The 57,671-nt window shown below is 41.9% G+C and carries 51 protein-coding genes and 1 pseudogene (1 of these 52 running past the window's edge); 5 read left to right on the top strand and 47 right to left on the bottom strand.

Annotated features, from left to right (window positions below):
• From cysS to GMD4S_RS01185, 21 genes and pseudogenes are all read right to left on the bottom strand, one after another.
• Positions 1–1,056, bottom strand: the 5' portion of a protein-coding gene (gene cysS / locus GMD4S_RS01285; protein ID WP_000591105.1) for a cysteine--tRNA ligase. Its footprint begins 288 nt before the window's first position; the window shows 1,056 of its 1,344 coding nt (coding positions 1–1,056); the start codon lies at positions 1,054–1,056; its stop codon lies beyond the left edge, outside the window.
• 17 nt (positions 1,057–1,073) lie between these two features.
• Positions 1,074–1,595 (bottom strand): dihydrofolate reductase family protein, encoded by a 522-nt coding sequence (locus GMD4S_RS01280; protein ID WP_000301980.1) that lies wholly within the window; start codon positions 1,593–1,595, stop codon positions 1,074–1,076.
• 8 nt (positions 1,596–1,603) lie between these two features.
• Positions 1,604–2,368 (bottom strand): nucleoside phosphorylase, encoded by a 765-nt coding sequence (locus tag GMD4S_RS01275; protein ID WP_000923409.1) that lies wholly within the window; start codon positions 2,366–2,368, stop codon positions 1,604–1,606.
• A gap of 13 nt (positions 2,369–2,381) precedes the next feature.
• Positions 2,382–2,582 carry a YdeI/OmpD-associated family protein gene (locus GMD4S_RS01270; protein WP_008280814.1) on the bottom strand — a complete coding sequence of 67 codons (201 nt, stop codon included), beginning with the start codon at positions 2,580–2,582 and terminating at the stop codon, positions 2,382–2,384.
• A gap of 49 nt (positions 2,583–2,631) precedes the next feature.
• Positions 2,632–3,249: a serine O-acetyltransferase gene (gene cysE, locus GMD4S_RS01265; protein ID WP_000539955.1), complete on the bottom strand. Its 618-nt coding sequence runs from the start codon at positions 3,247–3,249 to the stop codon at positions 2,632–2,634.
• Positions 3,250–3,264: 15 nt separating this feature from the next.
• Entirely contained in the window at positions 3,265–5,478 is a 2,214-nt protein-coding gene (gene pnp / locus GMD4S_RS01260; protein WP_000166425.1) for a polyribonucleotide nucleotidyltransferase, read from the bottom strand.
• Between the two features lie 580 nt (positions 5,479–6,058).
• Positions 6,059–6,925 carry a methylenetetrahydrofolate reductase [NAD(P)H] gene (gene metF, locus GMD4S_RS01255; protein ID WP_008284314.1) on the bottom strand — a complete coding sequence of 289 codons (867 nt, stop codon included), beginning with the start codon at positions 6,923–6,925 and terminating at the stop codon, positions 6,059–6,061.
• 94 nt (positions 6,926–7,019) lie between these two features.
• Positions 7,020–9,269, bottom strand: coding sequence for a 5-methyltetrahydropteroyltriglutamate--homocysteine S-methyltransferase (gene metE, locus GMD4S_RS01250; protein ID WP_000108231.1), 2,250 nt, complete (start codon positions 9,267–9,269; stop codon positions 7,020–7,022).
• A 260-nt stretch (positions 9,270–9,529) separates the two neighbouring features.
• Positions 9,530–9,823 (bottom strand): helix-turn-helix domain-containing protein, encoded by a 294-nt coding sequence (locus GMD4S_RS01245; RefSeq protein WP_000797741.1) that lies wholly within the window; start codon positions 9,821–9,823, stop codon positions 9,530–9,532.
• A pseudogene (locus GMD4S_RS01240) lies at positions 9,813–10,178 on the bottom strand (type II toxin-antitoxin system RelE/ParE family toxin). Before GMD4S_RS01240 ends, GMD4S_RS01245 begins: the two are co-directional and overlap by 11 nt.
• Before the next feature lie 156 nt (positions 10,179–10,334).
• Positions 10,335–10,700 (bottom strand): TIGR02328 family protein, encoded by a 366-nt coding sequence (locus GMD4S_RS01235; protein WP_001241798.1) that lies wholly within the window; start codon positions 10,698–10,700, stop codon positions 10,335–10,337.
• The gene (locus GMD4S_RS01230) at positions 10,684–11,088 is read right to left on the bottom strand and encodes a YbgA family protein (RefSeq protein WP_000435150.1); all 405 of its coding nucleotides are present in this window, start codon (positions 11,086–11,088) and stop codon (positions 10,684–10,686) included. The genes GMD4S_RS01235 and GMD4S_RS01230 overlap by 17 nt, the downstream gene beginning before the upstream one ends.
• Positions 11,089–11,180: 92 nt before the next feature.
• Positions 11,181–12,782 carry a type I restriction-modification system subunit M gene (locus GMD4S_RS01225; RefSeq protein WP_000450455.1) on the bottom strand — a complete coding sequence of 534 codons (1,602 nt, stop codon included), beginning with the start codon at positions 12,780–12,782 and terminating at the stop codon, positions 11,181–11,183.
• Between the two features lie 43 nt (positions 12,783–12,825).
• On the bottom strand, positions 12,826–13,581 hold the full coding sequence (locus GMD4S_RS01220) for a hypothetical protein (protein ID WP_000255407.1): 756 nt from the start codon (positions 13,579–13,581) through the stop codon (positions 12,826–12,828).
• 18 nt (positions 13,582–13,599) lie between these two features.
• Positions 13,600–15,381 carry a P-loop NTPase fold protein gene (locus tag GMD4S_RS01215; protein WP_000138469.1) on the bottom strand — a complete coding sequence of 594 codons (1,782 nt, stop codon included), beginning with the start codon at positions 15,379–15,381 and terminating at the stop codon, positions 13,600–13,602.
• Positions 15,382–15,409: 28 nt separating this feature from the next.
• On the bottom strand, positions 15,410–16,606 hold the full coding sequence (locus GMD4S_RS01210) for a haloacid dehalogenase-like hydrolase (RefSeq protein WP_001113489.1): 1,197 nt from the start codon (positions 16,604–16,606) through the stop codon (positions 15,410–15,412).
• A gap of 29 nt (positions 16,607–16,635) precedes the next feature.
• Positions 16,636–17,853: a restriction endonuclease subunit S gene (locus GMD4S_RS01205; protein WP_000042200.1), complete on the bottom strand. Its 1,218-nt coding sequence runs from the start codon at positions 17,851–17,853 to the stop codon at positions 16,636–16,638.
• Entirely contained in the window at positions 17,846–21,802 is a 3,957-nt protein-coding gene (locus tag GMD4S_RS01200) for a YobI family P-loop NTPase (protein WP_000410316.1), read from the bottom strand. The genes GMD4S_RS01205 and GMD4S_RS01200 overlap by 8 nt, the downstream gene beginning before the upstream one ends.
• Before the next feature lie 131 nt (positions 21,803–21,933).
• Entirely contained in the window at positions 21,934–22,695 is a 762-nt protein-coding gene (locus tag GMD4S_RS01195) for a DUF6261 family protein (RefSeq protein ID WP_000161227.1), read from the bottom strand.
• Between the two features lie 25 nt (positions 22,696–22,720).
• Complete coding sequence (locus tag GMD4S_RS01190) at positions 22,721–22,936, bottom strand: hypothetical protein (RefSeq protein WP_000710794.1); 216 nt, start codon at positions 22,934–22,936, stop codon at positions 22,721–22,723.
• Between the two features lie 407 nt (positions 22,937–23,343).
• The gene (locus GMD4S_RS01185; protein ID WP_029709017.1) at positions 23,344–26,337 is read right to left on the bottom strand and encodes a type I restriction endonuclease subunit R; all 2,994 of its coding nucleotides are present in this window, start codon (positions 26,335–26,337) and stop codon (positions 23,344–23,346) included.
• A gap of 112 nt (positions 26,338–26,449) precedes the next feature.
• Here GMD4S_RS01185 and GMD4S_RS01180 point away from each other — a divergent pair, with 112 nt between their 5' ends.
• Positions 26,450–27,067 carry a TVP38/TMEM64 family protein gene (locus tag GMD4S_RS01180; RefSeq protein WP_000076176.1) on the top strand — a complete coding sequence of 206 codons (618 nt, stop codon included), beginning with the start codon at positions 26,450–26,452 and terminating at the stop codon, positions 27,065–27,067.
• A gap of 278 nt (positions 27,068–27,345) precedes the next feature.
• Here GMD4S_RS01180 and scrK read toward each other — a convergent pair whose 3' ends face one another.
• A complete protein-coding gene (gene scrK, locus GMD4S_RS01175) occupies positions 27,346–28,233 on the bottom strand; it encodes a fructokinase ScrK (RefSeq protein WP_000164293.1) in 888 nt (295 codons plus the stop codon).
• Positions 28,234–28,391: 158 nt separating this feature from the next.
• Positions 28,392–30,287, bottom strand: coding sequence for a sucrose-specific PTS transporter subunit IIBC (locus tag GMD4S_RS01170; RefSeq protein ID WP_000185530.1), 1,896 nt, complete (start codon positions 30,285–30,287; stop codon positions 28,392–28,394).
• Positions 30,288–30,664: 377 nt separating this feature from the next.
• On the opposite strand from GMD4S_RS01170, the gene GMD4S_RS01165 reads away from it, so the two are divergent.
• Both GMD4S_RS01165 and GMD4S_RS01160 read left to right on the top strand, forming a co-directional pair.
• Positions 30,665–32,119 (top strand): sucrose-6-phosphate hydrolase, encoded by a 1,455-nt coding sequence (locus GMD4S_RS01165; RefSeq protein WP_000455345.1) that lies wholly within the window; start codon positions 30,665–30,667, stop codon positions 32,117–32,119.
• Positions 32,100–33,065, top strand: coding sequence for a LacI family DNA-binding transcriptional regulator (locus tag GMD4S_RS01160; protein ID WP_000225984.1), 966 nt, complete (start codon positions 32,100–32,102; stop codon positions 33,063–33,065). Before GMD4S_RS01165 ends, GMD4S_RS01160 begins: the two co-directional genes overlap by 20 nt.
• Positions 33,066–33,099: 34 nt before the next feature.
• Here GMD4S_RS01160 and GMD4S_RS01155 read toward each other — a convergent pair whose 3' ends face one another.
• From GMD4S_RS01155 to GMD4S_RS01035, 24 genes are all read right to left on the bottom strand, one after another.
• Positions 33,100–34,374 (bottom strand): hydroxymethylglutaryl-CoA reductase, degradative, encoded by a 1,275-nt coding sequence (locus tag GMD4S_RS01155; RefSeq protein WP_000704366.1) that lies wholly within the window; start codon positions 34,372–34,374, stop codon positions 33,100–33,102.
• Positions 34,374–35,546: a hydroxymethylglutaryl-CoA synthase gene (locus tag GMD4S_RS01150; RefSeq protein ID WP_008289040.1), complete on the bottom strand. Its 1,173-nt coding sequence runs from the start codon at positions 35,544–35,546 to the stop codon at positions 34,374–34,376. Before GMD4S_RS01150 ends, GMD4S_RS01155 begins: the two co-directional genes overlap by 1 nt.
• A 118-nt stretch (positions 35,547–35,664) precedes the next feature.
• Positions 35,665–36,120, bottom strand: a complete 456-nt coding sequence (locus GMD4S_RS01145; RefSeq protein WP_000176909.1) for a threonine/serine exporter family protein — start codon at positions 36,118–36,120, stop codon at positions 35,665–35,667.
• A 1-nt stretch (position 36,121) separates the two neighbouring features.
• Positions 36,122–36,880 carry a threonine/serine exporter family protein gene (locus GMD4S_RS01140; protein WP_000344538.1) on the bottom strand — a complete coding sequence of 253 codons (759 nt, stop codon included), beginning with the start codon at positions 36,878–36,880 and terminating at the stop codon, positions 36,122–36,124.
• Positions 36,881–36,966: 86 nt separating this feature from the next.
• On the bottom strand, positions 36,967–38,868 hold the full coding sequence (gene pknB, locus GMD4S_RS01135) for a Stk1 family PASTA domain-containing Ser/Thr kinase (RefSeq protein ID WP_000614522.1): 1,902 nt from the start codon (positions 38,866–38,868) through the stop codon (positions 36,967–36,969).
• Positions 38,865–39,605 (bottom strand): Stp1/IreP family PP2C-type Ser/Thr phosphatase, encoded by a 741-nt coding sequence (locus GMD4S_RS01130; protein ID WP_000401528.1) that lies wholly within the window; start codon positions 39,603–39,605, stop codon positions 38,865–38,867. Before GMD4S_RS01130 ends, pknB begins: the two co-directional genes overlap by 4 nt.
• Positions 39,606–39,620: 15 nt before the next feature.
• Positions 39,621–40,934 carry a 16S rRNA (cytosine(967)-C(5))-methyltransferase RsmB gene (rsmB, locus tag GMD4S_RS01125; RefSeq protein WP_008289038.1) on the bottom strand — a complete coding sequence of 438 codons (1,314 nt, stop codon included), beginning with the start codon at positions 40,932–40,934 and terminating at the stop codon, positions 39,621–39,623.
• The gene (gene fmt, locus GMD4S_RS01120) at positions 40,927–41,862 is read right to left on the bottom strand and encodes a methionyl-tRNA formyltransferase (protein WP_000163668.1); all 936 of its coding nucleotides are present in this window, start codon (positions 41,860–41,862) and stop codon (positions 40,927–40,929) included. The genes rsmB and fmt overlap by 8 nt, the downstream gene beginning before the upstream one ends.
• A gap of 12 nt (positions 41,863–41,874) precedes the next feature.
• Entirely contained in the window at positions 41,875–44,271 is a 2,397-nt protein-coding gene (locus tag GMD4S_RS01115; protein WP_000951902.1) for a primosomal protein N', read from the bottom strand.
• Positions 44,272–44,336: 65 nt separating this feature from the next.
• Positions 44,337–44,651 carry a DNA-directed RNA polymerase subunit omega gene (rpoZ, locus tag GMD4S_RS01110; RefSeq protein ID WP_002874282.1) on the bottom strand — a complete coding sequence of 105 codons (315 nt, stop codon included), beginning with the start codon at positions 44,649–44,651 and terminating at the stop codon, positions 44,337–44,339.
• 24 nt (positions 44,652–44,675) lie between these two features.
• Positions 44,676–45,302: a guanylate kinase gene (gmk, locus tag GMD4S_RS01105; RefSeq protein WP_000775041.1), complete on the bottom strand. Its 627-nt coding sequence runs from the start codon at positions 45,300–45,302 to the stop codon at positions 44,676–44,678.
• Positions 45,303–45,436: 134 nt separating this feature from the next.
• Positions 45,437–47,050, bottom strand: a complete 1,614-nt coding sequence (locus tag GMD4S_RS01100; protein WP_000404967.1) for a ribonuclease Y — start codon at positions 47,048–47,050, stop codon at positions 45,437–45,439.
• A 203-nt stretch (positions 47,051–47,253) separates the two neighbouring features.
• Positions 47,254–47,508, bottom strand: a complete 255-nt coding sequence (locus GMD4S_RS01095) for a Txe/YoeB family addiction module toxin (RefSeq protein WP_000924722.1) — start codon at positions 47,506–47,508, stop codon at positions 47,254–47,256.
• A gap of 3 nt (positions 47,509–47,511) precedes the next feature.
• Entirely contained in the window at positions 47,512–47,766 is a 255-nt protein-coding gene (locus tag GMD4S_RS01090) for a type II toxin-antitoxin system Phd/YefM family antitoxin (RefSeq protein ID WP_000388572.1), read from the bottom strand.
• 132 nt (positions 47,767–47,898) lie between these two features.
• Positions 47,899–48,996, bottom strand: a complete 1,098-nt coding sequence (locus GMD4S_RS01085; RefSeq protein WP_000156373.1) for a nucleotidyltransferase — start codon at positions 48,994–48,996, stop codon at positions 47,899–47,901.
• A 9-nt stretch (positions 48,997–49,005) separates the two neighbouring features.
• Complete coding sequence (locus GMD4S_RS01080) at positions 49,006–49,746, bottom strand: class I SAM-dependent DNA methyltransferase (protein WP_008279438.1); 741 nt, start codon at positions 49,744–49,746, stop codon at positions 49,006–49,008.
• 320 nt (positions 49,747–50,066) lie between these two features.
• Positions 50,067–50,420, bottom strand: a complete 354-nt coding sequence (gene rsfS / locus GMD4S_RS01070) for a ribosome silencing factor (RefSeq protein ID WP_001003013.1) — start codon at positions 50,418–50,420, stop codon at positions 50,067–50,069.
• Positions 50,421–51,014: a bis(5'-nucleosyl)-tetraphosphatase (symmetrical) YqeK gene (yqeK, locus tag GMD4S_RS01065; protein ID WP_000331237.1), complete on the bottom strand. Its 594-nt coding sequence runs from the start codon at positions 51,012–51,014 to the stop codon at positions 50,421–50,423.
• Positions 51,014–51,643 carry a nicotinate-nucleotide adenylyltransferase gene (locus GMD4S_RS01060; protein WP_000963715.1) on the bottom strand — a complete coding sequence of 210 codons (630 nt, stop codon included), beginning with the start codon at positions 51,641–51,643 and terminating at the stop codon, positions 51,014–51,016. Before GMD4S_RS01060 ends, yqeK begins: the two co-directional genes overlap by 1 nt.
• Before the next feature lie 50 nt (positions 51,644–51,693).
• Positions 51,694–52,005: a ribosome assembly RNA-binding protein YhbY gene (gene yhbY, locus GMD4S_RS01055; RefSeq protein ID WP_000060171.1), complete on the bottom strand. Its 312-nt coding sequence runs from the start codon at positions 52,003–52,005 to the stop codon at positions 51,694–51,696.
• Between the two features lie 213 nt (positions 52,006–52,218).
• Positions 52,219–53,325, bottom strand: a complete 1,107-nt coding sequence (yqeH, locus tag GMD4S_RS01050) for a ribosome biogenesis GTPase YqeH (protein WP_000391169.1) — start codon at positions 53,323–53,325, stop codon at positions 52,219–52,221.
• A 2-nt stretch (positions 53,326–53,327) separates the two neighbouring features.
• Positions 53,328–53,855, bottom strand: coding sequence for a YqeG family HAD IIIA-type phosphatase (locus tag GMD4S_RS01045; RefSeq protein ID WP_000963745.1), 528 nt, complete (start codon positions 53,853–53,855; stop codon positions 53,328–53,330).
• Positions 53,856–53,872: 17 nt separating this feature from the next.
• Positions 53,873–54,781 (bottom strand): magnesium transporter CorA family protein, encoded by a 909-nt coding sequence (locus GMD4S_RS01040; protein ID WP_000899712.1) that lies wholly within the window; start codon positions 54,779–54,781, stop codon positions 53,873–53,875.
• Between the two features lie 57 nt (positions 54,782–54,838).
• Positions 54,839–55,399: a mechanosensitive ion channel family protein gene (locus tag GMD4S_RS01035; protein WP_001150569.1), complete on the bottom strand. Its 561-nt coding sequence runs from the start codon at positions 55,397–55,399 to the stop codon at positions 54,839–54,841.
• Between the two features lie 149 nt (positions 55,400–55,548).
• On the opposite strand from GMD4S_RS01035, the gene sstT reads away from it, so the two are divergent.
• Together sstT and GMD4S_RS01025 are read left to right on the top strand one after the other, a co-directional pair.
• Positions 55,549–56,760, top strand: coding sequence for a serine/threonine transporter SstT (sstT, locus tag GMD4S_RS01030; RefSeq protein ID WP_000821325.1), 1,212 nt, complete (start codon positions 55,549–55,551; stop codon positions 56,758–56,760).
• Positions 56,761–56,809: 49 nt separating this feature from the next.
• On the top strand, positions 56,810–57,671 hold an 862-nt coding region (locus tag GMD4S_RS01025; RefSeq protein ID WP_000060063.1), incomplete at its 3' end, for an aromatic acid exporter family protein.

Genomic DNA, 57,671 nt, shown 5'->3' with positions numbered 1-57,671 from the left:
ATCCTCATCCATAGCGGCAACAAACTTATCTTTAAAAGCCTGTAACTCTTGAGCATCTACAGTCCCAGAAAATGGTTGCTCATAGGTGTTCTTTAGATACTTGAGATTGGTCTCGGCATCACGCACTGCTTTTTCTGTAAAGTTGATCGGCTTGCGGTAATGCTGAGTCGCAAAGAAGAAACGAAGTACTTGCCCATCAATGGTCTTAAGAGCATCATGCACGGTAATAAAGTTGCCCAAGGACTTGGACATCTTGACATTATCGATATTGACAAAACCATTGTGCATCCAGTAGTTGGCAAAGATCTTGCCTGTTTTGGCTTCTGACTGGGCAATTTCGTTGGTATGGTGAGGAAACTCCAGATCAGCTCCCCCACCGTGGATATCAATGGTATCGCCCAAAATCTCTGTTGACATGACCGAACACTCGATATGCCAGCCCGGACGACCAGGTCCCCAAGGACTGTCCCAAGAAATCTCGCCTGGTTTTACAGCTTTCCAAAGGGCAAAGTCTACAGGATTTTCCTTGCGAGCCGTTTCTTCATCGGTACGACCTGATGCACCTAGCTCCAAATCTTCCAAGGTTTTGTTAGCCAACTTAGCATAGTTATGGGATTTTTCCACTCGGAAGTAAACATCTCCTTGACTCTCGTAGGCATAACCTTTTTCAATCAAGTCTTCCACAAAACGAATGATGTCAGCCATAAACTCTACTACACGCGGATGACGAGTCGCAGGTTTCACGCCCAAAGCCGTCACATCCTCACGAAAGGCAGCGATGTACTTGTCCGCAACCTCCAGAGGCGTGATACCTTCTTCCTTGGCACGGTTGATAATCTTATCGTCTACATCCGTGAAATTGGAAATATAGGCAACTTCGTAGCCACGGTATTCGAAATAACGACGAATGGTATCAAAAGCTACTGTTGAGCGGGCATTGCCGACATGGATATAGTTGTATACAGTTGGCCCACAGACATACATCTTAACCTTGCCGTCCTCAATAGGTACAAATTCTCGCAAATCACGAGACATGGTGTCATAAATTTTAATCATGCGGTCCACTCCCTTCTCTATTTCTGACTTTTTCGGCTGAAAACCAGCTCTGCAAAAGGGCCAAATTGTCTGAGGCTATCCAGTTGGTAAAAGCGCTGCCCTTCCTCTTGAGTAAAGAGGGGAACTCCCTTTCCTAGGATAAGGGGCGCTATCTGAATAATGAGGTGGTCGAAAAGATCCGCATCCAAGAGCGGTCCTACCAAGGAATTACCACCAATCACAAAGACATTTTTGCCTTTGTCAATCTGTTGAACAAAGTCCACCACATCCCCAGCTACTGGCTGGTAATTGCTGACAGGCAGGTGCCTATCATGTGTAAAGACATAGTTTTCCGTAGCTTGATAAAAACTTTCTACATCTTGCAAATCTTGGATTTCCTCAAAGGTCCGCTTGCCCATGATGGTGATATCCATTTGCCTGTAAAAGTCATCATAGCCTGTATCCTCTACAGAACCAAGCTGATGCAGCCAGTCTATCCTGTGCTGACTGTCTGCCAAGTAGCCATCCATGGTGATACAGCCGTAAAAATATACTGCCATTCTTGTAGTTACCTTTCTAGTTCCTCGGCTATTATCAAAGCGATAGTGAAAAAAGTCATGGCATCAGCTGTCCGCTCTTCATGGCGGGCATCCCAGATTCGGTTATGATGATCCACATAGTCAGCTGTGTAGAAGAACTGATAGACTTTACTCTTGCGAAATTGACTCCAAGCCATGATAGCTGAAGCTTCCATGTCCACCACTTTGGCTCCAGCAGCCAAGCGACGCTTGACCTTATCAGGCGTTTCTCGATAAAAGGCATCAGTCGTCCAAGACTTGGTGCGGATATGTTCGATATTGTGCTTGTCAAAGATGGCTTCCAGCTCGATCAGCAGAGACTCGTCATAGGCGACTTCGTCACCCGGTGGGGCATAGTGATAGCTAGTTCCTTCATCACGCAATGCAGCTGCAGGCAGAATAATCTTGTCAGCCTCAATTGAGCGGTCCAAAACGCCACAGGAACCTAAAATGATGAAATTTTTGAAGCCTCTGGCCGCCAACTCCTCCAGCTGGCCGACTATCATGGGAGCCCCAATTGGAGCCAACATAACTGCTAGCTTGCTAGGTCCTTGGCCATAAATATACCATGGATGATGGCCGTTTATGCTTTTCAAATAGCCTCCCTGATAGACATTTTCTGACTCAATCAAACGTTTCAGAATCTCGCCATTAAAGGACAGGATGATGGTTTCGCACACCTCACCCTTGTCAGGGACTGGCTTTTCAGTTGGCTCAATAACTGCTGCTACATCTTCAAATTCCTCTAATAGCATAACTTCTCTTTCTTTAAGGCTTCAGCAAATCCGCCTTCATTTTATTTAGACGGCGCAGTTTGGTCTCATCTTTTTTGGCTTCACTGATATAATGAGCCCATTCACGCTGGTGGCTAGGTGGCAGTTTAATAAAGCGCTCCTTAGCAAGACCATCCAAGCGTTCTTGCAACTCAAGAACTGCCTGGTTCAAAATTGCATCTGATAAATCTGACATAGTTCTTACCTCCTGTCATACTTCACCTCGATAACTTTGCTACCCTATCCTACAGACTTGATGAATGGTGACTGGCTTCACGGGCATGTTCTAGCTTGTCTAGATAGTATTCTCGTTTTTCTTCAACTTCGTGGATCATCGGCTCATCTTTCTGTCCATGAACTCGGACGATCTTAGCTGGGATTCCGACAACTGTCACATCGCTCGGAACATCTGCCACAACCACTGCACCCGCCCCAACTTTGGCTTTCTCTCCAATTTCAATAGGGCCAATCACCTGAGCATGGGCTGAAATCAGCGCCCCTTTTCGGACAGTCGGATGGCGTTTACCAACATCCTTCCCTGTTCCACCAAGAGTCACTCCGTGATAGAGAAGAACGCCTTTTTCAACAATCGCCGTCTCTCCAATCACCAAGCCTGAGCCATGGTCGATAAAAACACCTGATTCTATCTGAGCACCCGGATGAATCTCTATCTGAGTCCAAAAGCGCCAAAACTGACTATGCAGCCGAGCCAGGAGTTTGAAGCCGTGCTTCCAGAGAAAATGCGAGAAACGGTGGGCAGCTAAGGCCTTGACACCTGGATAAGTCAGCAAAACTTCCAAACTGTTGCGTGCCGCTGGATCATTTTCTTTTACAATATCAATGGTTTCGCGCCACCATCCCATACATTTCTCCTTTTCTTATTCTGAATCTTTTGGTGTTTCTGTAAATTCTTTCTTAGGTTTGTGGTCCTTGTGATGACGTGGACGGTGAGGTCGCTCAGACTTTTCGCCTTTTTCATCATGATCAGGTTTTGGAGGACGAGGAAGAAGAGCCTTCATAGAGGCATCGATACGGCCTTTTTCATCAATCTTGATAACCTTAACGTCGACTTCATCACCGATAGCTACCAAATCTTCGACACGGTTGGTACGAGTCCAAGCCATTTCAGAAATGTGCACAAGTGCATCTGTCTTATCAAAGAGGTTGACAAAGGCACCAAATTTCTCGATACGAACAACCTTAGCATGGTAAACTTCATCCACTTTGGCTTCACGAACCAAGCCAGCGATGATTTCTTTGGTTCGGTTAATAGCAGCTTGGTCGCTAGAGTAGATAGAAACATTACCTTCTTCGTCGATATCAATCTTAACGCCTGTTTCAGCGATAATTTTGTCGATGGTTTCTCCACCCTTACCGATGACAATCTTGATCTTGTCCACATCAATCTTGATAGTATCAATTTTCGGTGCAGTTGGAGCCAATTCTGGACGAACTTCTGGAATAGTTGCTTCAATCACATCAAGGATTTCAAAACGAGCTTTCTTGGCTTGAGCAAGGGCCTCAGTCAAGATTTGTGCAGTAATCCCTTGGATCTTGATATCCATTTGAAGGGCTGTAATCCCGTCACGAGTACCGGCAACCTTAAAGTCCATGTCTCCAAAGTGGTCTTCCAAACCTTGGATATCTGTCAATACAGTGTAGTTATTTCCATCTGAGATAAGTCCCATGGCAATACCAGCTACTGGCGCCTTGATTGGCACACCACCAGCCATAAGGGCGAGCGTTCCCGCACAGATAGAGGCTTGAGAAGATGAACCGTTTGATTCTAACACTTCAGCTACCAAGCGAATCGCGTATGGAAATTCTTCCAAACTTGGCAAGACTTGAGCAAGAGCACGTTCACCGAGAGCCCCATGACCAATTTCACGACGACCAGGCGCACCGTAACGACCAGTTTCCCCTACAGAGTATTGAGGGAAGTTATAGTGGTGCATAAAGCGTTTCTTGTACTCTGGATCCAAACCATCAATGATTTGAGTTTCACCCATTGGAGCCAAAGTCAAAACTGAAAGAGCCTGAGTTTGTCCGCGAGTGAAGAGACCTGAACCGTGCACACGAGGAAGGAAGTCAACAACCGCATCCAAAGGACGGATTTCATCGACCTTACGCCCGTCAGGACGCACCTTGTCTTCTGTAATCAAACGGCGCACTTCAGCGTGTTCCATTTGTTCCAAGATTTCAGCCACATCACGCATAATACGGTCAAATTCTTCGTGGTCTGCATATTTTTCTTCATACACCGCAGTCACTTGGTCTTTAACTGCTTGAGTCGCAGCTTCTCGAGCCAATTTTTCTTCTACTTGGACAGCTTTTTGGAGGTCACTGTTGTAGGCTGCGATGATTTCAGCCTGCAAGTCAGCGTCTACATGAAGCAATTCCACTTCTGCTTTTTCCTTACCAACTGCCGCAACGATTTCTTCTTGGAAGGCAATCAATTCTTTGACTGCTTCGTGCCCTTTGAGAAGGGCTTCCAACATGATTTCTTCTGACAATTCTTTGGCACCAGACTCTACCATGTTGATGGCGTGTTTGGTACCAGCTACTGTCAATTCAAGGAGAGATTGCTCTGCTTGTTCTTGCGTAGGGTTGATGATGATTTGACCATCTACATAGCCCACTTGCACCCCAGCAATTGGTCCGTCAAACGGAATATCTGAGATAGAAAGTGCCAAGGATGAACCAAACATAGCCGCCATTGGAGCAGAGGCATTTTCATCATAAGAAAGGACGGTGTTGATAACTTGGACTTCGTTACGGAAACCTTCCGCAAACATAGGACGGATTGGACGGTCAATCAAACGCGCTGTCAAAGTCGCATCTGTTGAAGGACGTCCTTCACGTTTCATAAAGCCACCAGGAAACTTCCCAGCCGCATACATTTTTTCTTCGTAGTTGACTTGAAGAGGGAAGAAATCCCCAGTTGCCATTTTCTTAGACATAACGGCAGCAGTCAAGACAGTTGACTCACCGTAACGCACGACAACAGAGCCATTTGCTTGCTTAGCAACCTGACCAGTCTCTACAATTAACTCACGACCAGCAAAAGTCGTTTGAAACACTTGTTTTGTCATTTTAATCCCCTTTGGATTGATGAAATTATACGCCTTGCCTACAAAGATCAAGATACTAAAGTCGCAAAAAGCAAAGTAAAAATAGGAAACTGGCGAAGTCTTCGATAAAGACAAGACAGTTTATCTTTTTTACACAGCTTTTCGGCCGTGTTCAATTACTCATGATTGCATAAATTAACGCAGTGTGCGATGCACACCAGGAAATCTATCTTTTTCACTAGGGATTTAGCCCGTGTTCAACTATCAAGATACAAATCATTAGAAAGGTTTGATGCTAAAGCATCTAATCCTTTCACGCTAATCGCTATTAGGCGATTAGCTAAATACTTTACTAACTCTCTCGTCAAATAACATCGATTTGACTCGTTCGTGTCGCTCAAACTAAATACTGAAAAGAACAAATTATGAAAAAATTTCTATCATAAAATTGAGAATCGACAAAGCCTTTAAAACTTTTATACCCTCATCTTTGTATCAAGTACGTACAGAGTCTATTTTATCATATTTTTCTTAAAAAGTGCGGGCTTTTCTATTAAAAAGGAACCATTCCCCTCACCTGAGAAGAATGGTTTGCTTTTTATTATCCTAAAGACTGATGGTTGAACAAGGCATGGGTTGCTTGGTGGATGTATTTTGCTGTTTCAGCATTGTTCATGGTGTAGAGATGCACACCAGCAACATCCTGAGTTACCAAGTCCACGATCTGATCCACGGCATAGGCAAGTCCTGCTGCTCTGAGCGACTCAGGGTCATGCTCATACTTGTCTAAGATGGCCTTAAATTTACGTGGAAGATGGATATTCTCACAAGTCTTCAAGAGACGAAGCGCTTGATTTCGATTCAGAATTGGCATAATCCCCGCATGAATAGGAACATCAATCCCTGCCAAGGTACACTTGTCTTGAAAATCGTAGAAGCGCTCATTGTCAAAGAAAAGTTGCGTTACGAGACTGGAACAACCTGAATCCACTTTCTTCTTGAGGTTTTGAATATCCGAGATTTGGTTTGGAGAGTCAGGGTGTCCCTCTGGATAACAAGCACCAACAATATCAAAGTGAGGGGCTTGTTCCTTGATGAACTCGATCAAATCCGTTGCGTAGCGGAAATCCTTTTGTGGCTCCACATCAGGGATAATATCCCCACGCAAGGCCAAGATTTTCTGTACCCCAACCTTATCCAAGTCTGCAATGGTTTCAGCAACTTTGTCCTTGGTCAGATAGATAGCTGGCAAGTGGGCAATGGTTGGAATCGCCAAGTCATTCTGGATAAAGTCAGCCAAACGAACCGTTGTTTCCTTGATATTAAATTTATTATTGCTGGCAGTCACACTGATAAAGTGCGGTGTCAGCTCCCGCATATCCTGCAAGGCTGAAATAATTTTATCATTACCCACAGCTGGGTTTGGAGGGAACACTTCAAATGAAAGTGACGGAGTTTGGCGTGACATAATCATTATCCTTTTCTTTTTGATTTCATGATTGCTGAGCCAGCTAGGGCCAAGCAGTTCCTTGATCAGTCAGTGTCAAGAGAGAAATCTTATCTTACAATTTCTCACGCGCAGCTTTAGCTGCTTCGACAAGGCGGATCAAGCTTTCTTTTGTTTCTGGAATACCACGTGTTTTCAAACCACAGTCAGGGTTGATCCAAACTTTCTTGCTTGGAACTTTGGCAAGAATAGCATCGATTGTGTGGTCGATTTCGCCTTCATTAGGCACACGAGGAGAGTGGATATCGTAAACCCCAGGTCCCACTTCTGTTTGGAAGTTTTTCGCTTTGAGTTCGTCCAAGATTTCAAGGTTTGAACGGCTTGCTTCAAAGGAAATAACGTCCGCATCCATGTTGTCGATAGCTGGGATGATATCTGTAAATTCTGAGTAACACATGTGGGTGTGGATTTGAGTGTCTGGCGCTACTGTAGAGTGTACCAAGCGGAAGGCTGGAATAGCCCAGTCAAGGTAGTCTTCATACCAGTCGCTACGACGGAGTGGCAATTTCTCACGAAGAGCAGCCTCGTCGATTTGGATGATTTTCACACCTGCAGCTTCAAGGTCAAGAACTTCATCCTTAATAGCAAGGGCGATTTGAAGAGTTGAGTCCTTGATAGAGATGTCTTCACGTGGGAATGACCAGTTAAGGATAGTAACAGGTCCTGTCAACATACCTTTAACAGGTTTGTCAGTACGGCTTTGTGCGTAGCTAGACCATTTGACAGTGATAGGGTTAAGACGAGTTACATCACCCCAGATGATTGGTGGTTTCACCCCACGCATACCGTATGATTGTACCCAACCATTCTTAGAGAAGAGGTAACCGGACAAGTTTTGACCGAAGTACTCAACCATGTCGTTACGCTCGAATTCACCGTGTACAAGTACGTCAAATCCAACTTCTTCTTGCCATTTGATCCATTCGTCGATTTGCTCTGCCAAGAACTTGTCATAGTCTTCTGCTGACAACTCTCCCTTACGGAAGGCCAAACGTTTGGCACGAACTTCCTTAGTTTGAGGGAATGAACCGATGGTTGTTGTTGGAAGATCTGGAAGTTTGAATGCTTCTTCTTGAATAGCTTCACGTTCTGCAAAGGCTGGCAAACGAGTGTAGTCTGCTTCTGTCAATCCAGCGATACGCGCACGAAGTTCTGCATTTTCACCCACACGTTCAGTCGCAAAGAGTTCTTTGTTAGCTGCAAGAGCTTCTGCGCCTTGACCATTGCGGATAGCATCCAAATCACGAATCTCATCCAATTTTTCAACTGCAAAGGCAAAGTGGTTCAAGATAGCTGGTTCAAATTCTTCGTTAGCTGTTGTAAATGGCACATGAAGAAGTGAGCATGAGCTTGTCAAAACAATGTTTTCAGCTGGGATTTGCTCAAGAACAGCCAAGCTCTTTTCGTAGTTGTTGCGCCAGATATTTTTACCATTGACGATACCTGCATAAAGAGTCTTGTCTGCTGGGAAACCACCTTTAACGAGTTCAAGAGTTTTCTTACCTTCAACGAAGTCCAAACCAATGGCATCTACTGGCAAGTTCACAAGATCAGTGTAGACATCACGAACATCACCGAAGTAAGTTTGAAGCAAGACTTCAAGACCTTTTTTGTCAGCCAAAAGCTTGTTGTAGAGGTTCAAGAAGAGAGCTTTTTCTTCAGCTGTCAAATCTTTTACAAGAGCAGCTTCGTCGAGTTGGATGCGAGTCGCACCAAGCTCCGCCAATTTAGCAAAAACTTCTTGGTATGCAGCCACTAAGCTATCTACGAAGTCTTCAGCTTTCACGCCTTCTTCAAAGTCTGACAATTGAAGGAAAGTGAATGGACCTACAAGAACAGGACGAGTGTTGAGACCAAGTTCTTTTGCTTCTTGGAACTCATCAAAGATCTTGTGACCAGCCAATTTAACTTGAGTGTCTTTTTCAAATTTAGGAACGATGTAGTGGTAGTTGGTGTTGAACCATTTCTTCATCGGAAGGGCACGAACATCCCCTTTTTCTCCTTGGTAACCACGTCCCAAAGCAAAGTAACGCTCAAGGTCAGACAAGTCCAAGTTTTGAACTGAAGCAGGTACCACGTTGAAAAGGAAAGCTGCATCTAGGAAGTTGTCATAGTGAGAAAAGTCATTTGAAGGGATTTCAGTGATGCCTTTTTCTTTGACAATGTTCCAGTGTTTAGCACGCAAGTCTTTTGCTGCTGCCAAGAGTTCTTCTTCTGAGATTTCTTTTCTAAAGTATTTTTCAGTTGTAAATTTTAATTCGCGGAATTCGCCCAAACGAGGGAAACCGATGATCGTAGTTGACATGATGTGTCCTCCAAAATTTGTTGTTGAAACTATCTTAACAGAAAAGAAAGGGTCTGTATAATTGTAAATAATTAGGCTTTGATATAGTTTGAAACTATATCATTCTTTTGGACAAAAGAAAAAGACTTGAGACCAGCGTCTCAAATCCTTTGTATCGCTTGTTTTGTGGCTGTATTTTAGTTGGAATGCTCAAACAAGCTATTGACGATTCTTATAAGTGACTATGGCTTGTTATTAGAAAAGACTATAGGTCAGTTTAATCAACTTTTTTCCTGTTCAAGTGGGACGACTGCTAGTGTCTTTCCTAAACTGGCTAAAACTCTTAAGACCGTATCCAACTGAGGACTGGTCTTTCCTGTCTCCATCCTAGCTATGACAGGCTGGCTTACTCCACTGAGTTCTTCTAGCTTTTTCTGACTGATACCTTGCTCATGTCTAGCTTCTATCAACTCACTCATGATGGCCACTCGCATATCACTTTCAAGGATTTCCTCCTTGGTAAAGAGTTCTTTTCGGACATCCTTCCAATTACTCCCAATGGCGCTATTTTTCATCACTTAACCCTCTTTCTTTTAAGTCCTTCAGTTCACGCTTGGCTTTATCAATCTCTCTCCTAGGAGTTTTCTGAGTCTTTTTAACAAAATGATGTAAAAGAACAAAACTCCCATCAAACCACGCTACAAATAAAATCCTATCCCTCAGAGGTCTTAGTTCCTAAATTTCATCTTCCAAATGTTTGATATAGGGTTCACCAGCTCTAGTCCCATGCTGACTCAACAACTCAATATAGTCATTTAATTTATTGAGTTTGATGCGACTATCCTTACTTTTCTGACTAGCCAATTCTCTCATATAATCTAAGACTGGCTCATTTCCATTTTTGTCCTTATAGAAGTAAATTGTATGCACCAAGTAGCCTCTTTCTAATTAAATTATAACTCAAAAGTTATTAAAAGCAAATTCTAATATTCATAAAAAGGAGACCTTAGAATCATTCTAAAGGTCTCATCTTTATTATTCGAAAAAATTACGAGAAGAGTTATAATGTGGAGCTAATCCTGACTCTTACACCAACTCAATGCCTTTCTCTCGGAGATTAGCCAGACATTCCTCATAGTATCCTGCATCATGCTCACTGTAGACGGGATTGTCCAACTTCTCCTCAGGCAAGTCTTCATAGGGAGGGCAGGTTTTGCCACGGTAGTCCTTGTCCAGCCACTCTGGACTGACATTGTAGCCACGGCCAGCCATCTCCTCCATGATCAAGCGATGATAGGCATAGAGACGATAGGGCGAGTGGGTAAAGACATAGTCCACCGTCGCATGCTTTCTGCCCCAGCCATTGCCACGCAGGGCGCAGCACTCTCGATGTTGCCCCAAGAGCTGCGGACGGGGAAGTTGTGAAATCAAAGCCTCATGCCAAAGTCTCATGGGTGTCTCCTTTCAGTAAAGTCGAATGTTGCAAGTAGGTATTGGGATAGCGATTAAGCAAGTCTCGAGTCTTAGCAATCAAGTCTTCCTTGGAAGCCTGACCAAAGCGATAGCGATCAAGCAAGAGCATATAGTCCTTGCGCTCAACATCTGTCGCTTTCTTTTTGAAATAGCCCCAAATATGCTGAAAGGCATTGCAAACCTGACCCCTGTGTTCTGGGATCTGGCAGGCACGGTCAATCATCTCTTGAACCTGACTCAGCTCCACCTGTTCATTCTTCAAGTATTGGCGAATCTCATTGTAAATATTGCTGGAATGGCTCAAAACGAGGTATTTGTTTCTAGCCCAGAGTTGTTGGCACTGGGATTTTTGGTTAATTTGTTCCATGTTTCTCCTTACTTTCTATCCGTTTCCAGGAAATATGGAAACAAAGTTGTATCCTAAAAATGAGCGAATTATGAGCGAATCAATTACACTCATCACCCTTTAAAGTTTTTCAAAAACTCTTTGAGCTCAGCATCAGCTTCTGGTGTGGTTCCGTGGAGTTGGTTCAACATTTCAAGTAGAGAAGCTGTTTGGCTTTCGATAGCTTGATTTGTCTCGTTAATCTTGCTGACGATATCAGTTAGTGGTTCAACTTCTTCTTCCTCAAAGGTATCTACATAGCGAGGGATATTGAGGTTATAGTCATTTTCGACAATTTCTTCATAGCTCGCCAGATGGGCAAACTTATCCATCTCCTCACGAGACTTGTAGGCTTCCAGAATCTTCTCGATATGGGCATCCGTCATGATATTTTGGTTTTTGCCCTTATCAAACTCCTTAGAGGCATCGATAAAGTAGACATCACGATTGGTACGATTCTTTTTGAGAATGATAACCGTAGTCGGAATGCTGGTGTTAAAGAAGATATTGGCTGGTAGACCGATAACCGTGTCAATAGCTCCTTCTTCTAACAAGGCCTTGCGAATGGTTCCCTCCGCATTGCCACGGAAAAGAACACCGTGAGGAAGGACGATAGCCATGACCCCATTATCCTGCTTGAGGTGGTAATATCCATGCAGGAGAAAGGCAAAGTCAGCCTTAGACTGGGGTGCCAGTTTCCCAAAAGGAGAGAAACGAGGATCATTCAGGAAGCCAGAGCTTGCTGACCACTTGGCAGAGTATGGAGGGTTCATGAGAACACCGTCAAAGTTGGTCGGTTCCTGTGTCGGCCAGTCTTCATCCAGTGTATCGGCATTGTGGAGAAATTGATTCTCAACTGGAACCCCGTGTAGGATCATATTCATCCGTGCTAGGTTATAAGTCGAGGTATTGAGCTCCTGACCAAAGTAGACAACTGTCTGCGGTTTATGAGAATATTTCTTGGCATTAAGCAAAAGAGAGCCAGACCCCATAGTCGCATCATAGATAGTAAAACCTAGCTGGTCTTCACGACCCAAAAAGGCAATCTGAGTCATAAGCTTGGCAACAGGCTGAGGCGTATAGAACTCACCAGCTTTCTTACCCGAGTCAGTCGCAAACTGACCGATCAGATACTCATAGGCATCCCCCAACATATCACCAGCATGACCAGCCACATCTAGCATAGCCAACTCTTTCATGACCGCTGCTACCGTTTGGTTTTGCTTTTGCGGAGTCGCCCCTAGCTTTTTAGAGTAAAGGTCGATATCTTCAAAGAGGTTTTCATAAAGGTCGTCGCTTTGCTCGATATCACGAAAACCTTGAGCTAGATCTTCCAGCTGGAAAGTTCCCTCATTGACACGTGCTACCAGAGCCGTAAAGGTCAAGTGTGGCTTGATGATGTAGTTAAGCTCATCATTCATAACAGAGACCAGATCCTCATGGGTATCCGCATCCTCGTAGTAGTTACGATAGACCTCAAGGGCATCCTCAAGACTATCCGTCCCCTCTTCCATGGTCTCCGCCACGAAAAAGAGCATCTTGTCAGACAGGTACTTATAAAAGACCATGCCCAAAAGATAGGACTTGTAGTCATTGGCATCCATCTTGGAGCGGAGAACATCCGCTGAATTCCACAGGGCTTGGTAGAGCGACTGGGACGTTTGTGTTGTTTCCATAATGTTTCTTTCTAAGTTTTGCAATTTATTTTTAAACAAGCATTCATTTATAACAAATCACTTCATTTTCAATCGTTTGAATCAAATCTAAAGGAATAGAAGAGACTGGAAGTTGATAAACGATATTTTTTCGAGGGTTATAAAATCCAAGATTTTCGATAGACAGGAAGTCAGGGTCAAAGGAATGTAGGCCCATGATATAGTAGACAAGGACTTGTAGTGTATGGTCTTTATTAGGAGCTGTTTTAGTCACCTTAAAATCCCACAGTGTATCCTTGGTCAGAAAATCTCCATCACCCTTATCAATCGTATCTGTATAGCCTCCCAAAAAGTTAAAACCATCCTTTACCAAAGGACCATAGAGGTCGAAAAAGCAAAGACTTCGTTCTACCATGATACGAATATTCTCTATCGTTTCTGCATCTACTATAATTTCCTCAAAAGGCTTATAATACTGTTTCCCTGCACGATAAACAACATCAAAAGAAACCAAACGACACGCACTTTCTATCGATAAATCGTCCAATCCTGTCACCAAATCGAGCAGTGCTTCTGCTAGGTCTCCCATACCAACCATCTGAGCTCCCTTTAGAGAAATTCTGAAAGCATCATGGGCTTCTGTCCCTTTCATAAAGCGTGTCAAGTAGTCCACACAAATCCCCACTAAACTAGGAGATAAAGACTCTACAGGATGCAGAACTCTATGGTCTTCGAACTGCTCTACTGAAAATAATTTGATGGGCAGATAACCACCTCGAGGTTGCTGAATGTCTTTTATACGTTGTGTTACTGATACCATGGCAACTCCTTTTAGCTTTTAATCTTCGAATTTGAATCCTTCTTTTTCAAGTTCGTTTAATCTTTCCTTAATACTTCCTTTTAAGAAAATAATATCTTCTTCGTCAGCATAAGTGTTAAAATCTTTTACAAAAATATATTCTTTATTTTTAGAATTATACCCAGGTTTATTCTGATCTTTATTACTTATAAATCCAAATTCTATCCAAAAACGGAGGAACTCTTCTGTACTTAGTTTCATTATGGCTCCCCAGATAGTATTGCTCCATTCATAAAATTGAAGTACTTTATCTAGTTCATACAAGTGAATCAAAATTACTATATATTTCCACCTGTATGATGGAAATTCTTTATCATCAGGACTTAATCCTGTATTAACACCTTCCATATCTTGATATCTAAAAATTTTATGTTTGAAAATAAAATAGAATATCTCGCTTACATCTGTTTTACCTAAAACACTCTTTAAAAATAAATAAGTCTTTTTAACTAATTCAATATTCACATCTTGAGTCCCTATCCTATATTCAGGAATTTCAGTCTTAACCTTCTTCTGCAAAATAAGATTTACTAGCAAGTTATCTTCACTGTGAGTTGATACTTTTAAAGCATTTGAAAACAATAAATCTTGTTGTTGATTAGTTAGTTTTTCGTATTCTCCATTGATAAAATCTCGGAAATCATTCTGTGAAAGTAAAATTTCATTAGAAAGCTGTCGTTCATCATCAATAATCTGAATCAATTCTCCAGTGAGTCTATTTGATGGTACTTCATTTATAAGGTAAGCTTCCTTATTTAAAAAATAACAACTAGGATATGAATTATTTTTTTCAAATAAAATATTATGAAGTTCTTTTAATATTAACGTTTTATTCGGATCTAATTTAATAGATCCTTTATCTTTCTTTAGACTTTCATAAAATTTTGGATAATATAGAAAAAGATATATAACAACAAGTTGTTGCTCAATTTGAACATATTTCTCTTTATTACGTCCAATCAATTCTAGATTAACATAATCATTAAAACGTTCTCTGTCTCGTAAATTTCTTTCATCTGTTATGAACGCCCTCTTAAATCCATCAGAAAGCTTTATTTCTAATCTCTTTTCCAATTGTTCGAAATAATCACTCCATATTTTTGTAGGATGGAGAACAAATGGCAACTCAATTCGTCGATCTATAATTTTTGAAAGATAATTACTCTCACTTCTATGGATTATCTCTATATCTCCAATAAAAATAATCGGAAGTTTTCCATTGAGTAAACTAAACAGTTTATAACTTGCTTCCTGTTGAGCTGGAGTCATCCTGTCAAAGTCGTCAACAACCAAGATTTTCTTCCTACATGAAAGATAATTTTTAGTCAACAACCAGCTATAAATTCCATCTGATTTTATTTTCAAAAACTGATGGATTGCAACTATTAAAGCAATTACTCCTGCAAACAAAACAACCCAATTAGGTACATAAGCACTTAGACCCAAATCAACTACATTAGTCATTAGGATTGATAATGCAATGCATAGAATTACAATTAATCTTAAGCCCCAATAAACAAATGGATGTAACCTCGCAAAAACTGTCTCTAGAGTTGATCGACTGTCATTTAATCTCCAAAAATCAATGATTACTAGTTTAACTTGTTTTGTATCGTCGACTTCTTTAAGAAAGGTAGACTTACCTGATCCCCAAGTACCATTAAGAAAATATGTCTTATTTTCTCTTAATAAATTTGCAAAATTTTTCGATGCAGTTGCGGTATCAATTTGATCTAATTTTATAAAATTATTTTCCGTCATAACCTACCTAATAATTCTCATCTACAATTTAAGATTCAAATTTTTGTTGAATATTTTCAACTTTGTCTCTAATTAACTCATCAGTATTGCTACCAAGTTGTTCAATAAGATACTGGTAAAACTTTTTAATATCTGGATCATTTAAAATATGCCATACCTGTGTATTTACTAGTGCAATTTCTAAGAGATCTTCCAATTCTTCATATTTCCAACTAGTATATTTTGATAACTTCTCAACAATAGCATGAGTATTTTTGAAACTACCACTACTTTCTAATGAGTTGATTAAATCTAATTTCTCTTGCTCTTCTTTTGGTTTAGCTTGTTCGATAGCTTCTTTTTGATTATTGTACTTTTTCTCATACAGTTTTTCATTGTATACAGTTTTATCAATAATCAATTTCACTAGTTCGTCAAGCTCACTACCCTCTGAATAGTCTGCAGGAGCAAAGTAAGAAATACGATTATCTCTCATCATTTTATAGACTTTATTCTTTGCCTTCAGTTCATCTTTTTCATCTGGATTAAAAACACCGACAGAATATCCACCTTGAGAATTCACCAATTTCATACAAGGAATATCTGTATCGCTATCACCTAAATAAATCATATTTCGAAATGGAACTCTGATTTCGTCAGGTGCGAAAGAATCATTAACCGCTTCATCATTAACATCAAGAACACCCTTTGAGATACGAAAAAGAAACTGTGTCTTATTAGTATAATTCACTACTTGAGCAGGCCAGACAGCAACTCCATCATCATCAAAATAGAAAGAAGTTGCGTATAGTTCTTTAAACTCTTTTGCAATTGTAGTTCCTTCTATCATCTCTTTTAAACCTGAAGATATAATATAATGCTCGACAATGATCCCTTTATCATACCCGTAGTCTCTTATGCGTTTAAACCAATCCTCTACTCCAGGAAAAAGTGCAACCTGAGATCCATACTCAGCTAACTTCTCTTTTGTAAAGACGATTTGCCCACGTGCTTTTTTCTTCATTGTATACATATAAGCAAGGTTCTTATCCATATTATTTGCCGTGGCACGACCATTTGACTCCTTCCAAAAATCACCAATCATATCGCTACCTTCTGGTTGTACTGTTTGGATATATCCTTGAGCCTGCATATTATCTGGAGAAAGTGTCTTATCAAAATCATAGCAAAGTGCAATAACAGGTCTATCTGTTTTCTTTTCACGGTTAAAAGTTGTATCTGGCATAGTTAGCCCCCCTTCAGTTAAATAAAACGTTAGATAAACATTTCCTGCAAGAGTTTCTTTTTCAGAGTCTCAAGCTGAGAAATTTTTTCTCGATAAGAATTGATGAGATTATCGAGGTTAGAGAAGTAAGCGCCGATGGCTTGTTGTTCAGGGAGAGATGGGATAAGTACTTTTTTCGATAGTAATTCCACTTTAGTAATACCCTTTATTGATGTCCCTTGAAGTTGGTTAACCTCCTTTTGAAGTAATCTATATAGCAAATATGCTGTGAATTCTATATTTGATTTAAGATTTGAGAGTGATAAAAAATCTTGACTTGTTGCGTATTCATGACGCATCACTGCTAACTTCCCAACTCCAACTCTCGTAACAACCGCAATTGAATCCTTTGGAATTATTTTGGCTGATGAATTTTCCAATCCTTTCTCAGAAATACTTTTTTGAACTTTAATCTCAAATAGACAATTTATCCCTAAGTCAGATGACTGAATCCAAGGAATATCCCCATCCCAATATTCCTGAACATTTGTTTTTGGAGTGCCACCACTTTGAAAGTCATCAGCTAAATCATTAATTTCACGAAGCTCCCACTCACCTTCAAAACCATCCAAACGAATCTCAGGAACCGTCTGTCCAGCTTTGGGAAACATTTTGGCAAGCACGGCAACCTTGAAAGATTGGTAGTTGGCTAGATTGTCCTTGTAGCAGGACAGAAGGTCGTCGAGGGTGCGGAATAGGGAGCCGATGGCGGATTGTTCTTCTGGACTAGGAACTGGAACCTTGGTATTACGAAGCGTTTCTAGCCCCAAAAATTTTTGAGTATTCCCTGCCATTTCAATTTGAATATATTTATTGAATAAGTTCGTTTTTAAATATTGCAGTAAAAATTGATTTTGTATTTTTCCACCATTTTTTATCAATCCAACATTTTTTATAGAAAATCCATCTATTTCAACTAAAACTGGCTTTCCTATTGTACCAATTAGCCCAAGTAGAATATCCCCTACTTCTACTTTTGAACGTTTATTTATCTCATTATAATCTGACTCAGAAATTAATGATACATCATTTAGATTTAGTCCAGAATCTGTTAAATTCTTTGAAGTTACTAAAGGATACCCATTGTCAATGTATTTTGGAGATGAGTGAGTCCCATCTCGAACGTCTTTGACTTCTTTTAATCTTGTATATGACCAATGATTTAAAAAACTCTTAAATTTTATTGGAGTGATACTATTTTTACTCATGATTTTCTCCCAAGCTATCTTTAAATTCGATCTGTTTCGTCCTAAATCCATATAGCTTTAGTACAGTTCCTTCACCTCCGGACTTATTAGATATCAACTCCCTTTTCTTTAAGTAATCGAGTAGTTTTTTATTAAATTTAGAATTCGGTACCTTCGCATCCTGATTCCCTTTTCCACCATTACTTTCATTTTGGTTTAATTTTTCAAAGGCAGCTTCCCATTTAGTATAGTTATTATCATTGATTTGTTCCTTCAAAATTTGCATAATATCCGGTAATTCTAATAAATCTAAATACTCACCTAATAAATCTAGCTTATCTATTTTGATTCTATTTTCTGAAACAGAAATTAATTTTTCTAAAAGTTTTTTCTTATGGTCAGCTGAGACATCATTCGAATTCAGGATTGATTCATACAATGAATAACTAATTCCTTCTTCATCCAACTCTATAAATTGTTTTATATATTTTTTAACTATCTTTTGTATATTTTCTTGAAGCTGTTTGTCACCTTCATCAAAAGTATAGTTGTCTATTAAATATATAAAATAATCTTCGTTATAATGATTATCTAATAGAAGTGCTAATATTTTTAAATCTATTTTTTCTTCAAATTCATTCTGTTCATATAGAATTTCAAGTTGTTCTATATCAATCTGTTCTTTGTTAAAATTCAAATAATCATTAATATTATAAAGAATAAAGAAACCTATGAGTTCGGAATATTCTTCCTTTATAAAATCTATATTAATTTTGTTAAAATCAATTAGATGTTGAGACATTAGATCTTGGAGTTGATCATTATCTATGCTCTTATCGTCAAAAATTTCATAGTAAGGAATTCCTATATCTCTGAGTAGCTGTATTCTTATAGTTTTCTTTAATCCTAAGGATTTTATGATAAACTTTTGAAATTTTTTGCCAATTTCTTCCTCTAAGTTTTGATAAATATTATTATCCAACCTAAAATTAGTACTCTGATTAATAAAGTCTACTAAATTAGTATCTCCTTCATTGTTTTGGCTAAAATATTCTAAAACAATTTCAGTATTCACTTCTGCTTTTTTAGTCTGAACAAGATTTTTTACTAGTAATTCTCGATTTTCACTAGATAGATCATTGAATTTATCTTGAGTATAAGTTATATAAAACTCTGGGATACTGGAGATAATTTTTTCTTCTAATGTAACGTTTTTAATTTTTTCGTCATTATCTGAGTCGTCAGATTCATCACGTTCTAATGTTTCCTGAGGTAATTGATAATTAAATACAACATTATTATTCAATAATTGTTCAATATACTCAGGTTTATCACGCATCTCTCCCTCTGATAAAGTAATATACATTAAAATATACTTTAGGAATTCTTCATCAGAAGATTGACAATAATCTAGTAAAGGTTTTAATCCATTTTGACCAGTCATGATTTCATAATTTTTATGTTTTACATCTGATAACTCTGTGCCCATATCAGAATACCGTTCCATGAAAAATAGTACATTATATTTGCAAATATCGTATAAGCGATTCTTATAAATATAATTCAGCACATTTTCCTCATATCCTGAACTCTCAAAATCAAATTCCTTAATTTTAAAATCTATAGCCGATAAATTGTATTTAAACTTCTCAAAATCACAATAATAATTTTGAAAAATATTAAGAAAAACCTCTTGTGTCATCTCTAGATATTTAGAAATTTGTTCTTTTGTTTCTTTTGTACAATCGTACAAATCAACTAAATTCATTAAAGATAATATCAATCTTTTATCAACCAAATTACTATGTTTTTGGCGAATATACTCATTGAAGAGTTCCGAGTTATGATGTAGCCATTTTATCAAAAACACCCTTATATCACGCTCTGAGAAAAACGATTTATTTTCAACATCTAATCTAAATAATTCGTTATAAAAGTCCAGTAAAAATTCCAAAATATTATCTTGGTGAAAGATTAATTTCAACTTCTCATTATGTTCGTTTGCATATAACAGAAATCTAAATAAATCATAATTTAACACATTACTACTTTTATAATTTTTTAATTCTAAATAATTAAAGATTTCATCAAAATTTTTTAGAGAAATATTATATTTATTCTGTCTGCCAGAAATTACATTTCTTAAATATTCTTTTTCTTCTACCGTTATCGTATTCTCATAGAAATAATTCAAATAATCTTGATAGCTCTCATCAATATAAGTATTTCTAATTAGGAAAGAAATTATTGAGAATTGAGGATTCTTTCTTATTTCTTCTGTAAAGTCACTTTTAAAATCATCAATATCTTTAGCATATTGATAAACGTCTGATAATCTATAGCTGTCTAGTTCACCAAGTTCATCATTTATTTTCTTAATTTCTTCTCTTAGTTTTTCTATTATTTTTTTATTTTTAGTATTCTTTAAACGCTCTTGAAATTCCGGAGTATTCCTACTAGGAAATAAAGAATCAATATCCTCATTTCGTTTATATTGATTATACTCCGCATCATGATAACTATCAAAGGAATAAATTTCACTATCTCCTGCAATTAACTCTTTTATGTAATCATAACGTGTTGAAAAATCTTTTTCAAATTTTCCATTTACTTTAATTATTTTTCTTCCAGACGGTATTTTTAAGATAGTTCCATATAATTCAACTTCATCGTTTAAATGTTCTTCCTCAGCATTCTCTATCTTTCTCTCCAAAGCATTTTTCTTATTATTTAACTCCTCTCTAAGATTTTTTAATGCTATTTCTTTTGAGTTCAACAATTCATATAAATACCCTTGATTTCTTTGCAAAAGTGAAAAATCTTTAGGGAAAATATTCTTATAGACTACCATTGAAAAAATTTTCTCACGCTCTAATGGTAATTTACTCAATGTTTCTTTATAGGTCAGATACTCATTACAAATATTATTGATTAATCTCATATCGTCAAGATATAAAGAAATATTAAATAAAAACGTCTTGTCTAACCTAGTGTATTCCCTCATTTCTGTCAGCAATTTTTTTAAAATATCATGAGAATTAGAAGCGGTTACGACAGGAACTACAGGTATAATAAAATCAAAAAACTTCGTTCTCTCTTGTGATTCAAACAAATCATCCTTTACAAGATAGAAAAACACCAGCTTGGACTCGCCACATATCTTTCTTTTTCTATTGATAACTATATTTAATTCCTTCAATTTTTCAAAAATTCTAGAATCATTAAAACGTTCAATATCTTCAAATACTATAACATCCGCTTCAGACTGCTTAAACAAATAAAGTACATCATCTAAATAGCGATCAAAATAAGATACCCTTGAACTTTCATTTGAGAAGATTTCAATATCAGTTTCAACTTTTTCTGCCTTTAAGGATAATTTTTTGATAAAACCAAAATCTTTTTGTAGCTTCAGTAAAAAATAAATTCCATATACAATTAAAATAAATAAAGTTATTAATACAAGAAGAGAAATAATAGGTTTCGTAGTCCAAGATAACCAACAAAAGTTATGAACCAATTCACTCCATGAAGAAATATTAAAAAGATACAAAGATAATAGTATGGTTAAACTTAGATACAGTGTAATATTGAGAGGGTTGATCTGTGATTCAGCATCAAGAGTTTTAAAAATGGATTTCCTTATTTTGTTAGGATCTATTTGATGAAGCAATTGATTAATTATTTTCCCTTCAATGGTATTAATTTCTCGCTTATCAAGTCCATTTTTTTCACTACTTTTTATTTCATCATATTGCCCCAAAGAAATATGAATGAATTTTGTCTTTTTACGTTTTTCCTCAAAACTCTCAACAACACTACTTTTTCCAGCTCCATAATTACCAGTAATAGCTACATTTGTTACTTCCGAATTATTGTCAATCGCAAACTTAAGTGCTGCTAGTGTTATCGGCTTTATTTCAACATCTTTATTTGAAGTAAGTGCTCTAAACTTATATTCTTTTTCCATTAACTTTTCTATTTCCTTACGATTATTATATTCTTTTCATCTATGTATACCATTATATCAATTCTTACTGAGTATATAAAGCTTTTATACACAAAATAACCCCTTAGAAATCAATTCCTAAGGGGTTGGTTTTATCCTGCCACTTGTGTCGCTTCTTCTGTTTTCGCTTTCTTCTCCTTCTTATTGAAACCAGTCAATCGTCGCTTACTATCTCGGATTGTATTCAGGTCTTTAAGGAGTTTAGTCAGGTGTTCTTTTTCTGGATAGGCTTCTGCGCTGGCTGCGGTATAGCGCATAAAGAGGTCGTAGATGCTGGTTAGTTCGGTACGGACTTGTCTGGTCTTGCCGACTTCCTTGGCAGACTTATGCGCACGCGCCTGACTTTCCACCTTATCATAGTCTTCCTGCGCACTAATCACCGCCGTCAGCATAGGTGTCAGTCCTAGACTGGTAACGGCCGTATGGTAGGGTTCTTCACTGAGGGTTTTGAGCAAACTCTTGATTTCTGCCGTTTCCACATCATTGCTGTGCTTGGTGATATCCTTGTACTTGGCAAAGACTGGCTTCAAGGTCTCATGAGCTTCTTTGAGTTTGGTCTCCTTGATCTTAGCAAATCCTCGATGAAGAGTAAAGAGACCGACTAGGGCACTGTCACGATTGCGATCGACTTCGGTCAGGTTCGTCGCCTCTTTCTTTTCTACAATAGCGAGTTGGCCTTGGAAGTCTTCTAGCTTGCTCTTGAAGGAATCGAGATGCTTGCTATACATAGACTCGTCCTTATGTGCCTTGGCAAAAACTTCTAGTAGTTGACCCGTATCTACCATGAGACTTTCAAACTCACGGTTAGTAAAGTTGGTATAGCTTAGCGGACGGATAGTGAAAATTTTTGTCATGATGATAACCTTTCTATTAAACAAATCATTTAGTTTTTTCTTTATCAAACCAAGATTGGATTAGTTCTGGAAGATAGACCTGTTTTTGATCTGTTTTTACAATGCTTCCTTGTCTATCAGGTTGAATCAAAGGTCTATCCTTTCTAACATAGACTTGAAGCAATACACAGACCAAAAATAGGAGCCCCCATAGAGGAAGTGTCGATAGCATACTCTCCTCATTTTCTTTATCTTTCTTCATCAGATTTCTCCTTTAAGTTGATAAGACAATTCTAACAAATAGCAAAGAACTTATGACTCTCATCCGCTCAACTGTCTCCTTTATCATCCCAACAGCACTTTTTTAGTCTATTTCTTACTTTTACAGGATAAATCAGTAATTTCAGAAATAGAAAATCCCTATCTGACTGGAAATACACTCCGTCTGTCAGATAGAGACTCTTACTATTTTCAGATTTTAACTTTTCTAGCTTTAGAATACATCTAAACTTTAGGAAAAACGACTATTCGAAAGCTCGAAGACCCCAAAACTTTCTCAGATAGACCATTCGAAGCTTAGAATGCACCTAAATTTATGTATTTCTTATCATTCTAAGCTTAGAATACATATAAAATTTAGGAAGTCTATGTCTTCGAAACTTCGAAGGACTATCTCCCCACTCTGAGTGGCTCAATGACTTCTTCGACAAGTTGCTTACAAGCTTCCTTGATTTGTTTTTTATAGAGGAGGGGATTAAGGGCATCTGCCACTTCTATCTTATAGTCCTGATAGCGCTGGCTCTTGGTCAGTTGGCTTTCTCCTAGTTGTTTTTTAGCTCCCTTGCGGTAGTGTTCGACATAGTAACGGAGTTCATCCTCTCCAACATACCAACGTTTGCTAAATACTTGGATGTGTTGCTGGATGACCTCCTCAATCATCTGATCCAAGATATTTGCGATAGACTGACCACGATAGCTTTCCGGATGTTCTTGGACTTCTCTCCAAAGGTCAGTGATGATCTGGGCAAGATTTGGGTTGATCTTCTCCAGACTTTGGATATAGGTGTCCACTGCTTCTCTATCTTGAGCGCTTAAGTTCTTTTCTTGACTCTGACCTTGCTCGATCAGGCTTTGGATCAAGGTTAGGATATAGGCATAGTTAATCTCATCCACTTGGATAGACTCCAGCTCATAGTGAATATCAAGGGGCTCCCCATCCTCATCACCATCATCTCTTCGGCTTTTTAATTCTGCAAGGATATTTTGATAAAAACCTAGATAGTTTTCCAATTCTTCTGCGCTTAGTCCTGTCTGGGCGTAGATCTCTTCCTCATCATACTCTTTATACACTCGGATAGAGGCTAGATATTTATCAAAGACTTGATAAGCCTTGGCGAGCTTTCTCAACTCAGGTGTAGAAATCTGCTCGATTTGAAGCCCTTGCTCAGGATCATCTGTGATGAGATTTTGGAAATCACTGCAACTCCGTAAAAAGGTTCTCTTTTCCTCTTCCCAGCTAGGCGCTAGGACCTCGTTTTCTCCACCATTTGAGTAGAGCTTGAGGGCATTGTCCACCGCTTCCTTAAAAGCTAGAGGCTTCTGGAAGGTGATGATATGGCCATAGGTCTTACTAGAATCAAAAATACGGTTGGTTCGGCTAAAGGCCTGGATTAAGTCCTGCGGTTGCATGGGCTTTCTGTCGATAAAGAGAGTCGATAGACAAGGCGCATCAAATCCTGTTAAGAGACGATTGACCACGATAACCAAGTCCAACTGCTCATTGCGATAGAGGTATTTATCCTGTTTCCTAGCTAGACGGTTATTGACATCGGTGTTAAAGCCACGAAGATCCGCCATGGTAAAGTGAGTATCAAACTCTTGGTTGTAGTCCTCTAAGACCTGCTTCATGTGGTCTTGGTTGGCTCTTGAGTCCTCTTCGTTTTCAGTGACAGAGTAGGTGATGGTCGCCTTTGGAAAGTCTGGAAGGACCTGCTTGACCCTCTCAGATACTTTGACACGTGTCTGACCAGCCTTGACTCTTTTGAGTAGGTCATAGTAGGCTTGGGCTTGAGGGATGGACTTGACAGTCAGGATGGCATTGTAGGTCTTACCCACTCCTTTTTGGAAGCCTAGTTGTTGACGGGATTTATTGATAATAGCATCCAAGACTTCTAGCATGTGTTCCTCATTTTCGTAGACAGTATCTGGTATGTCATCTTCAGATCTATCCGTAATGAGGGTATTGCGATAGTCTACTTTAAAGCCTAAGACAGCTCCATCATGGATGGCTTCCTTGACCGTATACTCATGGAGACGGTCTCCATACTGTTGCTGGGTGGTTTGGGCAAGGTCACCGACCTGCTGGCGTTTATTTTCCTTAAAGATAGGCGTTCCTGTAAATCCATACCAGAGAGACTGTGGGAAAAAGGCCTTAATGTCCTTTTGTGTTTGTGGCGTCACGGCACGGTGGCATTCATCCACGACAAAGGCCACGCGGAGTCCCTTGATTTTGTCCGCATCTCTTTGGTAAAGACCTTGGTCAAATTTGCGCATCATGGTGGTGATTTTCTGGATAGTGGTCACCACGACCCGCTTATCATTACTTCCTAAGCGCTTGACCAAATCATGAGTATTATCCGTCTCATCGATATCAATGACATCATTGGTTGCATAGGAGAGGAAGGATGATGTGGTCTGTTGGTCCAAGTCCCTGCGGTCAACGACAAAAATCGTCTTTTGGATGGATGGAATCTGGAGGAGATTCCGAGCCACCTTATAAGAAGTCAGGGTCTTCCCTGAACCTGTTGTATGCCAAACATAGCCTGACTCCTGACGGCGCGAAGCTTCCTGCACCGCTTCGATAGCATGGATCTGGTAGGGACGCAAGAGGATGAGAGATTTCTTGCTATCATCAATGACAGAATACTGCATGACCATCTGGTGCGCACGAGGGATAGAAAGGACTTCGTGGGCAAAGCTAGTCAGGTTTGTCACAGGATGATTGTCCTTATCCACCCACTTAGTTAGAAATTGCTTGTTGAGTTTATTTTCCCTAGCTGCAGCGATATAGCGAGTATCTACTTTATTGGTCACAACAAACATCTGCAAGCTAGAGTAGATACCACGGAATTTCCCTTCACGGTCATATTTTTTAATCTGATGAAAGGCATCGATAAATGCTGCTTGGGAACTCTTGAGCTCGATTTGAATCATGGGTAAACCGTTGATGAGAAGAGTAACATCCAGTCTACGGTCTTGGTCCAGAGGATTTACTTTTTCTCTCTGGACTTGATTGACAACTTCATAGCTAGACTTTCCTGCTGCGATATTATCTCGCCAGATAACTGATAAACGAATGGTTCCTAGGCTGGCATCTTCTCTTTGAACTTCGACTTTAGCAATGCCATTTTCACCTACCAACCACTTAGCAGCATCATAGTAGCTGACAAAGTTCAGTTGGTTCTGAATCTGACGTTTTTCCTGCTCTGTCAATGGATGGTCTGCTAGTAGAGCAACATTGTTTTGGGCTAGTTTCTCAAAGAAGTTGTCCCATAGTTGTTCTTCTGTTTTGAGGTCTTCTCTATAAGTCCATTGGCTTTCACCAGTTACCAGTTGGTTGATTAGTTGTTTTTCTATCTCCAGTTCTGGTTTTACTTGCATCATTCTCTCCTTTAACGATGTTCTACTTTCTTTATTATAACATGTTTATCATTAAATTCCCCCTTCTTTCACAAAATATGGTATAGTAGAATCATACTATCTATGAGGAGTTTACATGTCACAGGATAAGCAAATGAAAGCTGTTTCTCCCCTTCTTCAGCAAGTCATCAATATCTCATCTATCGTCGGGGGAGTCGGCACCTTGATTTTCTGTATTTGGGCCTATCAGGCAGGAGTATTACAGTCCAAGGAAACCCTATCAGCCTTTATCCAGCAAGCTGGGGTTTGGGGGCCACCACTCTTTATCTTTTTACAGATCCTACAAACTGTTGTTCCGATCATTCCGGGAGCTTTGACCTCAGTGGCTGGGGTCTTTATTTACGGCCACATCATCGGGACTATCTATAACTATATCGGCATCGTGATTGGCTGTGCCATTATCTTTTATCTCGTGCGCCTCTACGGAGCTGCCTTTGTCCAGTCCGTCGTCAGCAAACGCACCTATGACAAGTATATCGGTTGGCTAGATAAGGGCAATCGTTTCGAGCGGTTCTTTATCTTTATGATGATCTGGCCTGTCAGTCCAGCTGACTTTCTCTGTATGCTGGCTGCCCTGACCAAGATGACCTTCAAACGCTATATGATTATCATCATTCTGACCAAGCCCTTTACTCTAGTGGTTTATACTTATGGTTTGACCTATATCATTGATTTCTTCTGGCAGATGTTTTGAGAATAGAAAATAGCCTGATACTAAATATACTTTAGTATGGAAATCATGCCTATTTTTCGATAGTGAATCGAGGACTTACCCAGCCTTTCCGTCGTGATAAAAACACCTGAAATCTAATGGTTTCAGGTGTTCGGGAACTTTGAGACATTAGGCTCAAAGTTTAGGTATGGAATTTCGAAGAAAGTCGCTACCGTCCGTAATCACTTAAGGAAAGGCTCAAAAACATTTTCATCAAACAAAACATCCGTTTGGTTTCCCAAGCGGATGGTTTCTTTGTTTTATTTTGCGACACTCTTAGCGAGGACAAAGTTTCCAAGTGTGGCAGAACCATTGCCTGCAACTGCTGGAGTGACAATGTAGTCACGCACGTCTGGTACTGGTAGGTAACCATTTAGAAGAGCTGTAAATTTCTCACGCACACGGTCCAGCATGTGTTGTTGGGCCATAACCCCACCACCAAAGACGATCACATCTGGACGGAAAGTCACAGTAGCATTGACCGCAGCCTGAGCGATATAGTAGGCTTGAACATCCCAGACAGAACTGTTGAGTTCGATGTTTTCACCACGAATACCTGTACGAGCTTCCAAACTTGGTCCAGCCGCAAAGCCTTCCAAACAGCCCTTGTGGAAAGGACAAACGCCGTTAAATTCTTTCTCCACATCCATTGGGTGTTTAGCCACATAGTAGTGACCCATTTCAGGGTGACCGACACCACCGATAAACTCACCACGTTGGATAACACCTGCACCAATCCCTGTACCGATCGTGTAGTAAACCAAGTTTTCGATACGACCACCAGCATTGTTACGAGCAACCACTTCACCATAGGCAGAGCTGTTTACATCTGTTGTGAAATACATAGGTACGTTGAGGTAGCGGCGAAGGGCACCAAGTAGGTCTACATTTGCCCAGTGAGGTTTTGGAGTCGTTGTGATAAAGCCATAGGTTTTTGAGTTTTTGTCGATATCGATCGGACCAAAGGAACCGACAGCAAGGCCTGCAAGATTATCGAATTTTGAAAAGAATTCGATGGTTTTATCGATCGTCTCGATAGGAGTTGTTGTTGGAAATTGTGTTTTTTCCACAACATTAAAGTTTTCATCACCGACAGCACAGACAAACTTTGTACCGCCCGCTTCCAAGCTTCCATATAATTTTGTCATGATAAACCTCTTGTTTTTATTTTCTTTATTATAGCATATTTTGAAAGTCTAGATTTCTCTATATTTTAGATTTTCCTCTGTAAATCTTACCATTCAAGCAAAAACGAACAAACATGCCATTTGTTCGTTTTGTTTTTAGATTTGATTTTTGAAGAGGATTAGGCTTTCACTTCGATGATTGCATCACCCTTAGCAACTGTTCCAGAAGCAACTGGATATACTGAAGCAAAGTCTGCAGTGTTTGTTACGATAACCATTGTTGTGTTATCAAGACCAGCAGCAGCAATCTTAGCTGAGTCAAATGTTCCAAGAACATCTCCAGCTTTAACCTTATCACCTTGATTAACTTTTTGGTTGAAGCCTTCACCGTTCATTGAAACAGTGTCGATACCAACGTGGATCAAGATTTCTGCACCGTTAGCTGTTCTCAATCCATAAGCATGGCCAGTTGGGAAGACGATTGTCACTTCAGCATCAGCTGGTGCATAAACAACATCTTGGCTAGGTTTCACGGCGATACCTTGTCCCATAGCTCCGCTTGAAAATACTGGGTCATTCACATTTGAAAGAGCAACAACGTCACCAACGATTGGTGTTTGGATAACACCTTCGCTAGGTGAAGCAAGAGTACCAGTTACTGCTTCTTCTGTTAAACGGTCAGTTTCAGCTTCAGAAATTGCTCCTGAAACTTCTTCTACTTCATCTTCATAACCAAACATGTAAGTAAGAGCGAAACCAAGTACAAATGATACAGCTACCATAAGAAGGTATTGTAGAAGTTGTCCGTTACCAATGTAAAGCATTGTACCAGGGATGATTGTGATACCATTACCAGTACCAGCAAGTCCAAGGATAGATGCCAATCCACCACCGATTGCACCAGCAATCAATGAAAGGAAGAATGGTTTACGGAAACGCAAGTTAACCCCGAAGATAGCAGGCTCAGTAATACCTAGAAAGGCAGAAAGAGCAGCTGGGAAAGCAAGTGTTTTCAGTTTAGGATTTTTAGTTTTCACACCAACGGCAACAGTTGCAGCACCTTGAGCAGTCATAGCTGCAGTGATGATAGCGTTGAATGGGTTAGCGTGGTCAGCAGCAAGCAATTGAACTTCAAGCAAGTTGAAGATGTGGTGAACACCTGATACGACGATCAATTGGTGAACTCCACCGATTAAGAAACCACCAAGACCGAACGGCAAGTTAAGGAGTGCTTTTGTTCCAAGAAGGATGTAGTTTTCAACAACGTGGAAGACTGGTCCGATAATAAACAAACCAAGAATTGACATGACCAAAAGTGTTACGAATGGTGTTACCAAGAGGTCAAGAACGTCTGGAACAACCTTACGAACAGCTTTTTCAAATTTAGCTCCGACAACCCCGATGATGAAGGCTGGAAGAACGGAACCTTGCAAACCTACAACTGGGATAAATCCGAAGAACTGCATTGCAGTTACTTCACCACCAGAAGCAACAGCCCAGGCATTTGGAAGTGAGCCAGATACGAGCATCATACCAAGGACGATACCAACGGCTGGGTTACCACCGAATACACGGAAGGTTGACCAAACAACCAATCCTGGCAAGATGATGAAGGCTGTATCTGTAAGGATTTCTGAGTAAATCTTCACATCATCTGGAAGTGTAATTCCAAGAGCAGTCAAGAGACCACGAACACCCATGAAGAGACCAGTCGCTACGATAACTGGGATGATTGGAACGAAGACGTCACCGAATGTACGGATAGCACGTTGGAACCAATTTCCTTGTTTTGCAGCTTCTGCTTTCATTTCAGATTTTGTAGAAGTTGGCAAACCAAGAGCTACGACTTCATCGTACATCTTGTTTACTGTACCAGTACCAAAGATGATTTGATATTGACCTGAGTTAAAGAAGGCACCTTGAACTTTTTCCAAGTTCTCGATAGCATCTTTGTTAATTTTCGCTTCATCTTTAACCATCACACGGAGGCGAGTCGCACAGTGAGCTACACTGTTGACGTTCTCACGTCCACCCAAGGCTTCGATGACTTTTTTTGCAATTTCTGTATTGGTCATTTGCAAAAATCTCCTTATAAAAAAATTTGTTCTTATTTGAAAGCGATTTTACTCGCCCTACGAGTATTATTTTATCATCTTTCAAAAATATGTCAAGCGTTTTGCAGAAATTTTTAAACCCTTTCTTTTTTCTCTGATTATTTTTGCTCGTTTTTGAGGAAAATTCTCTTTTTCCTCAAAAAAATATCTTTAAACTTGAGGAATCAAGGCTTTTATTTATATTTTCTTTCATTTTTTCGTGAAAATTTGCTAGATCTCCTTTACTTAATTTCTAGCAATCGTTTGACATATTTTTCTTTTTTTTAACATAAAAGACTTGCTTTTTTGGTCGAAAACGTTTACTATTAAGATAGTAGAACTTTAGGAGGAAAGATAAAATGGAATGGACAACAGAGCGTCGCTACAGACGCTATGAAGATTGGACAGATGATGAAATCAAGCAAATCAAGGAAAAGATGGCACAATCTCCTTGGCATACTCATTACCATGTCGAGCCTAAAATGGGGCTTCTCAATGACCCAAATGGCTTTTCCTATTTTGATGGTAAATGGATTCTCTTTTACCAGAACTTCCCCTTTGGTGCAGCACATGGTTTGAAGTCTTGGGTGCAGCTTGAAAGTGATAATCTGGTGCACTTTACAGAAACTGGAGTCAAAGTTTTACCAGATACTCCATTAGATAGCCACGGTGCCTACTCTGGTTCTGCCATGCAGTTTGGCGATAACTTGTTCCTATTTTATACTGGAAATGTCCGCGATGAAAATTGGATCCGTCACCCATACCAGATTGGCGCTTTGATGGATAAGGATGGCAAGATTACAAAGATTGATAAGATCTTGATTGACCAGCCATCAGACTCTACAGACCACTTCCGCGATCCGCAAATTTTTAACTTCAAGGGTCAATATTATGCTATCGTCGGTGGACAGGACTTGGAGAAAAAAGGCTTCGTCCGTCTCTACAAGGCTGTGGACAATGACTACACAAACTGGCAAGCAGTTGGCGACCTTGACTTTGCTAACGACCGCACTGCCTACATGATGGAATGTCCAAATCTAGTCTTTGTAGGGGAGCAACCTGTTCTTCTCTACTGCCCACAAGGATTGGATAAGAGTGTTCTAGACTATGATAATATTTATCCAAACATGTACAAAATCGGGGCTTCCTTTGATCCTGAAAATGCCGAAATGGTAGATGTGTCTCCATTGCAAAATCTAGACTATGGTTTTGAAGCCTATGCAACTCAAGCCTTCAACGCTCCAGATGGACGTGCACTAGCAGTAAGTTGGCTTGGGTTGCCAGATGTTTCTTACCCATCTGACCGTTTTGACCACCAAGGAACCTTCTCATTGGTCAAAGAACTCACTATCAAAGATGGCAAACTCTACCAATATCCGGTCGCAGCCGTCAAAGAACTTCGTGCTTCTGAAGAGGTCTTCTCAAATCGTACTCAAACCAACAACACCTATGAACTCGAGCTCAACTTGGAGGCCAATAGCCAAAGCGAGATTGTCTTACTTGCTGATAAAGAAGGCAAGGGGCTTTCAATCAACTTTGACCTTGTCAATGGACAGGTGACAGTGGATCGTAGTCAGGCTGGTGAACAGTACGCCCAAGAATTTGGTACGACTCGTTCTTGCCCTATCGATAACCAAGCTACTACTGCCACTATCTTCATCGACAAGTCAGTCTTTGAAATTTTCATCAATAAAGGAGAAAAAGTATTTTCTGGTCGTGTCTTCCCACATGCAGACCAAAATGGTATCCTGATCAAGTCTGGAAAACCAACTGGAACTTACTATGAATTAGATTATGGTCGCAAAACTAACTGATGTCGCAAAACTTGCAGGCGTCAGCCCCACTACCGTCTCACGGGTCATCAATAAAAAGGGTTATCTATCTGAGAAAACCATCCAAAAGGTTAATGAAGCCATGCGAGAATTGGGCTACAAGCCCAATAATCTGGCTCGAAGTCTCCAAGGAAAATCTGCCAAGTTGATTGGACTTATTTTTCCAAACATCAGTCATGTCTTTTATGCAGAGTTGATTGACAAGTTGGAACACCAACTCTTCAAAAATGGTTACAAAACCATCATCTGTAACAGCGAACATGACTCTGAAAAAGAACGGGAGTACATTGAAATGCTGGAGGCCAACCAGGTCGATGGTATCATTTCTGGAAGTCACAACTTGGGAATCGAAGACTACAATCGTGTGACGGCACCGATTATTTCCTTTGACCGAAATCTATCACCAGACATCCCTGTCGTCTCCTCTGATAACTACGGTGGCGGGGTCCTCGCAGCCCAAACTCTGGTCAAGACTGGAGCCCAGTCTATCATCATGATTACAGGAAATGATAACTCTAACTCACCGACTGGACTGCGTCATGCTGGCTTTGCCTCTATTCTCCCAAAAGCGCCTATTATCAATGTTTCGAGTGACTTTTCTCCCGTCAGAAAAGAAATGGAAATCAAAAATATCTTGACCCATCAGAAACCAGATGCGATTTTTGCTTCGGATGATTTGACAGCTATCCTGGTTATCAAAATAGCTCAGGAGCTAGGTATCTCTGTTCCTGATGAGCTCAAGGTCATCGGCTACGATGGGACTTACTTTATCGAGAACTACTATCCTCACCTGACAACGATTAAGCAACCTATGAAAGAGATTGCCCAACTCACTGTTGATCTTCTCTTGCAGAAGATTGAAGGCAAGGAAGTTGCGACAACTGGTTACTTCTTACCAGTCACCCTATTACCTGGAAAAAGTATTTAAGTACAAAAAACTCAGACGAATTCGTCTGAGTTTTTTATGATCTTAAGTTTTCGAGATAGCGCTGGGCTGTCTCTAAGTTAAAGGTTTTCTCCGATATTAAGCGCTCAACTAGGGGAACAACTTCAGACTCGCTAGCACCAGCTAGTAGAGCTAAGGATTTGGCCTGCAACTTCATGTGGCCTTGCTGGATGCCCGTACTTACCAAGGCTTTGAGGGCCGCAAAGTTTTGGGCAAGACCGATGGACACGATAATTTGAGCTAATTCCTTGGCTGAAGGATTTCCTAGTAGTTCATGACTGAGGGCTACACGTGGGTTGAGTCCAATAGAGCCACCCTTTGTAGCTACCGGCATGGGTAATGTCATCTCACCAACCAATTCTTCTCTTTCCATGTCCAGCTTCCATTGACTAAGACCTTGATAGCGTCCATCTCGACTGGCAAAGGCATGGGCCCCAGCTTCGATAGCACGCCAGTCATTACCCGTGGCGATTAAAATGGCATCAATACCGTTAAAAATCCCTTTATTATGAGTAGCCGCTCTGTAAGGATCAGCCTGCGCAAACTGGCTAGCCAAGGCTATTTTCTCCGCAATTTCTCGTCCTTGGTCCCTTTGGGGACTCAAGTAGCGAAAGGCGATACGACAACTTGCTGTCACCAGAGAATCAGTCGCGTAGTTGGACAAAATTCCCATAAGACTCTGTCCTTGACTGAGTTCTTCTAAGACTGGCTTCAAGGCTTCCAGCATGGTGTTGAGCATATTGGCTCCCATGGCTTCCTGAGTATCAACATGGAGATAAACAACGAGAAAGTCTGTTTCACCTTTGATCTGCTCTACATGTAAATCACGCGCCCCGCCTCCACGTTTGACGATAGAAGGATAGGCTTGATTGGCAAGTTCCAAGAGTTCGGCTTTCTTGCTGGAAATCTTCTCTTGCGCTTGTTCAGGATCAGCAACTTGATAAAGGGCTACCTGCCCAATCATCTGGCGCTCATGTACTTGAGCAGTAAAGCCACCAGACCGCTTGATGATTTTACTTGCATAGCTGGCCGCAGCAACCACTGAGGGTTCTTCTGTCACATAGGGAACTGTATAGTCCTGACCGTTCACCAAAAGTTCTGGAATGATCGAATAAGGCAGAGAAAAAGTTCCTACCACATTTTCACTCAGCTGATCTGCAACAGCTAAGCTGACTTGTTCATCCTGCTCCAGACTTGTTTGCTTGTCAGGACTAAGGAGCGCCTGATCTCGCAACAACTCAAGGCGCTCATGGTATGATTTTTTAGAAAATCCATTCCAACTTATCTTCATTATTTTTCAACCTTGCTATATCGGCGTTGGTGGTCGACAATTTCCACCAAGGCATAGTCTTGATGTTCATAGCCTGCAAATTGGGCTGAGCCAGACTCATCCAACTGCACCTCTTCGAAGAAGACTTTTTCATAGTCTGCAACAGACAGTGCTGTACGTTGTTTGAGTTTGCTCAAGCGATCTTTGTCGAGATAGGCCTCATAGCCTTCGACCAATTCACCACTAAAGAACTCTGAAACCGCTCCACTTCCGTAGCTGTAGAGGGCAATTTTATCTCCAGCCTTCAAAGTTTCTGTATTTTCCAAAAGGGAGAGAAGGCCGAGGAAGAGGGAACCTGTATAGATATTTCCAATCATCTGACTGTAGAGAATGGACTTATCAAAGTTTTCTTGCAGACTATCCTTTTTCTCTTGAGATAAGTTCTTGTCCATCATCTTGCGCAAGCCTTTTAGGGCCAACTTAGGATAAGGCAAGTGGAAGCAGATAGCCGCAAAGTCATCCATAGTCCAATCATAGCGTTTCTTGTATTCATCCCAAGTCGTTGTCAGGCAATCAAGATACTGTTGGGTCGAGTACATGCCGTTTACATAAGGAGTGCTTGAATAGTTCGGACGCCAGAAATCCATGATGTCGCGCGTTTGGGCAACGTTATCATTGTTAAAGGCCATAATGCGCGGATTTTGGGTGATCAACATCGCCACACTTCCAGCACCCTGAGTTGGTTCGCCCGGAGTTCCGACACCATACTTGGCAATATCACTGGCAATAACCAAAACCTTAGACTCTGGAGAATTTTCCACATGCAATTTAGCATAATGAAGGGCAGCTGTCGCTCCATAGCAGGCTTCTTTGATTTCAAAGCTACGGGCGAAAGGCTGAATGCCTAATAGGCCATGAACAAAGACTGCCGCTGCCTTACTCTGGTCAATCCCTGACTCAGTCGCCACGATGACCATATCGATTTCTTCTTTTTCTTTGTCTGTTAAAATAGAGTTGCTTGCACTAGCTGCCAAGGTAACAATGTCCTCAGTCAGTGGAGCAATACTAATTTCATTTAACAAGAGTCCCTTGCTAAATTTTTCGGGGTCAACTCCCCTCGCTTCTGCTAAGTCTTGTAATTTCAAGACATATTGACTGGTCGCAAAACCAATCTTATCAATACCGATTGTCATATTTACCTCTGTTTTTTCATTCATTGTAAAAAATCGTTTCATTCTATTTTATCACAAATAGGAACAAAAGAGAGAAAAAAGACTTGATTCAACAAATCAAGTCTTTGCTTTGATTGTATTAGGAAGAGATTCCTCGTTGTTTTCGGATGTAGTAATAAAGCTTTAGAATCACCGTTCCACTTGCCATTCCAATGGAAATAACGAGGGCTAACATAACCACCAAAGTCGCGCTGGCAATAGCATGGCTGTAATCGCCTGTCACAAAGAAGGCAGTCGTCCGATAGGATAAATAACCTGGCACCAAGGGGGCAAGAATAGCCAAGACAAAGACCACCGCTGGTGTCTTATAGACAATACTTAAAATCTGACTGATGCAAGAGCCAATTACTGCTGCGATAAAGGTCGCGACAATAACATTGGTTGGTTCTTTGAGGACGAGATAGAGGAGCCAAACGCCCATTCCCAAAACACCACCAGGTAGGAGCATGGAGCGTTGAACATTCAGTACGATTAGAAAGGTGATAATGGCGAGTAAACTCGCCACTGCTTGGAGCAAAATACTTGTTAGAGTCATCTTATGTCATCAAAACCAGGGCGACAGAGGTGCCAGCCCCTAAAGCGAGGGTAATGAGCAAAGATTCAAACATCTTGCTCATACCAGAGTTGATATGGTTGGTCATGATATCCCGTACCGCATTTGTCAGAGCAATCCCTGGAACAAAGGGCATGACCGCTCCTGCTATAATCAGGTCTGCCGTCGAAGGAAATCCTGTATAGCGGGCCCAGAACTGGGCGATCAATCCGAAAACAAAGGCACCCGCAAAGGCCGTTACAAAAGGAATGCGGACAAACTTCTCGACGTAGAGAGAGAAGGCAAATCCAAATAAAGTTGCAATAGCTGCACCAAAAGCGTCATAAACATTGCCCCCAAACATAATCGAGAAGAAAGGGGCACTGAGGGTCGCTGCTACAGTCACTTGGAACTTTGTATAAGGAAGTGCTTGATCGCCGATTTCTTTCAGCTTTTTAAAGGCTGTCGAGAGATCAATCTGGCCACCGACAAGCTCCCGTGATACTTGATTGACATCGCAAACTTTTTCAATGTTATAAGAGGATGAGGTCACCCGTTTCATCCGAGAAATATTGGTGTTTTCAATAGAAAAGAAAATAGCTGCGGGCATGGCAAGAACATTGCAATCCAATATTCCCTGCGAATGGGCAATACGGATCATCGTATCCTCGACCCGATGAATCTCTGAGCCACTTTTCAGGAGAATGGTTCCTGCTAGCATAATCACATCAATGACGGCATTCAACTCTCTCGATTCGTCCATTTTCTCCTCCTTTTTCTACTCCCTATATTTTATCACAAAATCTTGTTAAAAAAAATCTTTGTCATGAAATCATGACAAAGATTCGTTTAATCTCGAGAACTTTCGTGAGTTCCTTCACTATTGGATGAACTGCTAGAAGGAGTGTTACCTTGTTGATTTCCTTGTTGGTTCCCCTGGTTTGGACTTGTAGGAGAACCCTGGTTCCCACGTTGGGCAGGATTAGAGGATGAAGTTGACGGTGGTGTTTTTGGTTTGTAGATGGAAAGTTTGATACGCGTACTTGCAAGATCAACCTGTTCTCCTGCTCTTGGCGTTTGACTTACAACAGTTCCTTCTGCCGTTCCTTCAGGAGCAGTCGATACTTCTACAACCTCAATATTCGCTTCCTTCACACCGACAATCTGAGTCAAGTTATTCTTTGTAAACTCGAGACTTGAACCGATGTAGTTCGGCATGCTGACACTAGTCACCTTCTTAGCCACTGTTAAGGTAATCGTAGTGGCTTTTGAGAGATCATAAGTCGAACCCGAAGCAGGGGTCTGTCTGATGACGATTCCAGGTTCGCTTTCATTGGATTCTTCCTCTTCCATCTTGATTAGATTTTCAGGAACCTTCTTCTCCTTGAGTTCAGCTACAACTTCCGTATACTTACGTCCGACATAATTGCTCAATTGGAAGGATTGCTTACCAGAAGAAACAATCAAATTGACCTTGGTTCCTTCTTTTCGGCCACTACCAGCTTCTGGATCCGTTCGAATAACACGTCCTTCTGCTACTGTATCGCTAGCTTCTGACTTTTCTTCACCAGCTTCAAACTTGGATTTTTTAAGAGCTTCCTTAGCCTCGGCAACGGTTTGTCCAGCCACATCAGGAATGGGAATCGTTGCAGGTGTTCTTGACAAAATCCAGACCAAAGAGGCTGCAACCAATAGAAGACTGGCCAAAAGAATCATATAGCGAGCCTTAAACTTCCGTTTCTTGGCTGGTTTTGGCGCTGGAGCCGGTTCTGCCACTGGTTGAGTTGGTTTCTTTAGCTGAGGGCGTTCTTCTTGCGCCGGAGCTTTAGGAATCGATGTTAGTGTACTTTGTGGGACTTTAGGTAAAGTCTTAGTGTCTGCCTTACTCGCATCGTCAAAGACCAGTTTCGGTTCATTGCGACGATTATAAGACAAGCTAGTTGACAAGTCCACATACATTTCAGAAACAGACTGATAACGGTCTGATAGCTTCTTAGCAGTTGCCTTGATGACAACATTTTCTAAAGCCTGAGGGACAGATGGGTTTTCAGCTATGACGGACGGAAGTGGCTTCTGGAAATGCTGGAGGGCAATCGTAACCGCGCTATCCCCATCATAAGGGATATGTCCCGTCAGCATTTCATAGAAGATAATCCCCATTGCATAGATATCACTCTGGAAGGTCGCTTTAGAACCACGCGCTTGCTCAGGTGACAAATAATGAACAGAGCCTAACATTGAGTTTGTCTGGGTCAGACTGGTCTCTGCAAAGGCTACGGCAATCCCAAAGTCCGTGACCTTAGCTGTGCCGTCAGGTGTCAAGAGGATATTTTGAGGTTTCAAATCCCGGTGAACGATTCCTCGAGTATGGGCTAAGCGCATGGCCAAGAGGATTTGCCCCATAATCCGAACTGCTTCTTCATTTGAAAGAGGATAGTGTTCTTTGATATAACGCTTGAGGTCAAGGCCTGCTACGTATTCCATAGCCAGGTACTGTTGACCATCTTCCTCACCAATATCTGTTATCCGAACGATATGAGGATGGTCCAGATCCGCCATGGCTCTCGCTTCACGTTGGAAACGTGCCACAGCAATTGGGTCTGTCTGGTAGTTAGTCCTCAGGACCTTCACTGCCACTTCTTCCCCGTCTAGGATCAAATCCTTGGCCAAGTAAACATCTGCCATGCCTCCTCGACCAATCTGCTTGACAATCCGATACCGCCCGGCAAAAATCTTGCCGATTTGGATCATTCTGCTGCCTCCTCGTTCATGTAAACAAGGGCAACCGTAATGTTGTCTAAACCTCCTGCATTGTTAGCGAAGCGAATGAGGGTTGTCGCCTTGTCTGCTAGGGAAATATCACTGGTTACGATATCATAAATCTCGCTTGCCGAAATCATATTGGTCAAACCATCACTATTGAGCAAGAGATAATCTCCTGACTCCAGTGTAATCATCCCAAAATCTGGCTGGATTTCATCTTTTTGTCCGATAGACTGGGTGATGATATTCTTTTGAGGGTGAGTTTCTGCTTCTTCTGGAGTCAATTGACCAGCCTTGAGCAATTCATTGACCAAAGAATGGTCACTTGTCAACTGGTGGTATTCTTCTCCACGAATCAAACCGATACGAGAATCTCCAATGTGAGCATAGATGGCTTGGTTGTCAATAAACGCAACAGCTTCTAGCGTTGTTCCCATACCTCTGTAGGCTTCGTCCTGACCTAGTTGATGAATTTTTTGATTTTCAATCTCCAGGTAGTGGGCAAACCACTCACGAACTTCATTGACTGAGTCAATTTGAGTATCCACCCAAGCCACACCAAGGTCTGTTACCGCCATCTCACTAGCGATATTTCCTGCACGGTGTCCTCCCATCCCGTCAGCCAAGATGATCATAGTGCGTCCTGCTCGGTTGACAAAGTGATTGACATAGTCCTGATTATTTGTCCGTTTCTGACCAACATCTGTTAATAATGCTATTTCCATTGTGTCAGTTCCTTCCTATTCTGATATCTTGCGAAATTGGCTGATAAAGAATCCATCACTTCCATACAATTCAGGAGTAATCAGGATGCAGCCATCTTTCAGGATATCTTTACATTCGTGTTCTAGTTTAACCTGCTCGAACTCGGGATGACTTTCTAAAAATGCTTCAACAACTTGAAAGTTCTCCTCAGAGACAATAGTACAGGTACTATACGTTATTATACCACCTTTACGTAGTGTTTGACAAACACTACCTAATATTTCCAGCTGAATTTCCTGTAAGGACGTGAAATCTGCTGTTTCTTTATTGTATTTGATGTCTGGTTTGCGACGTAAAAGTCCAATCCCAGAACAGGGAGCATCTACCAAAATCTTATCAAAAGAATCCCGACCGAAAAACTCATGAACCTTTCTGGCATCCAATTTTTGCGTTTGCACTCGTTCTGCCACACCTAAACGCTCCGCATTTTCTTGGATCAAGTCCAACTTATGGTCATACAAGTCCAGAGCAGTTACCTGACCTGTAGCGAGATAAGAAGCTATATGAGCTGTTTTTCCACCCGGAGCGGCACAGGCATCCAGGACCTGCTCATCGCCTTGTAGATCAAGAGTCGGAGCAACCAGTTGACTGGACTCGTCTTGGATGGTTATAGCCCCTTCTGCGAACAAATCATGTCCTGCAAAGTGGCCTTGCTCCTTGACCAGACCAGTGGCCGCTAAAGGGGAATTGGTCGCCTCTAACAAAGCTTTGATTTCCTCTTTTCGGCTCAAGTTGGTCACCCGGATGCTAGCTTTGTTGCGCACCAAGAGACTTTTAAAGATGGCTTGTGCTCTCTCTTCACCGTATTCTTCCTTGAGTTTAGACACGAGCCAAACTGGGAGAGAATAGGCAATGGAATCACGCTTGTTTTTGCGTTTGATACTGTCAATGTCTGGCCAGCCTTCTCGCAAGATACGACGAAGGACGGCGTTGACTAATTTTTCACTGCCTTTTTTACGCGCTTTGGCTAGTTCCACTGCTTCATTAACAACAGCGTGATTAGGAATCTTATCCAGATACCGAAGTTGGTAAGCGCTCAGAAGGAGCAGGATATAGAGCCAGTTATCTAGCTTATCCCGGTCTTCGATAAAGTGGGACAGGTACCATTCCAGAGTCAGTTTTCGGGCTACCGTACCGTAGACAATCTCTGTCACCAACCCCTTATCTGTTGCTGAGAGGTGACTGCACTTGAGGTGTTTGTTTAAGGCAATATTGGAGTATGCTTGGTTGATAAAAACATCCTCTAATACTGCTAGAGCTAGACTTCTAGCCGTTTCTACTTTAGTCACCAAATCGTTCTCCTACAGTCAATGTCCGTCCAACTCCGTTGAGGAAGGAAGCAATGTCCATCTTAGGCTTCCCAGCTGGCTGCACTTGCTTGAGAGATAGAGCTCCTTCAGCCGTTGCGACAATCAATTCCTTTTTGCCAATAGAGAGGATCTCACCTGGATTTCCCTGACCTTCTACTGGTAGGGCTTCATAAATCTTAAAGCGGTCTCCTTTAAGAAAAGTATGGGCAACAGGCCATGGATTCATCCCTCTGATTTGGTTAAAGAGTTGGCGATTGGTTTTAGTCCAATCCAGTTTCTCTTCCTCTGGCTTGATATTTGGCGAGAAAGTGACTTGACTAGGATCTTGTAGTTCAGGTTGGATTTCTCCTGCTAGGTAGCCAGGTAGCGTATCCAAAAGCAAATCGCGACCAACGATTGCCAATTTTTCAAACAAGGTGCCGACATTGTCCTCGTCTGTGATAGGAATGCTACGACGGGAAATCATATCACCTGCATCCATTTCTTTAACCATTTCCATGATGGTCACACCAGCTTCCTCATCCCCTTGAATCAGGGCATAATGAATGGGAGCTCCACCACGGTGTTTGGGAAGAAGGGAAGCGTGAACATTGACCGCAAAGTCCATGCTATCAAGGAGTTTACTTGGGAGAAATTGCCCAAAAGCAGCAGTGATAATCCCATCAGCTCCTAGCTTCATAATGTCTTCCATCTCTGGACTTCCAGATAATTTTTCAGGTTGGTAGATAGGAAGACCTGCTTCTTTGGCGGCCTGCTTGACTGGGGTTTCTTGGATCACTTTTTTACGGCCAACAGCGCGGTCTGGCTGGGTCACAACAGCCAGAATCTCGTAACGGTTGTCTGATAACAACCCCTTCAAAACTGTCGCTGAAAAATCAGGTGTCCCCATAAAGATTAGTTTTGTCATTTCTTCTCCTTCTTATAAAAATTGCTGCGGTTCGTGGTCAATGCTGAGACGAAGCTCGCTATTTTCACGTTCTTGAGTCAAGGCCAAGACCTGATTGAGGGTTGGACCCAGCTCATCTTCTAAACGGTATTTAATCAAAATCTGGTAATGATAAAGGTTGTGGGTACGGGCGATTGGTTTTGGCGTTGGTCCAAGGATTTTACTAGTTTCCGATAAACCTGATCGCAAAATTCCCATGACTTCATAGGCACGTTTGACGACCTCTTCTTCTTTCTTGTGAGAGAGGGTAATCCCAATAGTGAAATAATAAGGCGGATAGCCGAGTTGGCGTCTGATACTCATTTCATAGGCATAAAAACCTTCATAGTCTTGGTCTTTGGCAAATCGAATGGCATAGTGCTCCGGATTGTAAGACTGGATCAAGACCTGCCCAGCTTTTTCCGCACGGCCTGCACGGCCTGCCACCTGAGTTAAGAGTTGGAAGGTTCTCTCGGAAGAACGGAAATCAGGCAGATTCAAGGCCGTATCCGCATTGAGCACTCCGACCAAGGTCACATTGGGAAAATCCAAGCCCTTAGCAATCATCTGAGTTCCCAGCAAGATATCTGCTTCACCTTGGCCAAACTGGTCAAGAAGAGCTTGGTGACTGCCTTTCTTGCGGGTCGTATCCACATCCATCCGCAGAATGCGAGCCTGAGGAAAGAGTTCTGCCAGTTCATCGTAAGCTTTCTGAGTCCCCGTCCCGTAGTAACGAATACTGCGGCTTTGACAGTTGGGACAGACATGAGGAATCCCCTTTGAAAATCCACAGTAATGGCAGTTCATGGTCTTGGTATCCATGTGGAGAGTCAGAGAAATATCACAGTTGGGACAGCTATCTACCGTTCCACACTCCCGACACATAACAAAACTAGAATAACCCCGACGGTTGAGCATGAGGACTGCCTGTTCTTTTTTATCCAAACGGTCTCGAATGGCCTCTAGCAAAGGAGGCGTAAAGTTTGATGTCTCATTCTGCCCGATATAGTCCCGAAAGTCAATCACTTGAACTTCAGGAATAGTGGCTAAAGGATTGGCCCGTTGGGTCAGACGTAAGTGTTGATAGACACCTTTTCCAGCACGCGCACGGCTCTCTAAGCTCGGTGTCGCTGAGCCAAGGACTAGGGCTGCTTGATTGTACTGGGCCCGTAGAATGGCGACCTCTCTAGCATGATAACGGGGATTGCTGTCTTGTTTGTAGCTAGCTTCATGCTCTTCGTCGATAATTATAACACCTAGATTTTTCAAAGGAGCAAAGATAGCTGATCGAGCGCCAACAACAACTTGGGCATCGCCACGCTCAACCTTGCGCCATTCGTCGTACTTTTCACCATTGGACAGGCCTGAGTGAAGAATGGCTACTTTCTCACCAAATCGAGCAATAAAACGCTCCGTCATTTGTGGCGTCAGAGAAATCTCAGGCACCAGCAAAATAGCCGTCTTACCCTTATCCAAGGCTCCTTGGATAATCTGCAAGTAAACCTCCGTTTTCCCACTTCCTGTAATCCCTTGAAGGAGGAATGGAGGCTGTTGACTACCAATAGCACTGACAACCGCATCGCGAGCTTGTCTTTGCTCTGGGTTCAGCTCCAAAGGTGTACTTGCTTCAATGCCTTCAAAATAAGCAGCTGAACGTTGCACTTCCTTTTGGACTAGAGTTAAAGCTCCTTGCTCCACAAAAAAGTTGACTTGCTCCCGTGAGTAGGATTCTAACAAGCTAGCCAGAGGAGCACTTTCAGGATGAGACAGCAGATAATCTCTCAGCTCTGCCTTTTTCTTAGCACGCGCAGAAATCTCAATCCGCTCTAGCTGAGTAGCATCAACCTCATACCAAGACTGGGTCTTGACCTTCTTTTGATCGACTGCCTGGTATTCTAAGCGGAGCAGACCTTTCCTAGTCAAGCGCATCATCTCAGCTTGCTTAGCAAGGTCTAAAGAAGAAAAGACTAGCGAATCTTCTGAACCAAACAAGCGCTCTTTGTCTGCCTGACTCAGACCTTCCAGAGGATAGAGAATCTTGTCATAGCTAGAATTCAGAAATCCTGGAAGCATAGCTTTTAGAATGGAGATTTTATAAGAAAAGACGGACTTGCGTAACTCCTCAGCCAACCAGAGTTGCTCCTGAGTCAAGACAGGAGAAAAATCTAGCACCTCTGCAATCTCCTTCAAGTCCTGACCTTCCATCTCTTCATCCGACTGGGACTCCAGGCCAAGCACAATCCCTTGTATCAAACGATTACCCTTTCCGAAGGGGACATGAACCCGCATACCGACTTCCAGCATCTCTACAAATTCCTCAGGGACCTTATAACTATAGGGCTGGTCCGTCTGCATAAGGGGAACATCCACAATAATCTTTGCGATTGCCATCTTCTCACCTCCTCCTTGTCAGTACATTCTTGCAATAGAAAAAATAAGATTGAGTCCCCCCAACCTTAAATTTTTTCACCATCTTCTTTTTCTTTAGCGATTTGCTCTTTGATTTTCTTTTCTTCTTCTTCTTTGCGGCGTTTTTCTTCTTCGATACGGAGACGAACCGCTTCACGTTTTCCTTCTGGATCTGGGTGAATGGTTACATTTCCAGACTCGATTTCTTCCAAAGCACGAAGAGTTGATTTTTCAGACTTAAACTCTTGAGTTGCTGGCGCTCCTGCTTCTAGTTCGTGGGCGCGTTTTGCTTCCAAGATTACGAGTGAATATTTTGATGGTACCTTGTCCAGCAAGGTATCAATAGAGGGTTTTAACATCATTTGCTTGTACCTGTTTCCTATAGTTTATCGAGTAGTTGGAGATTTTGGCAACATCTCCTGGTAGTGACCAATGACACGGTCCACACGGAAGTGTTCTGCTTCGATCACACGCTTGACACGTTCAGCAGCGAGGGGCACCTGATCGTTGACAATGGCATAATCATACTCACGCATGAGGGCAATTTCTTCCTTGGCTTTTTCGATTCGTTGGGCAATCACTTCAGCGCTATCTGTTCCACGACCTACCAAACGATCTTGCAATTCATCCAAATCTGGTGGCGTTAGAAAGATAAAGACAGCATCTGGAACCTTTTTCTTAACCTGAAGGGCTCCTTGGACTTCAATCTCAAGAAAGACATCGATTCCCTTGTCCAGAGTTTCATTGACATAGGTCAGAGGAGTTCCATAGTAGTTACCGACATATTCTGCATATTCCAACATCTGACCTTGACGGATCAGCTCTTCAAACTCTTCACGAGTACGGAAGAAATAGTCCACTCCATCCACTTCACCAGGACGTTGCGCACGCGTCGTCATCGATACAGAGTATTGAAATTGATTCTCAGAACTCTCAAAAATCTCTCTTCTAACCGTTCCTTTCCCAACTCCTGAAGGACCAGAAAAAACGATTAGCAAGCCTCGGTCTGCCATTATGTCTCCTTTAGTTAGTCTGTGAAATAAAGTAAAATTTCTCTCGGATACTGATGATAGTGTCAGTTATCCTTCTACAGTCTTTCTATCTAGTGTAACAAAAAAGCAGTAATTTTTCAACTGCTCTTTCTTATTTATTTAGCATAATCTACTGCACGAAGTTCGCGAATCACGGTTACCTTGATATTTCCTGGGTAATCGAGATTGTTTTCAATTTTCTCACGAACTTTGTGAGCCAAGATTGTGACTTTGTCGTCTTTGATTTGTCCTGGATTAACCATGATACGGATTTCACGCCCTGCTTGAAGGGCAAAGCTATTTTGCACTCCTTCAAAGCCATTTGCGATTTCTTCCAAATCATGGAGACGCTTGATGTAGCTTTCAAGAGACTCGCTACGAGCACCTGGACGCGCTGCACTCAAGGCATCTGCTGCAGCAACGATCACTGCAATGACGCTTTCGGCTTCGACATCGCCGTGGTGGCTAGCAATGGTATTCACCACAACTGGGTGTTCCTTGTACTTACGAGCCAACTCCGTACCAATCTCAACGTGGCTACCTTCAACCTCGCGGTCAATAGCTTTTCCGATGTCATGAAGGAATCCAGCACGACGGGCAAGAGCTGCATTTTCACCAAGTTCACTCGCGATGATACCAGATAACTTAGCAACTTCAATCGAATGACGCAAGACATTTTGTCCATATGAAGTACGGAACTGCAAGCGTCCCATGATCTTCATCAAGTCTGGATGAAGGTTTGGCGCACCAATCTCGTAAGCAGCAGCCTCACCATATTCACGGATTTTATTGTCAATCTCCTGACGGTTTTTCTCCACCAACTCCTCGATACGAGCTGGGTGGATACGGCCATCCTTGAGCAACATTTCCATGGTCATACGAGCAATTTCACGACGAATCGGATCAAATCCTGACAAGGTTACTACTTCTGGCGTGTCGTCAATGATGACATCTACCCCTGTCAAACTTTCAAAGGTACGAATATTGCGTCCTTCACGACCGATAATGCGCCCCTTCATGGTATCGTCTGGTAAGTGAACTGTAGAGTTTGTTGACTCCGCTACATACTCACCAGCGATACGCTGCATAGCCTGAACCAAGATATCTTTCGCGATCTTGTCTGAACGTTCCTTCACTTCTTGCTCTGCCTCACGAATGCGGCTAGCAATTTCCTTGGTTAAGTTTTCCTCTGTCTGAGCCAAGATAATATCTCGAGCCTCAGTTTGGGAAAGGGAACCGATACGTTCAAGTTCAGCTTCTTTTTGTCTTTCGACTTCCTCTAATTGCTCTTCACGTGCATCAAGGTTTTTTGCTCTATCAGAAATACTTTGTTCTTTTTGTTCAAGTGTTTTTTCTTTGTTCGTCAAATTGTCGTCTTTGCGGTCAAGGCTCGTAGCTCTCTCCGTCAAACGACTTTCGATTTGCTTGAGTTCCTGACGTTCTGACTTAAATTCAGCGTCCACTTCTTCACGGTATTTTCTGGCTTCCTCTTTGGCCTCCAATAGTGCTTCTTTTTTAAGAGACTTGCTTTCGCTCTTGGCTTCATTTAGCAATAAATCCGCTTCGCGCTCAGCTTGTCCTCGTAAATTAGTTGCTTCTTGTTCAGCATTTAGAAGCATCAACTCTGCAGCCTCTTGAGATGATTTCATCTTAGCTGAGATGCTGACATATCCAATGACTAAACCAATGATGACGGCAAAAACAACAATCGCAAGTGTCATGATTTCCATGTTTTTACCTCATTAAATTTGTTTATCGAATGACATACATTCCTTAATATTCTATCACAAAAAACCGATTTTCACAAACCCAAATTGAAGAGTTTTGTGTGAATTTTTGAAGAAATCCCTTAGATTTTCAAGTAAAATTAAGAATCTTTAAAAATTTAAATTTCCACGAAAAACGAAGCAAAAAAGCCTACCTTTCAGTAGACTTAGTAATGATCTTTGAAGGACAAGAAAGCCACGCTATCTCCATCTATTATATAAATCAAGCGATTTTCTGCATCAATGCGCCGCGACCAAGCTCCTTGATAGTCATACTTGAGTGGTTCTGGTTTCCCCATTCCTACAAAAGGATCGCGTTGAATATCCTTGATTAATTTATTGATCCTTTTTAATGTTTTCTTATCTTGGTTTTGCCAATAGCAATAATCCGCCCAGGCATCTTCTGTAAATTTGAGCAGCATTCCTCACTCCTCAATCACATGCACCTGAGTGCTTCCAGCACGAACTTGAGCCATTCCTCGCAAGACCTTGTCAGAAAGTTCCTTATTTTGAGCGATTCTCAGGGTTTCCTGAATACTATCCCACTCGCTCTTTGAAAGGACTACAATATCCTCATCTGGATTTTTATTGACCACCGTCAAAGGCTCAAATTCATCATTTACCTTCTTCATGTAGTCCTTTAAATGATTTCGGAATGTTGAATAAAGAACTGCTTCCATAACCATACCTCGTTTTACCTCTTTTCCACTATTATACACAAAAAGAAAGAAATTGTCAGGAACTTGTACAAGATTTTTCTTTTCTATCTATTTATTCGAAAATATTCTAAAAAAGCCTACCTTTCAGTAGACTTAGTTTGTTTCTATTCTAATCGGAACCCTGCCAAAATTCTGTTCTGCTATACTTGGGTGTCCTAGTTGGTAAATCTGGTCTGCCTTTTGAGTCATAGCATCCCAAGGTTCTTTGCCAATTCGACTGACTAGATGGACCTGGCCTTTCAGAGACTTGAGGTGTTGTCTGCCTTTTTCAGTAAAGCCAAGGACATGGATGCCTTCTGGCAAGTCGCTTTCTCTGGCCTGCACCAAGATATAGGTCAAGAGTCGTCGTACACGCGCCTTGGTATAACGCTTTGTCGCAACCGCCTCGACCAATTCGTCAACAGACTGGGCTGTTTTGATAGCTTCCTTGATACGCACAGCCATTTCTTGATTGACCTGATAGATGGTGGTTAGGTCTGGATTTGACAAGATTTGATAGCGGAGCAAGGTAAAATAGTCATCCCAACTCACCCTACACGCCAACTCAAAGAGGTCAAGAGAAGGCATAAAGCGTTCTAAGAAATCTTGGTCTGATTGATGCTGACGGAGGGCTGTTGCTGAGGCAAAGTCCACTTCCTTGTCCACAGAATGATAACCAGCCCCCTGACGCTGAATCGGATGGAGTTTGATTCTACGTCCCGCAACCCCCTTGGCATAGGCCAAAGCTAGAACATGATTGGGTGTATTGCCTGAAAAATCAAGACCTGCAAATTCCTTCCACATGGCTTGGGTTTTCTGAGGATAGGAAAGGGAATCAGGCAGATTTTCCACAAATTTCTCCATCTCAGTGCCTTGCTCCGTGTATAGGTCAGCAATTTTCTGATAATCCAGAACTTCCTCCGTCCCGAAAGCGAGGGTATCAATGCCCAAGCGAGCCAAGATATCCACAGCTCCTTGGCCAAAGAAATCTGCCGCCTGAACACTGACTAAAAAGGGCAATTCCACTACCAGATCTGCTCCATTTTCCAGCGCCATCTGAGCCCGTGTCCACTTGTCTACGATAGCAGGTTCTCCACGCTGCATGAAATTCCCAGACATGGCAACGATTTTCAGTCCCTCCGCCTGCTCAAGCAAGTATTTGTGCCCATTATGAAAAGGATTGAACTCTGCGATAATACCTGTGATGGTCATGATGTTCTCCTACTTCTGCGCGACAAAAAACCAACGGGTGCTGGTTTCTGTTGGCTCCTTGTCCTCAAAGTCCGCATAGAGTTTGAAAGACTTGAAACCAGCCTGCTCCAGCAAAATATCATAGGTCAAAACTTCATAGGTCCGCTCCTCATGCACTTCATCGTGACGACTAAAGGAACCGTCAGCCTCCTTGATAAAGAAAGTCAACTCATGCACGATGGAGTGAGGAGCTTCGTCCTCATAGGTATCCCAAAGCATGGCAAAATCTTCCGCATTTTCATGGTAGGAATAGCCTGGAAAAACCTCATCTGTCTGGTAGGTCGAATGCACATCAAAGATGAATACTCCGTCTTCATTGAGGGCATTATACACTTCTTTAAATACGTCCCCTACCTCCACCTCATCCTGCATGTAGCAGATAGAGTCCGAGTAACACGTAACAAAGTCGTACTTACCAGCCTTGGATAAATCCAGCATATTACCTTCGATAAAATCAATCTTTTGCTTGGCTGAAGTAGCTCTTTTCTCCGCAATCTTCAGCATATCAGCGCTCAAGTCAAGTCCTGTCACATCAAAACCAGCTTGAGAAAAGCGGACAGACTGGATACCTGTTCCACAAGCCAATTCCAAGAGTTTCTTTCTCTCCTTGGTCTTTGGCAAATGACGGAGGGAAAAATCCGTCCATTTATCGTATAAACTGTCATCCATGACCGCATCATAAACAGCCGCAAAGGTTTCATAAGTTGCCATAATCATGATACCAAGTCCGCCCGTAATCGGAATGAAAATTAGGAGCTTGACGATGGAGCCGAGCTCCAAGGAAGGCTATCTATTTTCCGACGATTACAGGACGGGTTCAAATCCTTTCTAAGATACAAAGAGCGTTAAAGACTAAGAGAAAATAGGAAACTTTCTGCTGTATCATCAGATACAAAGGAAGTTACTCTTTTTCTCGCAGCTTTTAGCTCGTGTTCAGTTTCAAGATCAACCAAACACGTCGCCCTCACCTTTCCATCAATTTCTTTTAAAATAAGCAAAGAAACCCAGTTGACTGCAACTGAGTTCATATCCTATGCTAAGGCTTCTGAAATGTCTATTGAGCTCGCCTCATGCCATAGTTTTTCTAAGTTATAATGGGCACGCATTTCTTCTGAGAAGATATGCACAACGACACCACCGAGGTCTAGCAAAACCCAGCCTCCAGCTGCATCGCCTTCGACATGGCTGCCTTTAACACCAGCTTCGGCTACTTTTTCACGGATATTGTCAGCGATAGCATCCAACTGGCGGCTATTCATTGAGCTCGTGATGACAAAGTAGTCCGTCACGCTGGTCAAATCTTGTACATCAAGTGCGAGGATATCCTCCGCACGTTTCTCATCAGCCGCTTTCACGACTAGTTCTAGTAATTCTTTTTCGTTCATTTAGTCCTCTTTCAAATAGTGCACAAAGGCGTTATAGGTTTCAAGGGTTTGGGGATAGATGGGTAATCCCTGATGAGCTAGATGCTCCACGGTACGAGCTGTTTCGTAGGCCACTGCCTTATTGAGCGATAGCTCAGCAATTTCACGCGCCACATCCACACCTGGAAAGGCGCGGTTATGCTCGATATAATCTGCAACGTAGACAACCTTGTCTAGGTCTGTCATCTGACCAGCACCGACTGTATGGATTTCAATAGCTCGCAGGATTTCTGAATCATGCAAATCCAAATCTTCCTGAATCTTGTAGATACCAACCATGCCATGCCAGACATTATTGCCCCAGTTTTTGAGGTCAGGGTCTAGCTGATAATGGTCAATCAAGTCTAGAAATTCCTGATCTGACAGCTTTTTAGCATAATCATGAAGAAGGCCTGCTAGACCAGCTTTCTCGGCATCGACTCCAAATCGTTTCGCAAGTTCTATGGCTGCACGCTCTACACCCAGACAATGGGTTAAGCGTTTTTCAGGCAGAAGCTCTGCCATTTTTTTCAACAAAGCCTCGCGGGAGCAGTTGATATAGTCTTGGTATGCCATCAGTAAAGCCCCTCCTTCTCGATGTAGTCTAGCACTGGCTGAGGTAGGAGAAAGTTAGGTTTCCGACCTTGGGCAATGAAGTCACGCACCATGCTGGACGAGATGTCCATGAGAGGCACATCCACCCAGATAACTGGATAGGAAGTCCCTGCCTTGTAGCGTGGACGCTGAACCCCTACAAACTGAACCATGTCGACCAGCTCATCAATTCGGTACCACTTAGGCAGATAGTCCACCATATCAGCCCCGATAATGAAGTAATAATCCGTATCTGGATGTTGCTCTGTCAAAATCTTCATGGTGTCGTAGGTGTAGGAAATGCCCTTACGCTCTAACTCAATGGTTTCAATGTCCAGACCTTCAATCCCCTCAATCGCCAACTCAAGCATCTTGAGCCGATGGTGCTCGGGAATGGTTTCCTTTTTATCTACATGAGGTGGTTGGTATTCGGGCATAAGCAGGACCTGATCTAGTCCCAACTGTTGTCGTACTTGGTCCGCCACAACAAGATGGGCATTGTGAACAGGGTTAAAATTTCCGCCTAAAATCCCGACTTGTTTGCGTTTTTTCTCCTTGATTTCTGGCTCCAACTCTACCTTGGTAAAGGGAGTCAATAATTCGATTGCCATAGGCTCGTCTTCCTTTAATTCTCTGTATAAACAGTTGTTTGGAGTAGGTTTTAGATTTCTTTGACTTTCTTGGAAATCTTGCGATTTTCTTTCTTGCTAGATTGTTTATACAAAATCAAGATGCGTCCGATTTTTTGGACCGTATCCACACCGATTTCTTCTTCCAAGATTTCAGCTACTTCGTGGATGTTTTCATCTGTGTTTTGCAAGAGCGTAACTTTAATCAATTCGCGAGCGTCAAGAGCTTGACGGACGCTGGTTTTGATTTGGTCGTTGAGACCATTTTTCCCGATTTGGATGATGGGTTTGAGGGTGTGTGCCTGGCTGTTGAGGAAGGCACGTTGTTTTGATGTTAATGACATAATTTCTTAAAAAGAGTTTCTTTTAATACTTTTCTGAAGTGGTGACGGACGTCAGCAAAGTCCTTCGGACTTTCATGACTAAAATTTGAGCCTAAGGTCTCAAATTTTCCGCAGTTGGTACAACTCCTTGTACCAACTGACACCACGGCGAAAAGTATTCGTTATGGGCTCGCAGAGCTCGCCCTAATCCAGACAACTCTTTCCTTTCTGTGTTTAAATGATTGCTTTGCGTGTGACGACGGCGACGCCTTCTGGTGCCCAGACGGCGACTTTGGCGGTGCCTGTTACGCGGATCCAGCCGAGTCCTGAGATGACTAGGTCTGTCTTGTCCTTGATGGTAAATACATGTTGGACTAGTTTTGGAAAATCTTCTTTTTCTTTGCTATTTGGTGGTGTGAGAAGAGTTCCCAGATGCTTGTCATAAAAGGCACTAGCGCCTTCTAGCTTGGTACGGTGGAGTTTGAGTTCATTGTCAAAGAAGGCTGTGAATCCTTGCTTTTCTCCTGATATGAAGTCAAAGCGTCCGAGACCACCTAGAAACAGGGTTTGTTCAGGGTTAAGCTGATAGGTTTTTGGCTTGATTTCCTTTTTAGGGCTGACATACTTGAGGTTTTTAGCCGTCAAGTAGTGGGCCATCTGGTGGCGGTGGATAATCCCCGGTGTATCGTAGATATAAGACCCGTCGTCAAGCGGGATCTCAATCTTGTCCAAGGTTGTCCCTGGAAAGCGTGAAGTCGTAATGACATTCTGATCACCCGTTATTTCTTGAATAATGGAATTGATGAGGGTTGACTTTCCAACGTTGGTTACCCCAACTACGTAGACATCGCGGCCCTTACGATAATGCTCAATCTTATCAATGACTTCTTTGATGGCATGCTTGTTTTGGGCTGAAGTCAGGACAACATCTACTGGACGAAGCCCTTCTTCGTGGGCACGTTCCATGAGCCACTGACTAATCTTGCTTGGCTTAACTGACTTGGGCAGGATATCTTTTTTATTTCCCACCAAGAGGACATCATTGCCCGATACAAAACGTGGTAAGCCTGGGATGACAGAGCCATTAAAGTCAAAGATATCAATGACATTGACCACCAAGGCATCACTGTCTCCCACCTCGTGCAAGAGTTTGAGAAAATCATCGTCTGTCAACTGGACATCCGTGATTTCATTGTAGTGACGGAGACGGAAACAACGTTGGCAATAGACTTCGCCAGTCTCCAAACCTTTTTCAAGTGCCGACTGGGGGGTAAAGCCAAGTCCAGCCTTGTCTGTCGTCTGAATGGCTGCTCCACAACCAATACAGAGAATTTCTTCCATAGTTAGATTCCTTTTTTATATGTAATCGGTCCGTACTTTTCAGTGATTTTTCGCATGACACGGCGCTCGCGAACTCGGTTAATCTGCGTTTTGATAGAGTCATGTTGGACCAAGGGCTTGACCAAGATCGAGCGAATACCTGCACGGTGAGCTGCTCGTATATCCGTCATAAGTTGGTCGCCGACCATGACCACTTCATTTTTCTCATAGTGGAATTCCTTCATGGCACGGTCAATCCCAAAAGTGAAAGGCTTCAAGGCCCAATAAACGTAATCAATCCCAAACTTCTCAACTGCGCGTTGTACCCGTTTTTTGGTATTATTTGAAACAACAATGATGCGAATACCTGCATCACGAAGGTCATGTAGCCATTGCTTCATCTCTGGCGTCCCATCAGGGTTGTTCCAAGCAATGAGGGTATTGTCCAAATCGACCAAAACAGCCTTGATCCCCTGCGCCTGCAGACTTGGGACTGTCAGATCATAAACTGCTTCCACAGCAAAATCTGGCATGTAATTTTCAATCGCCATTCTGGCTCCTTTTCTTTTTAATTTCTAGCAATATTCTTTAAATATTGGGCTAAGACTACCCATAAAATGAGACTAGCTAGCAAAATATAAATCCAAGCATTTGGTTCATTTGCAAACGGTAAGGGAACATTCATTCCGAAGAATCCTGTAATAACCGCAAGGATAGCTAGTAAGACTGAGATAATTGTCAAAGTTGTCAAATTATCATTTAGATTATTATTTAGGATGTTGTTGTAAGAGGCTGAGAGTTGTTGCAAAACTTGAGAAATCAAGTCTGTCATCGAAACCAACTGATGCGCTTCAATCATGGCATCGTCAAACTGTTCTCTCTCAACTTCGTTAAAACTGCGATAAAGGGCATGTCCTTGGATATGTTCCAAGAGGAGACGATTTTGTTTGGCAGCAGCAGTCAGGTAAACCATACCAGTTTCCAAGTCAGAGAGAGCAAAAAGATTTTTTTTAGTTGTTTTTTGACGAAGAAGTGCACTGATTTCATCCTTACCTTTATCCATCTCTTCAATCACTGGATAATAAGCATTGCTAATAATCTCTAAACTGGCAAAAAGAAATTTGTAGATTGAAACAACTTCATGGCTTTCAAGGTAGGATGCCATTCGTTTAATCACATAACTATTCTTGTGGTTGCTAATTGTGATCAGCCGTTGTTTTTCAACGATAAAGGTCATCGGAATCGCTTCATAATATTCTTTGTCTTTTTCTAAGTCAAGAACATTATAAATGAAGGTTACCGTTCCCGTTTCACGGTGATAGTCCATGTGGGCACGCTCATTTCTATCCAGAGCATACTCGATGGTTTCCTTGTCCAATCCATAGACATCCGAAAGGTCTTCCATGTTTTTAATCTTGTCTACATCAAGGTCTATCCACGTACAATCGTGACCTAATTTTTTCTCTACAAATAGCATACTCTCTCCTTTACCAAACTCCTTCTATTGTACCACAAATCTGCTAAAATAGCCGGCCTATTCAGTACGAGATAGATTGCTGACGACGGTGATATTACGATTTGGAACAAAGTGAAGGGCTTGATCGTCACCTCGCAGTTGAGTTGTACGGATCCCTACGCTAACGACCTTTCCAGAAACGGTAATCGGTCCATTTGTGAGAACCACTTCATCGCCCACATCAAGCTGGCGTTCAAAGAGGATGAAAAAGCCATTGATGACATCGGATAGAAAGCCTTGCGCCCCCATACCAATGGCCACCCCGGCAATCCCCGCACCAGCAAGGAGGCTAGAAACTGGCAAACCTAAAATAGACAGGATACAGTAGAGCAGAAAGAAATAAAGAATGTAGTTAAAGACATTCTCCAGCAAACGGGAGATAGTCTTTTGTCTTCCTGCATCTCGATTGGAAAATTTAAGCGAGGGCTTGACAATCTTTCGTACAGTTGCATGAAGCATCTTTTTAGCTATATAAAATAGTAAAAACAAAATCAAAAGAGAAATCACCTTGGTCAAGAGATTCTCTAATATGGTTGTTAAATCAAGTTTATCAAAATAGCGTTGAAAAAAATCTTGCATATAAAACTCCTTTTCCCTATTATACCATAAAATCGCCCTTCTCTTTTCTTTCATAATTATTCAATTATCGGCCCTATTTTCAAAATATCACTTGCCTATATAGCATATTTATACTATAATTATAAACAATACATTTGAAGGAGACTGCTATGAAACGAATCATTAGAGCCTGGACCAAGGCAAGCCTCATCAAACGAATCCTTATTGGAATGATCTTGGGAGCTACATTAGGAATGCTCTTTCCAAACCTTACAGGAATTGGCCTGCTTGGAGATCTCTTTGTAGGTGGACTGAAAGCCATCGCTCCTATTTTGGTTTTTGCCCTTGTTGCCAATGCCCTTTCCCAACACCAAAAGGGACAAAACACCAATATGAAGACGGTTATTTTCCTATACTTGCTCGGAACCTTTGCTGCTGCATTGGTAGCCGTTCTAGCTAGTTTCTTACTGCCTGTACAAATCACCCTGACCAACGCAAATACAGAAGTTGCTGCTCCTGACGGTATTGGTCAAGTCCTCAGCAATCTACTACTCAAACTGGTGGACAATCCCTTGAATGCCATTGTTGAAGCCAACTATATCGGGATTCTCTCTTGGGCAGTTATCTTTGGCTTGGCTATGAGAGAGGCAAGTAAACACAGTAAAGAATTACTGAAAACCATGGCGGATGTCACCTCTAAAATCGTAGAATGGATTATCAACCTAGCTCCCTTTGGGATTTTAGGCTTGGTTTTCAAGACCATCTCTGACAAGGGCATTGCTAGTTTGGCTAACTACGGTGTCCTCCTAGGACTTTTGATTGCTACTATGGCCTTTGTTGCTCTCATCATCAACCCGCTCATCGCCTTTCTCTTTATGAGGAAAAATCCCTATCCCCTTGTTTTGAAATGTCTACGTGTCAGTGGTATTACAGCCTTTTTCACTCGTAGCTCTGCCGCCAATATCCCTGTCAATATGAAACTCTGCCAAGACTTGGGACTGAATCCTGACACCTACTCTGTCTCCATCCCGCTTGGTTCGACCATCAATATGGCTGGCGCTGCAGTTACCATAAATGTCCTGACCCTGGCTGCTGTCAACACACTCGGAATCTCGGTAGACTTTGGGACAGCATTTGTGCTCAGTGTCGTGGCTGCCATTTCTGCCTGCGGGGCCTCTGGAATCGCTGGGGGATCCCTTCTCCTCATTCCTGTAGCTTGTAGCCTCTTTGGGATTTCCAACGACTTGGCTATGCAGGTTGTCGGAGTCGGTTTTGTGATCGGAGTCGTGCAAGATTCCTGCGAAACAGCCCTGAACTCTTCAACAGATGTCCTCTTTACAGCGGTTGCCGAGTATGCTACAAACCGAAAACTTCGCCCCTAGTCTCTGACTCCTCGTTAAACACTTGATTCTATTAGTTTAGGAAATTTTCATGTCTCTCACTCAACGCACGACCAAACTGGTCTTAGCGACCTGTCTCGCTTGTTTACTCGCTTATTTTTTAGATTTATCATCAGCAGTTTCAGCTGGAATCATCGCTCTCTTAAGCCTCTCCGACACACGCAGAAGCACGCTGAAATTAGCACGTAACCGCCTCTTTTCCATGCTCCTAGCGCTGGCTATCGGTGTTCTAGCCTTTCAGCTGACAGGTTTTCACATCTGGAGCCTGGGCCTCTATCTGGCTCTCTATGTACCTCTTACTTACAAAATGGGCTGGGAAATCGGCATCACCCCTAGCAGTGTCTTGGTCAGCCATCTCTTGGTACAGGAGTCTACCTCTCCAGAGCTCTTGCTTAATGAAGTGCTCCTCTTTCTCATCGGGACAAGCTTTGCTCTATTGGTCAACCTTTATATGCCCTCTCGTGAGAAAGCCATCCAAAGCTACCACCTTCAGGTCGAGGAAAAGTTAAAAGACATCCTGCTTCGCTTTAAATACTATCTGTCAAGAGGAGACGGACGCAATCAAGCCCAACTCGTTGACCAATTAGACAAGCTCCTCGATGAAGCTCTTAAACTGGTCTACCTGGATCACTCGGATCATCTCTTTCACCAGACGGACTACCACATCCATTACTTTGAGATGAGACAGCGACAAAGTCGCATCCTGCGAAATATGGCCCAGCAGATCAATACCTGTCATCTGGCCGCAAGTGAGAGTTTGATCTTGGCCCAGCTCTTTTCTAAGATTGCTGCCCAGCTAAGTCAGACCAATCCTGCTCATGACCTACTTGATGACATCGAACGCTATCTGCAAGTCTTCCGCAATCGGAGTCTCCCTAAAACACGTGAGGAGT

Source organism: Streptococcus sp. GMD4S, assembly GCF_000296955.1.
This window is presented reverse-complemented; position numbering and strand designations above follow the sequence as displayed.

Excerpts from the sequence above, each read along its gene's own strand:
- GMD4S_RS01280 (WP_000301980.1), bottom strand. The coding sequence starts at position 1,595 with ATGGCAGTATATTTTTACGGCTGTATCACCATGGATGGCTACTTGGCA.
- GMD4S_RS01275 (WP_000923409.1), bottom strand. The coding sequence starts at position 2,368 with ATGCTATTAGAGGAATTTGAAGATGTAGCAGCAGTTATTGAGCCAACT.
- GMD4S_RS01270 (WP_008280814.1), bottom strand. The coding sequence starts at position 2,582 with ATGTCAGATTTATCAGATGCAATTTTGAACCAGGCAGTTCTTGAGTTG.
- cysE (WP_000539955.1), bottom strand. The coding sequence starts at position 3,249 with ATGGGATGGTGGCGCGAAACCATTGATATTGTAAAAGAAAATGATCCA.
- pnp (WP_000166425.1), bottom strand. The coding sequence starts at position 5,478 with ATGACAAAACAAGTGTTTCAAACGACTTTTGCTGGTCGTGAGTTAATT.
- metF (WP_008284314.1), bottom strand. The coding sequence starts at position 6,925 with ATGTCACGCCAAACTCCGTCACTTTCATTTGAAGTGTTCCCTCCAAAC.
- metE (WP_000108231.1), bottom strand. The coding sequence starts at position 9,269 with ATGTCAACTACGATCATCGGTTTCCCTCGTTTGGGCGAATTCCGCGAA.
- GMD4S_RS01245 (WP_000797741.1), bottom strand. The coding sequence starts at position 9,823 with ATGAAAAATAGCGCCATTGGGAGTAATTGGAAGGATGTCCGAAAAGAA.
- GMD4S_RS01235 (WP_001241798.1), bottom strand. The coding sequence starts at position 10,700 with ATGAGACTTTGGCATGAGGCTTTGATTTCACAACTTCCCCGTCCGCAG.
- GMD4S_RS01230 (WP_000435150.1), bottom strand. The coding sequence starts at position 11,088 with ATGGAACAAATTAACCAAAAATCCCAGTGCCAACAACTCTGGGCTAGA.
- GMD4S_RS01225 (WP_000450455.1), bottom strand. The coding sequence starts at position 12,782 with ATGGAAACAACACAAACGTCCCAGTCGCTCTACCAAGCCCTGTGGAAT.
- GMD4S_RS01220 (WP_000255407.1), bottom strand. The coding sequence starts at position 13,581 with ATGGTATCAGTAACACAACGTATAAAAGACATTCAGCAACCTCGAGGT.
- GMD4S_RS01215 (WP_000138469.1), bottom strand. The coding sequence starts at position 15,381 with ATGACGGAAAATAATTTTATAAAATTAGATCAAATTGATACCGCAACT.
- GMD4S_RS01210 (WP_001113489.1), bottom strand. The coding sequence starts at position 16,606 with ATGCCAGATACAACTTTTAACCGTGAAAAGAAAACAGATAGACCTGTT.
- GMD4S_RS01205 (WP_000042200.1), bottom strand. The coding sequence starts at position 17,853 with ATGAGTAAAAATAGTATCACTCCAATAAAATTTAAGAGTTTTTTAAAT.
- GMD4S_RS01200 (WP_000410316.1), bottom strand. The coding sequence starts at position 21,802 with ATGGAAAAAGAATATAAGTTTAGAGCACTTACTTCAAATAAAGATGTT.
- GMD4S_RS01195 (WP_000161227.1), bottom strand. The coding sequence starts at position 22,695 with ATGACAAAAATTTTCACTATCCGTCCGCTAAGCTATACCAACTTTACT.
- GMD4S_RS01190 (WP_000710794.1), bottom strand. The coding sequence starts at position 22,936 with ATGAAGAAAGATAAAGAAAATGAGGAGAGTATGCTATCGACACTTCCT.
- GMD4S_RS01185 (WP_029709017.1), bottom strand. The coding sequence starts at position 26,337 with ATGATGCAAGTAAAACCAGAACTGGAGATAGAAAAACAACTAATCAAC.
- GMD4S_RS01180 (WP_000076176.1), top strand. The coding sequence starts at position 26,450 with ATGTCACAGGATAAGCAAATGAAAGCTGTTTCTCCCCTTCTTCAGCAA.
- scrK (WP_000164293.1), bottom strand. The coding sequence starts at position 28,233 with ATGACAAAATTATATGGAAGCTTGGAAGCGGGCGGTACAAAGTTTGTC.
- GMD4S_RS01170 (WP_000185530.1), bottom strand. The coding sequence starts at position 30,287 with ATGACCAATACAGAAATTGCAAAAAAAGTCATCGAAGCCTTGGGTGGA.
- GMD4S_RS01165 (WP_000455345.1), top strand. The coding sequence starts at position 30,665 with ATGGAATGGACAACAGAGCGTCGCTACAGACGCTATGAAGATTGGACA.
- GMD4S_RS01160 (WP_000225984.1), top strand. The coding sequence starts at position 32,100 with ATGGTCGCAAAACTAACTGATGTCGCAAAACTTGCAGGCGTCAGCCCC.
- GMD4S_RS01155 (WP_000704366.1), bottom strand. The coding sequence starts at position 34,374 with ATGAAGATAAGTTGGAATGGATTTTCTAAAAAATCATACCATGAGCGC.
- GMD4S_RS01150 (WP_008289040.1), bottom strand. The coding sequence starts at position 35,546 with ATGACAATCGGTATTGATAAGATTGGTTTTGCGACCAGTCAATATGTC.
- GMD4S_RS01145 (WP_000176909.1), bottom strand. The coding sequence starts at position 36,120 with ATGACTCTAACAAGTATTTTGCTCCAAGCAGTGGCGAGTTTACTCGCC.
- GMD4S_RS01140 (WP_000344538.1), bottom strand. The coding sequence starts at position 36,880 with ATGGACGAATCGAGAGAGTTGAATGCCGTCATTGATGTGATTATGCTA.
- pknB (WP_000614522.1), bottom strand. The coding sequence starts at position 38,868 with ATGATCCAAATCGGCAAGATTTTTGCCGGGCGGTATCGGATTGTCAAG.
- GMD4S_RS01130 (WP_000401528.1), bottom strand. The coding sequence starts at position 39,605 with ATGGAAATAGCATTATTAACAGATGTTGGTCAGAAACGGACAAATAAT.
- fmt (WP_000163668.1), bottom strand. The coding sequence starts at position 41,862 with ATGACAAAACTAATCTTTATGGGGACACCTGATTTTTCAGCGACAGTT.
- GMD4S_RS01115 (WP_000951902.1), bottom strand. The coding sequence starts at position 44,271 with ATGGCAATCGCAAAGATTATTGTGGATGTTCCCCTTATGCAGACGGAC.
- rpoZ (WP_002874282.1), bottom strand. The coding sequence starts at position 44,651 with ATGATGTTAAAACCCTCTATTGATACCTTGCTGGACAAGGTACCATCA.
- gmk (WP_000775041.1), bottom strand. The coding sequence starts at position 45,302 with ATGGCAGACCGAGGCTTGCTAATCGTTTTTTCTGGTCCTTCAGGAGTT.
- GMD4S_RS01100 (WP_000404967.1), bottom strand. The coding sequence starts at position 47,050 with ATGGAAATCATGACACTTGCGATTGTTGTTTTTGCCGTCATCATTGGT.
- GMD4S_RS01095 (WP_000924722.1), bottom strand. The coding sequence starts at position 47,508 with ATGCTGCTCAAATTTACAGAAGATGCCTGGGCGGATTATTGCTATTGG.
- GMD4S_RS01090 (WP_000388572.1), bottom strand. The coding sequence starts at position 47,766 with ATGGAAGCAGTTCTTTATTCAACATTCCGAAATCATTTAAAGGACTAC.
- GMD4S_RS01085 (WP_000156373.1), bottom strand. The coding sequence starts at position 48,996 with ATGACCATCACAGGTATTATCGCAGAGTTCAATCCTTTTCATAATGGG.
- GMD4S_RS01080 (WP_008279438.1), bottom strand. The coding sequence starts at position 49,746 with ATGGCAACTTATGAAACCTTTGCGGCTGTTTATGATGCGGTCATGGAT.
- rsfS (WP_001003013.1), bottom strand. The coding sequence starts at position 50,420 with ATGAACGAAAAAGAATTACTAGAACTAGTCGTGAAAGCGGCTGATGAG.
- yqeK (WP_000331237.1), bottom strand. The coding sequence starts at position 51,014 with ATGGCATACCAAGACTATATCAACTGCTCCCGCGAGGCTTTGTTGAAA.
- GMD4S_RS01060 (WP_000963715.1), bottom strand. The coding sequence starts at position 51,643 with ATGGCAATCGAATTATTGACTCCCTTTACCAAGGTAGAGTTGGAGCCA.
- yhbY (WP_000060171.1), bottom strand. The coding sequence starts at position 52,005 with ATGTCATTAACATCAAAACAACGTGCCTTCCTCAACAGCCAGGCACAC.
- yqeH (WP_000391169.1), bottom strand. The coding sequence starts at position 53,325 with ATGGAAGAAATTCTCTGTATTGGTTGTGGAGCAGCCATTCAGACGACA.
- GMD4S_RS01045 (WP_000963745.1), bottom strand. The coding sequence starts at position 53,855 with ATGGCGATTGAAAATTACATGCCAGATTTTGCTGTGGAAGCAGTTTAT.
- GMD4S_RS01040 (WP_000899712.1), bottom strand. The coding sequence starts at position 54,781 with ATGCTATTTGTAGAGAAAAAATTAGGTCACGATTGTACGTGGATAGAC.
- GMD4S_RS01035 (WP_001150569.1), bottom strand. The coding sequence starts at position 55,399 with ATGCAAGATTTTTTTCAACGCTATTTTGATAAACTTGATTTAACAACC.
- sstT (WP_000821325.1), top strand. The coding sequence starts at position 55,549 with ATGAAACGAATCATTAGAGCCTGGACCAAGGCAAGCCTCATCAAACGA.